This window comes from Rossellomorea oryzaecorticis, assembly GCF_038405515.1.
GTDB lineage: Bacteria > Bacillota > Bacilli > Bacillales > Bacillaceae_B > Rossellomorea > Rossellomorea oryzaecorticis_A.
Window position 1 is genome coordinate 1 of sequence record NZ_JBBYAF010000030.1, and the last position, 55,714, is coordinate 55,714.

General features: G+C 45.0%; 50 protein-coding genes and 1 riboswitch. Of the genes, 20 read left to right on the forward strand and 30 right to left on the reverse strand.

All coding sequences use genetic code 11. From position 1 onward, the window contains the following. Positions 1–763: 763 nt before the first annotated feature. Together AAEO50_RS14620 and AAEO50_RS14625 are read right to left on the reverse strand one after the other, a co-directional pair. The gene (locus AAEO50_RS14620; RefSeq protein WP_341985027.1) at positions 764–2,212 is read right to left on the reverse strand and encodes a carbon starvation protein A; all 1,449 of its coding nucleotides are present in this window, start codon (positions 2,210–2,212) and stop codon (positions 764–766) included. 55 nt (positions 2,213–2,267) lie between these two features. Further along, on the reverse strand, positions 2,268–2,417 hold the full coding sequence (locus AAEO50_RS14625; RefSeq protein ID WP_341985029.1) for a hypothetical protein: 150 nt from the start codon (positions 2,415–2,417) through the stop codon (positions 2,268–2,270). Between the two features lie 100 nt (positions 2,418–2,517). On the opposite strand from AAEO50_RS14625, the gene AAEO50_RS14630 reads away from it, so the two are divergent. Then, complete coding sequence (locus AAEO50_RS14630) at positions 2,518–3,414, forward strand: glycerophosphodiester phosphodiesterase (RefSeq protein ID WP_341985030.1); 897 nt, start codon at positions 2,518–2,520, stop codon at positions 3,412–3,414. A 102-nt stretch (positions 3,415–3,516) separates the two neighbouring features. Here the strand turns inward: AAEO50_RS14630 and AAEO50_RS14635 are convergent, their stop codons facing one another. The 5 genes from AAEO50_RS14635 to AAEO50_RS14655 all read right to left on the reverse strand — a co-directional run bounded on the left by AAEO50_RS14635 (position 3,517) and on the right by AAEO50_RS14655 (position 8,232). Beyond that, a complete protein-coding gene (locus tag AAEO50_RS14635) occupies positions 3,517–4,248 on the reverse strand; it encodes a hypothetical protein (protein WP_341985031.1) in 732 nt (243 codons plus the stop codon). Between the two features lie 99 nt (positions 4,249–4,347). Then, on the reverse strand, positions 4,348–5,070 hold the full coding sequence (locus tag AAEO50_RS14640; protein WP_341985032.1) for a LytTR family DNA-binding domain-containing protein: 723 nt from the start codon (positions 5,068–5,070) through the stop codon (positions 4,348–4,350). After that, on the reverse strand, positions 5,051–6,811 hold the full coding sequence (locus tag AAEO50_RS14645; RefSeq protein WP_341985033.1) for a sensor histidine kinase: 1,761 nt from the start codon (positions 6,809–6,811) through the stop codon (positions 5,051–5,053). The genes AAEO50_RS14640 and AAEO50_RS14645 overlap by 20 nt, the downstream gene beginning before the upstream one ends. Before the next feature lie 106 nt (positions 6,812–6,917). Next, positions 6,918–7,760, reverse strand: a complete 843-nt coding sequence (locus AAEO50_RS14650) for a YihY/virulence factor BrkB family protein (RefSeq protein WP_341985034.1) — start codon at positions 7,758–7,760, stop codon at positions 6,918–6,920. Positions 7,761–7,815: 55 nt separating this feature from the next. Further along, complete coding sequence (locus tag AAEO50_RS14655; RefSeq protein ID WP_341985035.1) at positions 7,816–8,232, reverse strand: YtxH domain-containing protein; 417 nt, start codon at positions 8,230–8,232, stop codon at positions 7,816–7,818. A gap of 289 nt (positions 8,233–8,521) precedes the next feature. Here AAEO50_RS14655 and AAEO50_RS14660 point away from each other — a divergent pair, with 289 nt between their 5' ends. Then, on the forward strand, positions 8,522–8,743 hold the full coding sequence (locus tag AAEO50_RS14660; RefSeq protein ID WP_341985037.1) for a DUF1128 domain-containing protein: 222 nt from the start codon (positions 8,522–8,524) through the stop codon (positions 8,741–8,743). 419 nt (positions 8,744–9,162) lie between these two features. On the opposite strand, the gene AAEO50_RS14665 is transcribed toward AAEO50_RS14660, so the two are convergent. From AAEO50_RS14665 to motA, 10 genes are all read right to left on the reverse strand, one after another. Further along, positions 9,163–9,678 carry a type 1 glutamine amidotransferase domain-containing protein gene (locus AAEO50_RS14665; protein ID WP_341985039.1) on the reverse strand — a complete coding sequence of 172 codons (516 nt, stop codon included), beginning with the start codon at positions 9,676–9,678 and terminating at the stop codon, positions 9,163–9,165. A gap of 81 nt (positions 9,679–9,759) precedes the next feature. Continuing rightward, positions 9,760–11,073 carry a lysine N(6)-hydroxylase/L-ornithine N(5)-oxygenase family protein gene (locus AAEO50_RS14670; RefSeq protein WP_341985040.1) on the reverse strand — a complete coding sequence of 438 codons (1,314 nt, stop codon included), beginning with the start codon at positions 11,071–11,073 and terminating at the stop codon, positions 9,760–9,762. 106 nt (positions 11,074–11,179) lie between these two features. After that, positions 11,180–12,169, reverse strand: a complete 990-nt coding sequence (locus AAEO50_RS14675) for a class I SAM-dependent methyltransferase (RefSeq protein WP_341985041.1) — start codon at positions 12,167–12,169, stop codon at positions 11,180–11,182. Then, positions 12,166–13,482: an NAD(P)/FAD-dependent oxidoreductase gene (locus AAEO50_RS14680; RefSeq protein ID WP_341985042.1), complete on the reverse strand. Its 1,317-nt coding sequence runs from the start codon at positions 13,480–13,482 to the stop codon at positions 12,166–12,168. Before AAEO50_RS14680 ends, AAEO50_RS14675 begins: the two co-directional genes overlap by 4 nt. Positions 13,483–13,766: 284 nt before the next feature. After that, entirely contained in the window at positions 13,767–16,208 is a 2,442-nt protein-coding gene (locus tag AAEO50_RS14685; RefSeq protein ID WP_341985043.1) for a PAS domain S-box protein, read from the reverse strand. A 160-nt stretch (positions 16,209–16,368) separates the two neighbouring features. After that, positions 16,369–17,295, reverse strand: coding sequence for a pseudouridine-5'-phosphate glycosidase (locus AAEO50_RS14690; protein ID WP_341985076.1), 927 nt, complete (start codon positions 17,293–17,295; stop codon positions 16,369–16,371). 25 nt (positions 17,296–17,320) lie between these two features. Further along, on the reverse strand, positions 17,321–18,415 hold the full coding sequence (locus tag AAEO50_RS14695; RefSeq protein WP_341985044.1) for a carbohydrate kinase: 1,095 nt from the start codon (positions 18,413–18,415) through the stop codon (positions 17,321–17,323). A gap of 552 nt (positions 18,416–18,967) precedes the next feature. Further along, a complete protein-coding gene (locus AAEO50_RS14700; RefSeq protein WP_341985045.1) occupies positions 18,968–20,362 on the reverse strand; it encodes a sodium:alanine symporter family protein in 1,395 nt (464 codons plus the stop codon). Positions 20,363–20,644: 282 nt separating this feature from the next. Further along, positions 20,645–21,430 (reverse strand): flagellar motor protein MotB, encoded by a 786-nt coding sequence (gene motB / locus AAEO50_RS14705; RefSeq protein WP_341985046.1) that lies wholly within the window; start codon positions 21,428–21,430, stop codon positions 20,645–20,647. Next, complete coding sequence (gene motA, locus AAEO50_RS14710) at positions 21,417–22,208, reverse strand: flagellar motor stator protein MotA (RefSeq protein WP_341985047.1); 792 nt, start codon at positions 22,206–22,208, stop codon at positions 21,417–21,419. The genes motB and motA overlap by 14 nt, the downstream gene beginning before the upstream one ends. 262 nt (positions 22,209–22,470) lie before the next feature. Between motA and AAEO50_RS14715 the strand changes: the two genes are divergently transcribed. Together AAEO50_RS14715 and AAEO50_RS14720 are read left to right on the forward strand one after the other, a co-directional pair. Then, a complete protein-coding gene (locus AAEO50_RS14715) occupies positions 22,471–23,952 on the forward strand; it encodes a methyl-accepting chemotaxis protein (RefSeq protein WP_341985048.1) in 1,482 nt (493 codons plus the stop codon). Between the two features lie 134 nt (positions 23,953–24,086). Then, positions 24,087–24,278: a histidine kinase gene (locus tag AAEO50_RS14720; protein ID WP_341985049.1), complete on the forward strand. Its 192-nt coding sequence runs from the start codon at positions 24,087–24,089 to the stop codon at positions 24,276–24,278. 45 nt (positions 24,279–24,323) lie between these two features. Here the strand turns inward: AAEO50_RS14720 and AAEO50_RS14725 are convergent, their stop codons facing one another. After that, positions 24,324–24,698, reverse strand: coding sequence for a DnaJ family domain-containing protein (locus AAEO50_RS14725; RefSeq protein ID WP_341985050.1), 375 nt, complete (start codon positions 24,696–24,698; stop codon positions 24,324–24,326). A 405-nt stretch (positions 24,699–25,103) separates the two neighbouring features. Between AAEO50_RS14725 and AAEO50_RS14730 the strand changes: the two genes are divergently transcribed. Further along, positions 25,104–25,271, forward strand: coding sequence for a hypothetical protein (locus AAEO50_RS14730; RefSeq protein WP_224876741.1), 168 nt, complete (start codon positions 25,104–25,106; stop codon positions 25,269–25,271). A gap of 54 nt (positions 25,272–25,325) precedes the next feature. Here the strand turns inward: AAEO50_RS14730 and hmpA are convergent, their stop codons facing one another. Continuing rightward, positions 25,326–26,555: an NO-inducible flavohemoprotein gene (hmpA, locus tag AAEO50_RS14735; RefSeq protein ID WP_341985051.1), complete on the reverse strand. Its 1,230-nt coding sequence runs from the start codon at positions 26,553–26,555 to the stop codon at positions 25,326–25,328. Between the two features lie 175 nt (positions 26,556–26,730). Here hmpA and AAEO50_RS14740 point away from each other — a divergent pair, with 175 nt between their 5' ends. After that, a complete protein-coding gene (locus tag AAEO50_RS14740; protein ID WP_341985052.1) occupies positions 26,731–27,183 on the forward strand; it encodes an Rrf2 family transcriptional regulator in 453 nt (150 codons plus the stop codon). 132 nt (positions 27,184–27,315) lie between these two features. Here the strand turns inward: AAEO50_RS14740 and AAEO50_RS14745 are convergent, their stop codons facing one another. Beyond that, complete coding sequence (locus AAEO50_RS14745; protein WP_341985077.1) at positions 27,316–27,681, reverse strand: hypothetical protein; 366 nt, start codon at positions 27,679–27,681, stop codon at positions 27,316–27,318. 253 nt (positions 27,682–27,934) lie between these two features. Here AAEO50_RS14745 and AAEO50_RS14750 point away from each other — a divergent pair, with 253 nt between their 5' ends. Next, positions 27,935–29,167 carry an aminopeptidase gene (locus AAEO50_RS14750; protein ID WP_341985053.1) on the forward strand — a complete coding sequence of 411 codons (1,233 nt, stop codon included), beginning with the start codon at positions 27,935–27,937 and terminating at the stop codon, positions 29,165–29,167. A 373-nt stretch (positions 29,168–29,540) separates the two neighbouring features. Here the strand turns inward: AAEO50_RS14750 and AAEO50_RS14755 are convergent, their stop codons facing one another. Then, positions 29,541–30,116 carry a DUF6944 family repetitive protein gene (locus AAEO50_RS14755; RefSeq protein WP_341985054.1) on the reverse strand — a complete coding sequence of 192 codons (576 nt, stop codon included), beginning with the start codon at positions 30,114–30,116 and terminating at the stop codon, positions 29,541–29,543. 178 nt (positions 30,117–30,294) lie between these two features. Here AAEO50_RS14755 and AAEO50_RS14760 point away from each other — a divergent pair, with 178 nt between their 5' ends. After that, positions 30,295–31,584: an MFS transporter gene (locus tag AAEO50_RS14760; RefSeq protein WP_341985055.1), complete on the forward strand. Its 1,290-nt coding sequence runs from the start codon at positions 30,295–30,297 to the stop codon at positions 31,582–31,584. A gap of 56 nt (positions 31,585–31,640) precedes the next feature. On the opposite strand, the gene AAEO50_RS14765 is transcribed toward AAEO50_RS14760, so the two are convergent. Next, positions 31,641–33,251, reverse strand: a complete 1,611-nt coding sequence (locus AAEO50_RS14765) for a hypothetical protein (RefSeq protein ID WP_341985056.1) — start codon at positions 33,249–33,251, stop codon at positions 31,641–31,643. A gap of 33 nt (positions 33,252–33,284) precedes the next feature. Next, a complete protein-coding gene (locus AAEO50_RS14770) occupies positions 33,285–34,418 on the reverse strand; it encodes a hypothetical protein (protein ID WP_341985057.1) in 1,134 nt (377 codons plus the stop codon). A 462-nt stretch (positions 34,419–34,880) separates the two neighbouring features. Between AAEO50_RS14770 and AAEO50_RS14775 the strand changes: the two genes are divergently transcribed. The 11 genes from AAEO50_RS14775 (at position 34,881) to AAEO50_RS14825 (ending at position 46,749) form a co-directional block, all read left to right on the forward strand. Next, positions 34,881–35,009 (forward strand): YflJ family protein, encoded by a 129-nt coding sequence (locus AAEO50_RS14775; protein WP_172252410.1) that lies wholly within the window; start codon positions 34,881–34,883, stop codon positions 35,007–35,009. Positions 35,010–35,205: 196 nt separating this feature from the next. Beyond that, positions 35,206–35,307, forward strand: a riboswitch (purine riboswitch). 149 nt (positions 35,308–35,456) lie between these two features. Then, a complete protein-coding gene (locus AAEO50_RS14780) occupies positions 35,457–36,650 on the forward strand; it encodes a NupC/NupG family nucleoside CNT transporter (protein WP_341985058.1) in 1,194 nt (397 codons plus the stop codon). Positions 36,651–36,767: 117 nt separating this feature from the next. After that, entirely contained in the window at positions 36,768–37,253 is a 486-nt protein-coding gene (locus AAEO50_RS14785) for an acyl-CoA thioesterase (protein ID WP_341985059.1), read from the forward strand. 339 nt (positions 37,254–37,592) lie between these two features. Further along, on the forward strand, positions 37,593–38,570 hold the full coding sequence (locus tag AAEO50_RS14790) for a BMP family ABC transporter substrate-binding protein (RefSeq protein ID WP_341985060.1): 978 nt from the start codon (positions 37,593–37,595) through the stop codon (positions 38,568–38,570). 24 nt (positions 38,571–38,594) lie between these two features. Beyond that, entirely contained in the window at positions 38,595–40,253 is a 1,659-nt protein-coding gene (locus tag AAEO50_RS14795) for a methyl-accepting chemotaxis protein (protein WP_341985061.1), read from the forward strand. Between the two features lie 398 nt (positions 40,254–40,651). Continuing rightward, positions 40,652–41,656, forward strand: a complete 1,005-nt coding sequence (gene mreBH / locus AAEO50_RS14800; protein ID WP_341985062.1) for a rod-share determining protein MreBH — start codon at positions 40,652–40,654, stop codon at positions 41,654–41,656. Between the two features lie 347 nt (positions 41,657–42,003). Then, positions 42,004–42,570: a sigma-70 family RNA polymerase sigma factor gene (locus tag AAEO50_RS14805; RefSeq protein WP_341985063.1), complete on the forward strand. Its 567-nt coding sequence runs from the start codon at positions 42,004–42,006 to the stop codon at positions 42,568–42,570. Continuing rightward, entirely contained in the window at positions 42,567–43,271 is a 705-nt protein-coding gene (locus tag AAEO50_RS14810) for an anti-sigma factor (RefSeq protein WP_341985064.1), read from the forward strand. Before AAEO50_RS14805 ends, AAEO50_RS14810 begins: the two co-directional genes overlap by 4 nt. Before the next feature lie 183 nt (positions 43,272–43,454). Beyond that, the gene (locus AAEO50_RS14815) at positions 43,455–44,795 is read left to right on the forward strand and encodes a copper amine oxidase (RefSeq protein WP_341985065.1); all 1,341 of its coding nucleotides are present in this window, start codon (positions 43,455–43,457) and stop codon (positions 44,793–44,795) included. A 74-nt stretch (positions 44,796–44,869) separates the two neighbouring features. Continuing rightward, positions 44,870–45,511: a class F sortase gene (locus tag AAEO50_RS14820; protein ID WP_341985066.1), complete on the forward strand. Its 642-nt coding sequence runs from the start codon at positions 44,870–44,872 to the stop codon at positions 45,509–45,511. A gap of 218 nt (positions 45,512–45,729) precedes the next feature. After that, entirely contained in the window at positions 45,730–46,749 is a 1,020-nt protein-coding gene (locus tag AAEO50_RS14825; RefSeq protein WP_341985067.1) for an STAS domain-containing protein, read from the forward strand. A gap of 263 nt (positions 46,750–47,012) precedes the next feature. Here the strand turns inward: AAEO50_RS14825 and AAEO50_RS14830 are convergent, their stop codons facing one another. Continuing rightward, positions 47,013–47,798, reverse strand: a complete 786-nt coding sequence (locus AAEO50_RS14830) for a divergent polysaccharide deacetylase family protein (RefSeq protein ID WP_341985068.1) — start codon at positions 47,796–47,798, stop codon at positions 47,013–47,015. A 409-nt stretch (positions 47,799–48,207) separates the two neighbouring features. Here AAEO50_RS14830 and AAEO50_RS14835 point away from each other — a divergent pair, with 409 nt between their 5' ends. Then, a complete protein-coding gene (locus AAEO50_RS14835) occupies positions 48,208–48,447 on the forward strand; it encodes a hypothetical protein (protein WP_341985069.1) in 240 nt (79 codons plus the stop codon). Between the two features lie 120 nt (positions 48,448–48,567). Here AAEO50_RS14835 and AAEO50_RS14840 read toward each other — a convergent pair whose 3' ends face one another. From AAEO50_RS14840 to AAEO50_RS14865, 6 genes are all read right to left on the reverse strand, one after another. Then, on the reverse strand, positions 48,568–49,686 hold the full coding sequence (locus AAEO50_RS14840; RefSeq protein ID WP_425383203.1) for a nitric oxide synthase oxygenase: 1,119 nt from the start codon (positions 49,684–49,686) through the stop codon (positions 48,568–48,570). Between the two features lie 148 nt (positions 49,687–49,834). After that, positions 49,835–50,356 carry a GNAT family N-acetyltransferase gene (locus tag AAEO50_RS14845; RefSeq protein ID WP_341985071.1) on the reverse strand — a complete coding sequence of 174 codons (522 nt, stop codon included), beginning with the start codon at positions 50,354–50,356 and terminating at the stop codon, positions 49,835–49,837. A gap of 120 nt (positions 50,357–50,476) precedes the next feature. Then, a complete protein-coding gene (locus AAEO50_RS14850; RefSeq protein ID WP_341985072.1) occupies positions 50,477–51,313 on the reverse strand; it encodes a VanW family protein in 837 nt (278 codons plus the stop codon). A 118-nt stretch (positions 51,314–51,431) separates the two neighbouring features. After that, positions 51,432–53,315: a ribosomal protection-like ABC-F family protein gene (abc-f, locus tag AAEO50_RS14855; RefSeq protein ID WP_341985073.1), complete on the reverse strand. Its 1,884-nt coding sequence runs from the start codon at positions 53,313–53,315 to the stop codon at positions 51,432–51,434. Between the two features lie 230 nt (positions 53,316–53,545). Beyond that, positions 53,546–53,659 (reverse strand): RAxF-45 family protein, encoded by a 114-nt coding sequence (locus AAEO50_RS14860; protein WP_341985074.1) that lies wholly within the window; start codon positions 53,657–53,659, stop codon positions 53,546–53,548. Positions 53,660–53,739: 80 nt separating this feature from the next. After that, positions 53,740–55,398, reverse strand: coding sequence for a DUF2339 domain-containing protein (locus tag AAEO50_RS14865; protein WP_341985075.1), 1,659 nt, complete (start codon positions 55,396–55,398; stop codon positions 53,740–53,742). Positions 55,399–55,714: the final 316 nt, after the last annotated feature.

Genomic DNA, 55,714 nt, shown 5'->3' on the forward strand with positions numbered 1-55,714 from the left:
TGAGGCCAGCAAGCGAAAGCGCGGTAGAAAATATGAAAAACTAAGTAACCCTAAGAATAGTGAAGTATGTGTCCAAACTTAGGGGGTTAAACCGTCATCATGGCCTTTGTAAGTTGAATTCCGGTCTCGGCCACCCATTCATTCCACTTTTCACCCTTTTCAGTCCACTTTCTGAAAATACAAGCCACTTTCCAGATTTACGATCCACATTTCAGTTTTACAAGCCACTTTTCCCCATATTCAAGCAACTTGTCGAAAAATCTTTATTTTCCTGGCCATTACCGCAACCACCGCCACATCAACATTTTCATCTACAGGCCCCCCCACACTAAAAAAGGACCAACCTCCAAAGAGATTGGTCCTTAACGAAAACCTAATGATATCCATTCTGCCCATTCGCAGAACCGGATGTCTTCTGCTTAGGCTTGTGGTTTTTATTTTGCTTTGTTCCGCCGTCTTTTTTCGTTTTCTTTGTCATGCTGAATCACTCCTGTTTTTTGGTATAGAAAAACAAGTCGGGCGGGTCATCATTGGGACATGGTTCCTGTCCCTCCGTCCCGCAGCCTTCGCGTCGAACGTTTTGCCAACAGGACAAAACGCTCCACACCTCAAGAAAACAATTGGTTTATGAACCATTCTTATTTTGCTCCAAAAAAGAAAAGAGCTTCCCGGTAATTAACGGAAAACTCTTCAAGGTCAACAGAAAATGTCGATAAAACTCTCATATGGCTCGGATGATCCCATCCGTCACGATTAACCCAACTTATGCTGCCGGCTGCGGAACGTCCTCATCGACTTGAATCACGCCGCCTGCGTTCAATTGTTTTCTCAGGCTAAAAATGAAGGCTAGCACGACCGCGACCGTTCCAATCGTCGCTCCTATATAGGAAGTTCCCATCGATAGTCCGAAGCCAATCGGCGCGTTCAAGATATACGTGAACGTGACCATCGTCATGAATACTGCCGGAATACTCGCCACCCAGTGTGGTTTCTTTTGCAGCGCTAGATACATTGCGCCGACCCAAAGGGCGATCATGGCAGTGGATTGGTTTGCCCAGGAGAAATATCTCCATAATAAGTTGAAGTCAATTTGAGTCAGTACCATTGAGATTGCGAATAGTGGAACCGCAATCCATAAGCGGCTAGAGATTTTCACTTGCTTCACGTTGATGTAATCAGCGATGATCATACGCGCACTTCTGAAAGATGTGTCTCCTGATGTGATTGGCAGTACGATTACACCAAGGATTGCTAACGTTCCACCGATGGAACCAAGCATCAGCATGGACACTTCGCTGACGATTGCAGCCGGTCCGCCTTCAGCAAGGATCGCGCTTAGTTCACCTGGTCCGAATAAGCTCATCGCTGCCGCTGCCCAGATCATCGCGATGATTGCTTCAAGGATCATCATTCCGTAGAAAATCTTACGGCCGTTTTTCTCATTTTGAGTTGTTCTTGAGATGATCGGTGACTGTGTCGCATGGAATCCTGAAAGTGCCCCGCACGAAATCGTCAAGAATAATAATGGGAAGATCGCAACTGAATCAGGGTGCATATTCGTTAGCGTCATTTCTGGAATATCTGCTCCAGTGATGACAAGCCCTGCTCCCACTCCTACTGCACTGATTAAAAGTAAAGCGCCGAACAACGGATACACGCGCCCGATGATTTTATCGATCGGAAGCAATGTCGCAACAACATAGTAAACGAAGATCGCTGCGATGATTACTCCTAGAGAAATCCAGGCAGGAGTCAGATTGGCGATCAACGCTGCAGGTGCTGTAACGAACACCGTACCTACAAGCACTAGAAGTAAAATCGAGAATCCATTTACCACATGCTTCATCGTTTTTCCTAAAAACTTTCCTGCAAGGGCCGGCAGATGCGCCCCGCCGTTACGGATTGAAATCATACCCGTCAAATAATCATGAACCGCTCCTGCAAAAATCGCCCCGAGGACGATCCATAAAAACGCAACCGGTCCGTAAAGCGCTCCCATGATTGGTCCGAAAATCGGTCCGACACCAGCTATGTTTAACAGCTGGATCATCGAATTTTTCTTTGTGTTCATCGGCACATAATCGACGCCGTCCGCTTTCGCGTAAGCCGGTGTCGTCCGCCCCTCATTTACGCCAAAAAGCTTTTCAATAAACTTTCCATATGTGAAGTAACCTACGATTAATAATGCAATTGCAACCAGAAATGTGACCATGCTTCTGATCCCCTTTCGCCCAATAATGAATACGCTTTCATCATATCAAACAAAGTCACAGTTTCGTCACAATCATGTTTAACATGTTAAATAATCGGGCTGACATGTTTTCCAGAACGATTAACGTGCAAAGGATTTTGTTGAAAATTGTCGAATCATCTATTCGTTTCTTTTCACCCAGCATCATCTGCCTATATGTAATCATCCTTTAACGGAAAATTGACACAGGCTTTTCATCCCCTTCACCCTCTCTTTATTTTTAATCCTTACTCTTAAATAGAAAGATATTTGAGAGGAGAGTTACAATGAATAAATTCATGAGAAACATCTGTTTATCTGCAGCCGTAATCGGTATAGGAGCAAGTGCCGTCAGTCCTTCGTCAGCAGCTCAATCAGGAAATAACCCGCAGCTGAATGACAACCAAATCCTGAACATCTCACACCGCGGAGCTTCCGGACATGCACCTGAACATACGCTGGCTTCCTACGAACTCGGTGACAAAATGGGCGGTGACTACATAGAGCTCGATCTTCAAATGACTAAAGACGGCGAACTCATTGCGATGCATGACGAAACACTTGACCGCACCACTGATGGCACCGGCCTTGTCAAAGATTACACACTCGAAGAAATCAAACAACTGGACGCCGGTTCATGGTTCAACGAAACATACCCTGAAAAAGCAAACGAAGAATTCGCTGGCCTGCAAGTCCAAACCCTGCAGGAAGTCATCGAACACTTTGGCAAAAACAAGAACTACTACATTGAAACCAAATCACCTGAAGTCTATCCAGGCATGGAAGAACAACTGTTAGACATTCTTGAACAATACAACCTGACAAGACAAAACGCACCCTCAAGCCGTGTGATCATCCAATCATTTAGTGAAGCAAGCCTTCAAAAGGTCCATGACTTAAACGAAGATATCCCGCTGGTTCAACTGCTTGATTACAAAACAACGGCCACCATTACGGACGAAGAACTCGCACACTACTCCGAGTACGCAATCGGTCTTGGGATGAGCTATACAAAAATCAATGAAGAATATGTACAAAAAACAAGAGAACATGATCTCTTGATCCACCCTTATACCGTCAATGAAAAAGAGGACATGAAACGCCTGCTCGAATGGGGCGTGACTGGGATGTTCACGAATTACCCGGATGTATTAGAGGAAGTATTGAAGGAAATGAAGATGTAAATATCACTAAAAGCAGCGAAGATAGGTCTCTTCGCTGCTTTTTACTCTTATTGAATTAAATCAAATTATTAATCCACCACTGGCTACCAAGCATCGGCTTACTCATCCAACAATCAACAGCAATACGACATATCCGATTGTCCCTGCAAAAAACGAAATAAAGCTGCTTTCTTTCTCATCAGGGATCTCTTCCTTCAACACATTCAGTACAATCCCGCCTGATAAGAACGCAAACAGCAGTGCAAGGAGTGTTTCATGGATTTCCGTCACTGCACCGATCAGCCAGCCGAACACAATTGCTCCAGCCAGGATCCAGCGGCCGACAGCATTGTAGATGGTTCGATGATGAGTCCTGAGCCCGTAATCGACTACAAAAAAATGAAGCCCCATGGCGATTACATACAACAATAAATTCATCCAGCCTTCCACATCACGATGAACCAGCAAATAACCGATCAGCCCGTTATAAACAAAGAACGTACCGATATGAAGCCAGAAGGCACCTGCCCCAGCCTCGTTTTCACCGGTCTCCACCCTGTTTTCTTTCCTTGAAGTGCTGACCATTTTCTCAATTCCATAAAATAATAGCAAGCCAATCAGAGCCACCAGATAAGCATGGTGATTAAGGAATGTCAGCATTTCAGATGATTCTGCTAAACTTTCCTGATGCTCCTCAAGCTCAGGCAATATATGGACAAACACATACGCTACTGAAACCCCGCCAGCTATTGATAAAAACCGGCTCCTCGGCAACACCTCCAAAAACTTCAGGTGCTTCCCGGAAATATGTACAATCGCCAGCAGCAACGCATAAATAAACGTTAACCAAATCATCCTGCCACCTCCGATGAAAAGAGCTTCTAGATAAAGATTACCCTTCTCAAGAAGATGAAAACTTTCATGAATGGCGGCCACCTAAATGCTGCAAACAATCTACAGCTCCAGCCTCTCCCGCAGCTCCTTCACATAATTCCTGCTCACCGGGATCTTCTCTTTCACCCCGTGGACTTTCAGCTGGTAGACGCCATTTCCCCAGGGGATGAGTTCTTCGACATACGGCAGCTGAACTAGATAGCTTTTGTGAACACGGAAAAATGGATGGGTAGCGAGTTTTGCCTCAAGTTCTTTGATCGGCAGCTTGCACGTGTACTTTTTCTTTTCTGTGCAGATATAGGTTTCCCTCTCTTCACGGAAGATATAAAGGATATTGCCCGGTTCGATGAAGATGATTTTGTCTTCATCTTGGACGGACAGCTTGCCCATTTTTTTCGTATCTTTCTGTTCTCCAAGGTCAGTCAGGAGCAGCTTTTTCAGTCTATCCATCGTCTGAGAGAGCTGCTCCTCATCAAAAGGCTTGACCAAGTAGTCCACCGCTTCGACGCGAAACGCTTTTAGCGCATAGTCCGGATAGGCAGTGGCAAAAACGATTTCGGGTTTCTGCTTCATCTTCTGCAAAGCCTCGGCTAGATCGACGCCGCTCATGCCGGGCATTTCGATATCGAGGAATAGTACTTGTGGATCCTGGGTCAGTATCAGCTCCATCGCTGTTTCAGCAGAGCTTGCTTCCCCTACGATTTCAACCCACGGATATTCGCTCAGGAGATGCTTCATTTCCTCGCGGCTATATGGTTCATCATCAATGATTGCGACTTTCATCCGCTGTTCCCCCTCCTTTTAATGAGAATTGAACTGTGGTCCCTGATCCTTTTTCAGAATCGATCGTCAGCCCTGACTCTTTTCCGACCATCATTTCCAATCGTTTATTGACATTGTAAAGGGCGATCCCGGTTCCGGTCTTTGATTCCACAGGCTCCAGCAGAAGCGATTCGAGCCGTGATGCGTCGATTCCATCTCCGTTGTCCTCCACCTTCACCGTCACACCATCACCCCCAGAAGTGATTGATATTTTCAAAATAAAGCCCTCCGACTGATTTTTCATGCCGTGCTTGATTGCATTTTCGACCAGCGGCTGAAGGGTAATTGATGGAACGACTGTGTGCATGGCCACTTCATCCAGATCATATACAACCTGCAGGCGGTCAAAGAACCTTGCTTCTTCAATTGCGAGATACGCCTTTACGTGCTGGCATTCTTCCCTTAACGTCGAAGTCGATTTCGTACTTCCGCTCAGGTTCTGCCTGATAAACTGTGATAGAGAAATGAGCAGGGTCCGCGCTTTATCGGGATTGATCCTTGTCAGCGATACGATGACATTGATTGCGTTGAATAAGAAGTGAGGACTCATCTGTGCCTGCAGGGCTTTGACCTCGGATTCTTTCGCCAGCTCTTTATGCGTATCGATTTCTGCCAGCTCAAGCTGGTTGCTCAAGAGCGTCGCGATCCCTTTTGTCAGCTCCATCATGATCGGTGAGATGACTTTTTCCGAATGAAAATAGAATTTCAATGTACCGACAATTTCATCCCCTTTTAAAAGCGGGGCCATGACGGCGGCGCCAAGCGGGCAGTCATCCCGGTCGCAATGAATCTCCTTTTTTCCAACCTTCAGTAATTCTCCCGTTTCGATTACCCTCTTTGTAGCTTCGGTCTGAATCGGTTTATCTTTCTGATGGTGATCGGAAGCGACTCCCACGTGGGCAAGGATATGCGTTCTGTTTGTAATTGAAACCGCGATGGCATCAACTTCCTTCATCAGAATCTGACATGTTGACTGTGCGGAGGATGAGTTCAATCCTTTGCGCATGTATTTAACCGTTCTGTCCGCGAGGCGGAGTGCTTTCTGGGACTGTACCGCTCCCATTCGCTCTTCTTCGTAAAACACACTTTTAATGATCAGTATGAAGATTCCGGTGCCGATCCCATTGGCGATGATCATCGGCCAGCCGATGTCGGACACAAGCTCGTAAGCAACAGGATACGGTTTTGCAAAAAGAAGGATGATGGCCATCTGCATGGCTTCTGCCAAAAAGCCGACGAGAAAGGCTTTTTGAGGAGAGACGAGACGGTTCTTCTTCTCACGCTTCCCGACGTATCCGGCGAGCAGCCCGGCGATGATGGTCGAAACGCCACATGCAAAAGCCGTGAAGCCCCCAAGAAAATAACGGTGGACACCCGCTACCAAACCGGCACCCAGCCCGATCCACGGACCGCCCAATAAGCCGGCTGCCACAATTCCGATCACCCGAGAGTTTGCGATCGCCTCATTTTCCTGAAGCCGTAGCTGCCACTTGGCATATTCGTCGACTTCCGCATTCACAATCAGCCCTGTATATGTACCTATGATTCCAAAGAAACCAAATAATAAGATGATCAGCATGGTCTGGGATATCTTCACATTGCTCCGCTGTTCAATCAGCTTGCGGAAAAATCCGAGCCTGGTCATGACAAAAGCAATCGTAACGATGATCCCGAGCCGTTCGATCATGGCGGCTATCAGCATATGGTGCACCCCCTTTTTAACCCATTATACTTAACCTTTACACACAAAAAAAGAAGACCCATCAAACGTCTGTTTAATAGAATCTTCCCCTAAGTGGTACGAGCTATTAACATGGTGTTTCGTCTTTCTCTGTGGCAAGCGCATTGATTTCGCCGCCGATCATGATGATGATCCCGGTCAGATAGAACCAGATCATCAGTACGATGATTCCCCCGATGCTTCCGTAAGTGGCCGAATAGTTACCGAAGCTGCTGACATAAAAGGAGAATGCCAGGGAAACGAGCACCCACCCGACCGTAGCAAAAATCGCTCCCGGGATGGCACTTAAGCACCTGATTCTCTTACTTGGCGCGAAGTAATACAGCCCGACGAATACAATGAATAGAATGAGCGGCGAAATCGCCCAGCGGATTCCATTCCAAATCGTCAAGAATTGTTCTGAAAAACCGAATTGTGAAAATAAGAAAAGTCCGATTTGCTTTCCAAACACAGGCAGCAGAAGCGCGACCACAAACACTACAATCATTCCGAGTGTCAGGACAATTGACATTAAGCGGGTGACGATGAATGATCTTGTTTCTTCCACATCATATGCACGGTTCAAACTTTTTACGATGGCGTTCATCCCGTTCGACGCAGACCAGATCGTCGCGATGATCGAGATCGAGAGTAATCCTGTGTTACGATCTGACATGACGTCATTAAGCGTCTCTTCTATCATCGTCATTGTTTCACCGGGCGCAAAATCCCTGATGACTCCCAATAGATCCCCCTGCTCCACCGGCAGATAAGGAAGCAGTGTGACGATGAAAATTAATAACGGAAATAGAGACAACAAGAAGTAATAGGCAATCTGAGCTGCCAGTCCGGTGATGTCATTGGCGCTTATTTGTTTGAATAAATTTTTCGAATCTTTTTTCCAGCCTTTGCGGGTCGTTCCCTCCGACATCCACTCACCCCTTTTTTTAATGCTCTAATGTCTTATTTCATTCCTCAGTAAAGGCTTAATATCCTTTGAATGATGAAGCAACAGGCTGACTGTCTTCTTCACCTGAATTCAATTCGTTCGACGGGTGTTCTGAGAATGTGTCTTTATACGTTTCAGTAGAATCCTCGAATGTCTCCTTCGTTTCCTCGATCATCTCTTTCACTTGAGGAGTCATATCTTTGATTTCATTTACCTTTTCTGAAATAAATTGAATATCCTTGCTCACTTGGTCGGCAGTCGTTCTCAGCTTCTCATAGACGTCTTTAGACGTTTCTGCCAGCATCTTCGGATTTTTCGAGTATTTCGAAATGTTTGTGCCGCTGTTCTTCAACGTCACTCCCACTTCCTGGCGGGTTGTTTTGTCCAGCAGCGACAGAAGACCTCCCGCAGCCGCACCCAGCATGACCCCTTTAAAAAATTTACTATTTCCCATTGTCTTTACCCTCCTATAATCCATGTTCTTATTTTATTTTTGCTAATTACTGGTCTTCACCTATTATTTTCTCTAAGTATGGTCAGAGTTCCTTCAATTCAGCAAGTTTCCAGTTTAGTTTTCCCTAACCTTGCTTGCTTAACTACTAATTCCCCGATTCCTAATAGTGTAAAACATTCAGGGGAAAATTCCTTCTTTCGGCACTCTCAACCATGAGCTTGTTGACAAGGAATGTGAATCATGGAAAGATGAATAATAATAATATGTACGAAGGAAAGGACGATCCATAATGGACTTATCACAAAACACAACAGAAAATATCGAATTCATGGTCACAGCCATCAAAGAAAAACTGAACGTCGTTAACGCAGGCGCAATCAAACCTGAGCACTTCAACCAGGAAATGTACGAAGACCTTCACGACCTGTACCTTATGGTCGAAAGAAAAGACCGCTTCAGTCCAAGAGAAATGACAGCCATCATCGAAGAACTCGGCACACTCCGGAAATAAGCTTTGAAACTTTTTGAAGGCCCGTCCCAGACTGCGTTAACGCAATGACGCAGCGAGGGACGGGCCTTCATGCTGGCGGGGTCTTTCATTCGGGAGTGATGTCATTAAATAATTCGGATGGGGTGCTTTAATTAGAATCATTCTTAGAAGATCATAAATCTGGAAATAGGATCGTATTTTTGTCGAATGGATCATAAATCTCTGATTAGGATCATATTTTCCCAAATCGGATCATAAATCCCGAAACAGGATCATAAAAGCCCGCCTCACACCTATTTCCTTTCTTACTCCTGCAAGTTCAATTCTTCTTCAGCCAAAATAGACTGCACAGTACCCATATTCACCTACAAAAACTATACATAAGACCAAAAAAAGGGCCATTCACAACGAGGAATGGCCCTTTCCTTATATACTATCTATTACTTAGAAAGCAGCTTCAATGATTCACGGTTAAACGCCGGTAGGTCATCCGGTGTCCTGCTTGTCACGAGTTGATTTCCGCAAACGACAACTTCCTTGTCTTCATAAGTAGCGCCGGCATATTCCATATCCACCTTGATGGATGTGAAGCCTGTTGCGTGTCTGCCCTCAAGCGCTTTCGCGGTAATGAGTAACTGAGGTCCGTGGCAGATCGCAAAGACCGGTTTCTTTTCATCCATGAAGTGCTTTGTGAACTTCACGAAACGGTCATCCGCACGGAGCTGGTCAGGGGAGAAACCTCCAGGCAGCAAGAGTGCTTCAAAGTCTTCCGGTTTTACATTATCGATGCTTTCATCGATTGAAACCGTCGCGTCTCCCTGCTTCCCTTTCACTGATTTTCCTTTTTCTTTTTCAATTGTGATGACTTCGTGCCCTGCTTCTTTCAACGCTTTTTCCGGATCCGTAAACTCTACATCTTCAAACATATCTGTAAGTAAGCATGCAACTTTAGCCATAAATTAAAAACACTCCTAATTATTAGTTTAATGATTTGCTCACATAATAAATGTACCCTTTAATCACAAAATAAAACGTAGTTAAGAGTGTTCATCCATCGAAAACTGGGAGAATATTGTATTTCGCTGGACCTTATATACTTCCTCCCCGGTGATATCATTGATGATCGCGATGTTCCTGTCGACGGCAAGTCCCAGATTTGTCGCACCTGCACCATGTGAATGTTCAAGATTCGTCAGCGTATAAAAATGATGATCCCGCTCTTCCTCATCCTTAAACACCAGTTTATAATCACGTGAGACCTTGAACCTCTTCTCGTCCTCCCAAACGATCTTGCCGCCTAATTCCTCATCAAACCACGAAGGGATATTCGGCACATATCCCGTCGCCAGGATGACCTTCCCGGACAAATATGAAAACTCCTTATCTTCCTGCCATTGATGGCAGCTAAGTACATATTGGTTCTCTTCCTGACGAATCTTATTGACCTCCGTCAAAGGCTGGATCACAATGTCAGGAGCATTCTCGCTGACAGAATGATTGTAAAGAATGTTATAAATACTGTTCAGCGTATCCATATCGATCCCGTTCCTGAGCTGATCGAGCGTCTTCAATGCATTCAGCCTCTTTTCAAATGACAGCCCGTGAAAATAATCGACATAATCCGGAGCGAAGAACTCCTGTCCAAGCTTCGAGGATTCCAGCTGAAGAATCCCTTCCGATCTTGTCAGCCATGTCAGCTTGTACGGATGATCCCTTTGCTCTTTTAACAAATCATAAAAGACTTCCGCAGCACTCTGTCCGGATCCGATGATGGTGATCGAAGTACTTTCCATCGTTGATTCCTTATGGAACAGATACCTGCTCGTATGGTGAACATCTTCTGATGGAAGCCCGTCCATGCCGTCCAGAATAAGCGGCTTGCTGCCCGTCCCCATCACCACATGTTTTGCACGGTACACTTCGCGCTCATCCGTCAAACGATTATCCACAACAACCTCGTAGTGATCCCCTTTATCCTCAACACCGATGACCTCACTGTGAAATTGACAATCGGGAAGCTGTTTCACTACCCAGCGCGCATAATCATTGTACTCCTGCCTCGGCATTTCAAATTTATGAAAGAAGAAAAACTTATAGAGCCGGTTGTGCGTATGTAAATAATTCAGATAGCTGTATTTGCTCTGCGGATTTGCAAACGTGACCAGATCCGCAATGAATGGTACCTGCAGATCCGTTAAATTGATCAGCATGCCCGGATGCCACTGGAATTCAGGTGTCTTATCAAAAAACTTCACCTTCAACTCCGTCTTTTCATCCATCAATGCTGCCAGGCTTAAATTATAAGGACCTATTCCAATTCCGATACAGTCGAACATCTCATCTTTCTTCAATCGGCTTACCTCCATCTCAAGGACACTTTTTCCTTATTTTTACCTCATAAGGGAAAAACTATTTTAAAAAGGACTGCTTCTTTTACAAGGCAGTCCACTGTCATTCTTATTTCTTTTTAAAACAAAGCGCGTACCATCCGCCTTCTTTCACAATCGGATCGATCGATATCACCTTGAAACCTGTCTTTTTCGCAAGGGTCTCCATCTCTTTTTGCGACGGGATCGGATACAAGTTTTGGAAGGTCATGAAGAAGCTGTTGAAGGCACTGGAGAACTGCTTGCCGTGCTTGGATTTTTGCATCGGGGTCAAGACAAAGAACAGTCCTTTTTTCTCCAGCCAATCTGAGGCTTTCTCAAAAAATTGCAGCCTTTCTGACGGATCGATATAGTGGAATAGATTGTTGGCCATGATCAGATCGAAGGCTTGATCCGGCTCATATTCATGTAAATCGCGGTTCAGGATTTCGATGTTGTCATACGAGTTCAACTTTTCCTGTGCTTCCCTGGCGACCCCTTCATGGATTTCGATGCCGACCATTCTTTTCTTCGGATAGCGGTCAGCCAGTCTCCTGATGTATCCGCCTTCTCCGCATCCCAGGTCGAGCACAGAGTTCACTTTAAATTTCTTCATCACTTTTTGAAGCTTCGGGAACGCAAACCGTTCCAGTAATATTGATGTCTTCGCGACGGTGGAACCATGCAGCTCTGAGTTAAACTGCTGTTTCGTCTGGTTCCTGAGGAGGCTCGGATAAGATAACAGAGCCGGAATATGAAGCTCCATCATTTCCTTCAGTAATACTCCCGATGAGAATGTTTCTTTTTTAGAAGAAGGCAGTTTCCAGCCGTTCTTGATTCTCACACGGTCCTTGGAAGCGCGTTTCAAATGCTTCAGCGTGATTCCGACTTCCACCCACTGCTGGAGTAAATCCATTTCAATATTCTTGGCCAATGCCACTTCCTGAATCGAAGCAGGCTTTCTGAAGCTTTCGAACAGCTCCAGTTCGTATCCTACATAGGCATGCCAGCTGTATAAAAACGGCACATTCTTCTTCATCCAGGTCCTTGCCCGCCAAACCTTCGCCATTTCTGCAATCATTGTAATGCCTCCGTTTCTTTCCAAGGATAGTCTTGGGTTTGTGTAAATGTTGTATTGTCCTTCTCTTCCCCGGTAATCGTGCCGTTCCGCATCGGGAGTATCCCCCCCTGGATCATTCGGTCATACAGGGTTTCCCTCCATAAACCGAGACCCGATATATTAAGCATTTGTTTGTAATGGGACACGGTGTCCTTTTCCATTCTCTGAAGGCTTCTCCCCCGCAGCCAGCCGATTGGTCTATATGGATAAGAGTAGACCAGTGCCGATAAGTGGCTCAGGTGCATTTGGTGGGAGACCCGTTTTCTCCGTACTTTCGGATACCATTCAAGGTTGGAAGGGTCGAGTTTGTCCTTTTTGTGCATATCGCATAGCAATTCACCGAGCACATCGCCATCCTGGATTGCCATATTCATCCCTTCACCTGCCATCGGGTGAACGGTGTGGACCGCGTCTCCGATTATCGCCAGGTGATCTTTCACATAGGTGTCGCTGTGATACTTGAGAGGCACCATCAACTGAATCTGTTTCCAATCCTTTATTTGATCAACGAATCCTTCAAGGTCCGGACACATTTTTTTATAAAGTTTATGAAACTCTGAGATCGGTTTCTTTCTAAGCGATTTATATTCTCCTGCCGGAATCAGATAAACAGAGCGTACTTCATTGTCCGGCAGCGGAAATAATCCAAGGAATGACTGATAGGTTGAGATGATTTTCCCTTTCACCATCTTTTCCGGCCTTGGAAACGTAACCGTCAGGAAATGATGATTATACTTCTTTTCTTTGACAGATACGCCCATGTAGTCCCTTGTGACGGAGTTTCTGCCTTCCGCCCCGATAATGAAATCACACTCTATTTCAAATGTCTCTTTCTTTTTCCGGTTTTCCAGCGTGACTCTGTGATCGTGTATTTCTTTGCACACTGTTTGGGGGTGATAGTGAAAAGAAGGGTATCCTTTCGCTTTATTCAACAGAATTCCTTTGAGGGTTTCATGGTGGATCATCAAGGAAAATGGATAATCACTCGGCAGAATCGAGTAGGTCATCACCGAATGCTCCGGTTCAGCCTTTACGTTCTTCAATTCAGTCAGCTCCAAATCAGAAATCTTATGGCCATTTTCAAAGACGGATTCAATCACGTCAAGGGAATCGAGGATTTCCAGACTTTTCGGCTGAAGCAGTTCTCCTTTATAGATGGGACTTGGACCCGGCAGCCTTTCTGCCACCGTCACATCGATCCCGCATTGTGCAAGCTTCAACCCAAGTGTCAATCCTCCGATTCCTCCCCCGCTGATAAAAACGTTTGTCCTCATGTCGATTCACCTCTTCCTTACATTTATCCTTAATGGGAAATGTTGAAACTTGCCGATGTGCTGAGCGGGAGAACCCCTCATTAGACAAATCTGCTAAATTTGTAGAAGCATCTATTTCCCGGAAAATAAACGTTCCAAATCCGGTCAACGCATTATTTGTCATTGCAATCCGGCGATAATCGTCATTTTCGTTGGGAAATGTGTCGTATCAACCCCATATTCTTTTCCACAAAAAAAGCTTCAAAACAGGTGATCCCCTACTGTTTTGAAGCTTTTGCTATTTATTATTCTTTTCCTGTAATCGGCAGCAGGATGTTGACTGTCGTACCTTCGTTCACGTTGCTTTGGATCGAGATGGACCCGTTATGCTCCTTGATGATTTTTTGGCAGATCATCAATCCCAAGCCTGTCCCTTTTTCCTTCGTGCTGTAAAAAGGTTCCCCCAGGTGCTTCATTCGCTCAGGCGGGATTCCAGCTCCGTTATCCTGGATGGATATCTTGGCGTAGTCGTTTTCCTTTTCCAGCTGTACATTCAGAAGTCCGCCATTCGGCAAAGCTTCCAGCGCATTTTTCATGACATTGAGCACAACCTGCTTGATTTGATGGGAGTCACAATGAATTTCCGCTTCTTCCACCGAAAAGCGGACATCCACTCCCTGCTTCAGACACTCCATCTTGATGAACTCGACTGAGCTGGTCAGGAGACCGGTCAGTGACGTCGAAGAAAATTGGACTGCACGCGGCTTTGCTAATGCCAGGAATTCATTCGTGATGATTTCGATCCGATCGAGTTCCCCCTGAATGACCTTCAAATGGAAATCATCTTCTGTGCTTTCCTTCATCAGCTGCAGAAAGCCTTTGATGGTCGTCAGCGGATTGCGGATTTCGTGCGCCACCCCGGCTGCCAGCTGGCCGATCATTGCAAGCTGTTCGGATTTTTTCAGCAAATCTTCATTTCGTTTCTTTTCTGATAAGTCGCGAATGATCGCTGAAATTCCGATTAGTTCACCTGAATCTTTCAAGATCGGATTGAGATTAAAAGCAATTTCAACTGGTGAGCCGTCCTTCCTGTAACGGACGGTTTCAAAGTCTTTAATCCGCTTGCCTGCTTTGACCGTTCTTAAATTCTGTTTGAATTGTGAAACTTGTTCTTCCTGATGAAGGATCGTAATTCCCCTTCCAATGATTTCATGCTCTTTCCATCCGAACATCGATTCGAAATGCTGGTTAACTTTCAGGATATTCCCTGCAGGATCCAGAAGGGCAATTCCGTCTCCGGCATGTTCAAAGTAGGCTTCAAGAAGCTCTTTTGCCTCTTTCAATTCATCTTCCATCTTGATCCTCGCCGTAATATCCTGACCGATTCCATAAATACCTATGACTTTGTCATTTACACGAATCGGTATATTTGTCACACTGACATGACTTTTCCCGCCCTCCTTGTTCACGAATGTACTCATATATCTCGTGGCTTGACCCTGAAGAGCGGCTTCAAAGTGATAAATCGTTTCTTTTTTCTTGTCATCAGCGATGAATTCACTATAATGTTTTCCGGTCATATTGTATGAATGGAATAACCATTGATCCTCGGCAGCCGGGTTCACTTCCTGGATGACGCCATTAGTGTCAAGCATGTAGATATTGTCCGGACTGTACTGCACGATCGACCGGTATTTTTCCTGAGTTTCGATCAATTCCCTCTGGATATCTTTTATCATCGAGATATCAGAAATGGAACAGATGATCTTTGAAACTTTCCCATTTTTCAGGACAGGGACGATCGAGGCGATATATTCCAATCCCCTGTATTTATCTTCATAGGTCAGTTCCTCTCCTGTTTCCCATATTCTTTTTAATTTCGGCTGAATTTTCCCAAGGTGATAAAAGTCGAACACTTCCTGAATCGTCTTGCCGATCACGTTAGAAGGCGAAATATCCAGTTTATTAAGAAGATCGCCTGCAGCCATCTCTATCACGAAATCATCTTTCTCTTTCTTGATTTTATAAGTAATCGTTTTTTGAAGCCTCAATGTACTCTCAAGCTCCACTTTTAAAGAGATCAGCTCGTTTTCGTGCTTCTTTTTCTCCGTGATATCATGAAGGATGATGCCTACATGATCAACTTTCCCACGCTGATTGTAATCAGCAGGTGAAATGGTGATATGACAGGTGCATTTGCGTTTGTCGCCGATTGTAAATGTGACTTCCTCACTCTGCGTGTTCTTCCCTTCAATGCCCTGCATCACAAGATTCACAAACTCAGGATTTTGGAAGGTCGTCAGATTGCAGAGAGATTTTCCAAGGATATCATCGGTAAGCTGAAATAGCCTCTTGAAGGAATCATTCATTTCAGTGATCACGCCGTTTTTATCTATTACACATACACATGTTGGCGTGTTCCGTATAAGTGATTGGTGAATTTCAGAAATTGTGTGTTGATGGTCTTCATTGTTCCTTACGCTCTTTTTTTCTTCTCCGGGAAGAATCATTAATAAATCGATACCGTTCTCTACGGATCTGCGCTTTACCGTATACGAACGATTGCCAGAAACAAAGTGAGTCTCCTCTGTATCTAACAGTCTCTTACTATTGAAGCAGTCATTTTGGGAGAGTTCTTCCCATTCAGGATTTGCTTCTATAATCGCAGAGCTATCGGTGCTCCATAACGCAGCGGGGACAGGAATTGAATGAACACTTATCGCATCCACAGGTCTAATGTCAGCCATAGTACCTTCCTTTTCGTAACATGATTTATTACCATTCTACCCTACCTTTATGATCATATAAATGCTTGTCTTTATACTAAAATGGGAATCTGCTCCATAAGCCTGGGAATGGGTTAAATAAAATAAACCCGAGCACATAAAGCCCAGGTTTATTTTTCTGTTACACATGTGCTGTTTTCATAGTTTCATATTTCACCGCAAGTTCCGCCCCCACCCGTGCGTTATTCTTCACTAAAGCGATGTTGGCCACAAGGCTTTTTCCGCCGGTTAGCTCTTTCACTCTCCCCAATAGGAACGGAGTGGCTTCCTTGCCGGTTATGTTTCTTTTCTCAGCCTCCTGCAGGGCCGTTTCTATGATGCTGTTCATCTCGTTTTCATCCATCGCATCTTCTTCCGGAATTGGATTGGCTACGACCACGCCCCCGCTTAAACCTAAATTCCACTTGGAACGCAACAGGGAAGCCAGTTCTTCACAGGAATCCATTTGGTAGTTTACATTGTAGGGACTGCTTCTTGTATAAAAAGCAGGGAGGGATTCCGTTTGATAGCCAAGTACGGGTACTCCCTTGGTTTCAAGGTATTCAAGTGTGAGGCCGATGTCGAGAATCGATTTTGCACCTGCACAGACGACTGCAACATTTGTGCGGGCAAGTTCCTCAAGGTCGGCCGATATATCCATCGTCTCCTCTGCACCGCGATGAACCCCGCCGATGCCGCCTGTCACGAACACGGCAATATCTGCAAGCTCCGCGAGAATCATCGTTGCCGCTACGGTGGTGGCACCGTCTTTCCCTGCAGACAAGATGTATGGAATGTCACGACGGCTTGCTTTTATCACTTCTGTGGCCTGCCCTAAGTATTCCAGCTCTTCATGAGATAGGCCGATCTTAATTTGCCCATTTAGAATTGCAATCGTCGCCGGAACCGCTCCCCCGGCACGGATAATATCCTCCACTTCACGTGCTGTCTGTACGTTTTGCGGATAGGGCATGCCGTGTGAAATAATCGTGGACTCGAGCGCTACGATCGCTTTTCCGTTCCTCTTTCCTTGCATCACTTCGTCTGAGTATTCAATATAAGGCTTTATATTCATCTTTTTCCTCCTGGTTCCCTTAATAGTACTGACTGAATTGCTGCTGAAGCTTACCCTTCGTAAGGGAAGGGCTGACTGTATGGACGGACTGCAGCGTCAATGATGAACACGTGATCCCGATCCTGCACGCCCCGTCTGTATCGGATCCTTTGATGTATCCGTAAATAATTCCGGCAACCAGCGCATCCCCCGCGCCGGTTACGTCAACGACCTTCACTTCAGGCGGCAGGATGGCACTGGCTTCTTTGTATACCGTGTAATAAATCAGCCCCTGATCCCCTCTTGTAATAACGACTCTTTCCGCTCCCTTTTGGGTGATCATCTTTGCCGCTTTGAAAAAATCACCCTCCGATTCTATCGTCATATCCAGGTAAGCCTCTGCTTCCCCCTTATTACAAATGAACCAGGTGACTCCTTCCAGTGAGGATGGCAGCTTCTTTATTTTCGGAGCGGATACAGGTACGATCGTTAGTGGAATTTCTTCTGACTGGCATCGCCGGATAATGTAGTGCAATACCTCGTCCGGGAAATTGGTATCAAGAATCACCATTTCCGAGGAAGCAATCGCCCCCCACTTCTTTTCGATGAACCCGATGTCAACGCTTTCATAAAGATCCATGTCAGCAAGCGCAAACATCATCTCCCCCCGCTGGTTCAAGATGGCGGAATACGTACCTGTCGTTTCTTTATATAACCCAATGGACGAGGATACATCCACATGGTTCTTCGTCTGATTTAACAGCCAGCTGCCCTCGGTGTCATCCCCGACCACCGTAACCAGACAGGATTGAAGCCCCAGACGACCCAGATTCTCTGAAATATTCCTGGCCACTCCGCCGCTGGCCTGACTTGATTGTGCGGGATTGGACGTTTCCGGAATCAACTCGGCGTGAAGCTGAAGCTTGCGGTCAATATTCGCACCTCCTATGCAGGTGACGCCCTTTTTTCCCGGAAGCATATACGCCCTTCCGAGAATCCTGCCTTCCTTTATCAGATTCGATATGTACCCCGCAACAGCCGACCGCGATAACCCGCTTTTCTCAGACAACTCCTGCTGACTCATAAATGGATTTCTTTCGATTAACGACAACAAGAGCTTCTCCTTGTCATTCACTCTCTTCCACCCCTATGTAAAAATATGACTTTTGTTAATATTCTAAACTTTTGTTTTATTTCAAGCAAGAGAAATGACGACGGCAATAAATGAGGCTGGGACAAAAATTATAAACCCCAACCAATAGACGAACAAGTTCAGTGTAGGCTCTTATTACCGCTAATGATTTCCGTGCAAGACTCCGCTTTCCGCGGGTAGCCCGTGAGCCTCCTCGTCACTTTGTTCCTGCGGGTGGGAAAAGCGGAGGGGCTTTGCTCAGAGGCGGGTGGCATAAGGCGAATCGGCCACGAAGGCGTTCTTTGCCTTCTTGAACGAGTTGACTTATGACATGTGCCTCTAAGCCCCGCAGCTAGACAGGTCTCACATTAGTCGCTTTTCCCGCAGGAGTCTTCGTCTTCCACTCCAATCAACCGCTGGAACAAGTTAAAAACTAAGCGCACAATTGAACAAATCCGAAAAAAACCCGACCTAATTTGAATCCTAGAATTCAATTAGGTCGGGTTTTACTTAGACTAAAACACTTTAGTCCCAGTCTCATCTTTTCCGATTAACTTATTGTTTTGTTTTCTTGACCTTCCCGATATCCTTTAGATAATACTGATCAGACGTAAAGAATTCTTTCGTCAATCTCCTTACTTCTTTACTTAAGAGCAGGACGGCGATGATATTCGGGATTAATATGGCGGCAAGAGCCAGGTCAAGGAACTGCCAGATTGTCTTGGCGGCACCAACGGCCCCAAGAACGATGGCCGCAACGTAGACGACCTTTATGCCTTGAGCCGCTTTCCATCCAAATAAAAATTCCGCTTGCTTCGCTCCGTAAAAAACAATCACGATGATTGTAGAGAGAACAAAGAAGATCAAGGATACTGTAACAAGAATGCCTCCGAAGGATCCAAAATAGTGACTGAAAGCTTCAGTCGTCAACGCAGAAGGATCATCCAATGCATCCTCTGCCGTCCATACACCTGAAGAGATCACGACAAATGCCGTCGCCGTACAAACAATCAGCGTATCAATCACAATTCCAATAATCGCCCACAACCCTTGTCTGACGGGGTGATCCGTCTGGGCGGCAGCATGGGCGATCGGTGCCGTCCCAAGTCCTGCTTCATTCGAATACAATCCGCGTGCGAAGCCCCAGCGGATCGTTTCGGCAATCGCAGCCCCGGCAAATCCGCCCATTGCGGACATCGGCTGGAATGCGTTTCCTAAAATAAGGCTGAAGAACTCGGGAATCGCACCAAGGTTCATAAACATGATGACAAGTGCTCCTCCAACATAGATCAAAGCCATGAACGGGACAAATATCTCAGTTACCTTCCCGATCCGTTTGATCCCTCCGAACACGATGAGTACTACGATAAAGGCCATGATCAAACCAGTTACCAGCCCGTTCACATTAAACGTTTCCTCCACCGTCGCTGCAACCGAATTCCCCTGTACCATGACACTCGGAATCAACTCAATCATAAGGGCGAATGCAAACCAAACGCCGAGCCATTTCATATTCAGCCCGTTTCGCATGTAATACATCGGACCCCCGACGAATTCACCTTTTTCATTTTTCTCCCGATAACGCACGGCCAGCACACTCTCAGAAAATTTCAGCGCCATTCCGATAAGTGCGATGAACCACATCCAGAATACCGCACCAGGTCCGCCAAACATGATCGCTGCCGGAACTCCGACGATATTCGCCGCCCCTATCGTAGAGGAAAGAGCAGACGTTAACGCCTGTAGCGGCGTGACCGTCCCTTCTCCTTTAGGCTTCTTTTTACTGAATACTGTACCAACAGTCTGCTTAAATATGTATAGAGGATAGCGGAACTGTATGAATTTTAGCAGGAACGTCAAATACAACCCTGTACCTGCAAGGACAATGATTAAAGGCGGTCCCCATAACCATGCCGATATCTTTCCTATGATGTCAAAAAAACTCTCCAATGAAACTCCTCCTCAGGTGAAGTAGATTCAGTGTCTAAACCCCAGACCAATTTTCCTTCAGACTATTATGTATGTACAAGGACAAAGGACAAACTTATGTGAACGTTCATTCTGCCTTCGCGATTCTGAATGTTTAGACACTGATTCCACTATTTGTTATCTTTTCTTTCCCCTAAAATAAATCGGACGAAACATAAAATTCAGAATTTATTGAGACAAAATAAAAAGACCCGGAACTGCAGTCCATGCAGTTCCGGGTCCAATACCATCCTCCAGTAACTTCTACTCCGTCACCCGCGGCAAAATCAACACTTCCACTCTCCGGTTCAATGCGCGTCCATCGGCGGTGGTATTGTCCCCCACTGGTTCAAACTCACCGAATCCCTTTGCGCTGAACCATTGCGGATTCAAATCTTTGTTTTGCAGAATGAGTTTCATGAAGTTAACGGCACGCATCACACTCAGCTCCCAGTTCGAATCAAACTCAGCGTTACGGATCGGCACGTTATCGGTATGCCCTGAAATGATAATGTTTCTTGGCGGGTTCATTTCCAATAACTCCGACAATTCACGTGCAACGTCAACGTCATTGCGGTTCACATTTGCCGATCCGGAGTCAAAAAGCACATTGTCCCGGATGGTCAGGAGCAGGCCTTCATCTGTCAGCTTTGTCACAAACTGAACCTCGAGATTATTCGTCTTGATGTATTCATTGACTTTCTTCTGGATTTCTTTTAATTCTTCCTGATCTTTCAGAAATGCCTGGCGTTCGACTTCTTCTTCCTCAAGCTCAGCCCTTTCATCTTTCTTCTCTGCCCCGCTGGAATTCATTTCACCATCATTCGGCTGCTGGGGCTGCACGGGACTGGGGTTTTCCATGATCCCCGTGCCGCCTGTAAAGACTTCGTTAAAAGCCTGCGACAGCTCCTTGAATTTCTGTGCATCCACCGAGCTTGCAGCATACAGTACTATAAAGAGCGCCAGCAATAGAGTTAAGAGATCCGCATAGGGAATCAGCCATGATTCATCCATATGTTCATCGTCGTGTTTCTTTTTACGCCGTCTCATTTGCTTCCCCCTTCAACAGCAGCAGCCGCTCACTTGCCGGTAAATAAGAGGCAAGTTTCTGCTCGATGACCCTTGGGCTTTCCCCTTCTATAATGGAGAGAATTCCTTCTACCATCATCATTTTCAACTGCACTTCACGCTTGGATTTACGCTTCAGCTTGTTGGCAAAAGGATGCCATAATACATAACCGGTGAATATTCCGAGCAGTGTTGCAATAAAGGCCGCCGCAATGGCATGACCCATTTCCTCGGTATTCTCCATATTGCCAAGTGCTGCGATCAATCCGATTACGGCACCAAGCACCCCAAGCGTCGGGGCATAGGTTCCTGCCTGCGAAAAGATCGACGCTCCTGCACTGTGCCGCTCCTCCATTGCATCGATTTCTTCATGAAGGACGTCACGTATGTAATCGGCACTTTGTCCATCGACAGCGAGTGAAAGCCCGTCTTTCAAGAACTGATCTTCTACTTCCTGAGATTTTGATTCGAGTGCAAGAAGTCCTTCCTTGCGTGCAATATCTGCAATTTCTGAGAAGTATTCAATAACTTCTTTTGGATCCTGAACCTGTTGTTCTTTAAAGAGCATCCCGAATAATTTCGGGACTTTTTTAATTTCATGTGTCGGAAATGCGATGGTAACGGCTGCGGCCGTTCCAAGCAAAATGATTAAAATGGCTGCGGGATTAAACAGGGCAACCGGGCTTACACCTTTGAAAAACATCCCTGCACCAACTGCGATTATCCCTAGAATGACTCCAATTACTGACGTTTTATCCATCGTTTTGCTCCACCTTACTCTTTGTAGTAGTCTACTTCTACTATCGGACAAATCATTCATTTATTTAACTTTTTTAAAAGGCCCGTCCCATCCGAGGTAAAGCAGAGAGGGACGGGCTTTTAACGCTTTATTGGAGTGAGGTGTGGAACGGGCCTTGTCTTGCCGAGAAAATATTTCCATATATAGTATAAAAGTTGTATTTCCCAAACCGATATATATAGGAAAGGGGATTATATTTTTCATATTAAAGGAGAGAAATCACGTGACACCTGAGCAAATGAAAATTACCGATACAAAACGCAAGAATATTTTATTACTGATCACGTATTCAGTAAGCCTGCTTTCAGGTCTGATTTTTTCAATCATGAATCAATCAGGCATCATTCCCACTACGGTCTTCGCCTCACAGCTAATCCTGCTTGTGGTCTATTTCATCGTTCTGCAACTGATGATGAAAAAACCTCAGCTGTATGTTTATTTCAGTATTCCGACGATTTATGTCATTATGCTGCTTTGGCTGCTGACGGATGGGGCGAACGCCAAAAACATGGTGATTTTGACGCTTATGGCAGTCCTGTCTGCCATTCATTTTCAAACGGTCATATTCGTGATCGGCTACGTATCCGGGCTCATCATCCTGGTGCTGAACAAAGTCTTCGCATCTGGTGAGGATGGATTGTTCAACGAGCTGTTCCTCCCTGCTTTGCTTACCTATCTGCTGGTAGGGATCGTGCTTGGAGTCGTCATTCATTTAAACAAAAAACAGTCCGTTCAGATTCAGGAGTTCCTGCAAAGAACTGAAGAAGAAGGCAGGAAAAAAGACGAACAGCGTGCACTTTTCGCAAAAGAATTGACGACCATATCGACGAGCATCAAGCAAATCAATGATCAAATTCAAATCCACTTGGTCTCTCAGAATGAAATGAGAACGGCCGTGAATGAAATTTCCGCCGGCAGCCAGACACAAAGCGATCAGATCAACAATATCGCTTCCGTTGCCGCCATGACCATGACCAAAATGGAGGATGTCACTCACCTCTCCAATGATTTGTCCCTTCATTCTGATGATGCCAACCGTCTGGCCGTCTCAGGAAACGAACGCGTCACCTATCTTCACGACAACATGACGGAACTAAAAAACATTATCGAAGGATTGAGCAGCACCTTCAAGGAATTAACCAAGAAAATCGAAGAAACAAACACATTCATCGGAAGCATCCAGGATATCACCGATCAAACGAACCTGCTCGCTCTGAATGCATCGATCGAAGCGGCACGTGCAGGAGAGGCTGGAAGAGGTTTTTCAATCGTGGCCGATGAGATCCGTAAGCTTGCCGAAATCACCAGGAACACAGCAACGCGAATCAATGATAATCTTTCTTCCGTGAACGAGGTGAACTCTACTGCACTAGAGATTATGGATCTTAGTTCAACGAAGCTCCATGAAAATATGTCGGCAACCGATGAAGTGACAGAATACTTCACGACTCTCCGTGAAAAACTTGATGCCATTTCTCAAGAATTCAAACGTTTATCGTCAACCGCATCTTCTGTAAAAGGGCAAACCGGTGAAGTAGAACTCTCCACCAAAGAGCTGGCAGCAGTGATTGAACAGTCGAGTGCAGGACTCGAAGAAATCAGTGCGACAATCGAAACACTGAATGAGGATAACGAAACAATCGCCCGCTACATCCACGATACCGCTGAAAGCGCCGAACGGATCGAACACAGCATCAACCATTAATGTGTCACAGGGACAGTCCATCTGCCAGCGGACTGTCCTTTTGTTTCCTATAGAACGTTTGTCATCGGATTGTAGATATTTTTGCAAGCATAATGTGATAAACTGAAAGCAGCAGAACTAAAGGATGTGGCGTTTTGAAGAAAAGATTCATCATCACGATTCCGATTATGCTCGTCGTCTTCCTGGTTGGAAACTCGTATCTGGGCAAAGCCTACACAGAGGTCCCTGAAGGTACCAGGATGTTGATTGTACTCGGCGGCACATTATTATCCGGAATCATCTCTTTCTTCCTTTTCAAACCGGATGGGGAGCAAGGGGAGAATTAAACAGACATAACGAAACCCCCGCTCAAAATAAAGCGGGGGTTTTTTTCATAGCAGCTTTCCCTCAATTTTCTGCTCATAATTTTTAAAGACAGAACTGTTGGTCTTCACCCTTTTCTTCGACAGCATCGAGTTGTATCTCACCATTTTTTCATTGAGGCTGCGCTGAAGCTCTTCCTTTTCCGAATCATCTTCACAGGCCCGGATCAGGTCCTCGATCCTCATCATTTCTTTCTTGATATCCATTTCCTCTGTTGAATAGCCCGCATTCTTCATGATCCGGTGGGCCATCCGGAGAGCAGGCGGTATTGATAAGTCATCGTCCAGATTCTGCGGTTTTCCGCAGCCCGGAAGATTATCAAACTCTCCGTCCTCTTGAGCCTTTTTGATTCTTTGTTCAGAAATAATCATTGAAAAATCCATGAAACCCCTCCTGTAAGAAATGCGTAAGCGCCTTGTTCAGCCCCGACAAGTGTTGGAGGTCCGACCGGTGAAGGCGTTTTTTGACTTCAGTGGGCGGACTGAAACGTCTCGAGGGGCTAGGCGCTGGAGCTGGCCATTTCTCAAATTAAAGTTATACTTCCTATAATAGAAAGAATCCAATGGGTCTAGCTGAATATTCAGAGATGTGTGGTTGACCACTTGTTACTAACAGTTTATACGAAAAGCTGTTTTTGATCGGTATAATTTTTGACGAAAAAACAACAACCGGTGACTGAGCGTTCAGTCTGCACCCATCGCCACTCTTTACCAGTATTCCGCCCCTACATATTTTCACCCCTCATGGAAAAACTACGGTTATGACACATTGAAAGGAGTGTTTTTTATATGGCACGCGGAAAATCATTTGAAGCGAAGAAAAAAGGACATCCCGGCAATTTCCCTCAAAACAGCACAACAGAACGCCACACAGAAAAACCCCCTGGTGACGAAGAACTGATTGTCACTCAGGAGGCTTTCAAAAATAGAGTCGATCATGACGAGCATCGTTTTTAATAGGAAACAAGCATCGGGGAACATTCCCGATGCTTGTTTTTAGTTGAACGCGTGTTAGCTTCTGACCTTCTCTTTCTCATCGACAGAAGATAAATCCATTGCCGGCCCGAAGAATTCAAAGTTAATCTTGTCTTCTGGAAGACCGATTTCTTTTAGCGTCATGATCACGGCTTTCATGAACGGTGCAGGTCCGCATACATAGCATTCCGTGTCACTGTCAACATAAGTGGAAAGGATCTCTTTGGTCACATAGCCTGAGAAGTGGCAGCTTGACACATTTTCTGGTTTTTCTAAGATATAGCAAGCTGATCCATTTTCAAGTCCGTCCATTATATCATCAATGTCACTTCTGAAAGCTTGAACCCCTTCATTTTTGCTTGCATGGATGAACGCAGCCGGACGCTTCGGAGTGGCTGCAGCAATTGTTTCAAGCATGCTCATCATCGGAGTGATCCCCACACCTCCAGAGATCAACGCAACCTTGCCTTCCGTGTTTTCCTCGTTCAAGTAGAAATCACCTGCCGGCGCGCTCACCTCGATGGCGCTTCCTTCCTCAACTTCATCGTGCAAGAACGTTGACACAATTCCATTCGGGTCAAATTCCGCTTCTTTCTTAACAGAGATGCGGAAATATTCTTCATTATAAGCGCTCGATAAGCTGTATTGGCGAATGTGAGTGTTTTTCTGTCCTGGGATCGTCACACGCACTGAAATGTACTGGCCAGGGTTGAAGTTTGGCACTTCCCCTCCATCCTGAGGTTTGAGGTAGAAAGAAGTGATGACGTCGCTTTCCTTCACTTTCTTTGCCACCACAAATGGTTTGAAGTCCCTGAAGCCCGCTTCCTTTTGCTCCGCTTCGACATACATTTGCTCTTCCACATCAATGAAGACCCCTGCGATGACGCCGTATGCATCCGCCCAAGCTTCGATGATTTCATCCGTAGCAGCGTCGCCGAGTACTTCTTTAATCGCGCCAAGTAAGTGCTCTCCTACGATTGGATAATGCTCTGGTTTGATCCCCAAACTTCTGTGCTTGTGGGCGATTTGCTTCACTGTCGGCAATAAGGCTTCAAGCTTATCGATATTCTGGGCAGCTGCATAAACCGTGTTGGCCAATGCCGTTTGCTGTCTTCCTTTTTTCTGATTTACATGGTTAAAGATATTTAATAATTCCGGATGTGCTGAAAACATATTTTTATAAAAAACAGATGTAATTTCTGTTCCTTTCACTTCTAGAACCGGTGCAGTGGATTTCACGATATCAATTGTTTTTTGAGATAGCATTAGTGATTCACCTCTAAAGATATATTTTTAATACATCTTTAACTTACACCCTCCGCTCATTTAAAGCAATATTTAAAATACATCTTTAACAGATTAGACACATTTGGCTCATTATTTAGACACAAACGGTTCGGATTAGTATAATAGGATCATGTGAAGAAAAGGGTGAATCTATATGAAATTGACATTATACACTGACTATTCCCTGAGAGTCCTGATTTACCTGGCATCCAAGCCCAAAGAAGAACTCTCTACTATAAAAGAAATTGCAGATTCCTACCAAATCTCCAAAAACCACCTGATGAAGGTCACTTATGAGCTGGGTAAAATGGGAATGATCGAAACCATCCGGGGCAGATACGGCGGGATTAAACTCGCCAAGGATCCTGCTGATATCAACATCGGCAAGGTCGTACGGACCACCGAAGAGGATTTCGAACTAGTCGAATGCTTCAGCAAAGACAACAGCTGCGTCATCACACCCGTCTGCGGACTGAAACACGCACTTGCCAAAGCATTAAACGCCTATCTCTCAGTCCTCGACGGCTACACACTCGCCGACCTTGTTACCAACCCGATGGAATACCGGATGCTCTTTCAGGAACAGCAGCATGCCGAAGATCATTAATCCTCCCCCCTGTTTTATGGCAGGGGGGCTTTGTTTTGATAATCGTGTTGGAGAAGCAATTGTATCTGTTACTTTTCCCTCCTGCCCAAAATAAAAAAAGCCTGTCTCCTCAATAGAAAACAGACTCTCCCCTTACTTTTTGCTCTCAGCATATTTGAACGTCATGAACATGAATAGGAAAAAGCTGAGCAGCAGCGTACTTCCTCCCACAATATAAAATACCATCGTGAAGGTACCGGGAAGGTTGAACGGATTCAAGTTGTATAGCCACATCCCGGACGTCAAACCGAACGTCCCGATGATGGCCGTCCACACATGAAATGCAGCAAGTTTGGAAGCTTTCGGAACTTCATACGAACGATAATAAGATGAAAAAGCAAACAAACTTAACCAGCCGACAACCAAAATGTGCGCGTGAATGGGTTTAAAAGCGAACGATCCGGCTCCAGCCATATGAGACCCGAGAAACGCGCCGATAAACGCATAAACAGCCGACATTCTTAAAAGCAGTACATTCCAGGCCAAACAGGTATCCCCCTTATATTTAACAAATAGAACCAGGACTTATTATAGCGGGCATGCTCCCAGCTTGTCGACATTTTCAGGCGATTGTAAGAGAACGTTCATAAACGTGCCGCAGCAAAGTCGCGGGCATCGTCAATATATGTCGGTTGAAAACACTTGCAAAGCCTGATAGCACTGATACAATTGTATTGTAATAGAACATTCTGAAAAAAGGAGAATACATATTATGCCTAACTTTCAACAAAATCTAGAAAAGTACGCAAGTCTTGCCGTTCAAGTCGGTGTGAATGTCCAAAAAGGACAGACTTTGGTGATCAATACGTCTATCGATGCTGCTGAATTTGTTCGATTAGTAGTCAAAAAAGCCTATGAAGTCGGCGCGAAACATGTTTACGTAAACTGGAATGACGATGTGGTGAACCGTACAAAATACGACCTTGCACCTGACGAAGCATTCCAGGAGTTCCCGCAGTGGAAAGCACGTGAAGTGGAGGAGCTTGCTGAAGGCGGAGCTGCATTCATGAGCATCGTATCTTCAAGCCCTGACCTTCTGAAAGGCGTTGATCCTGACCGTATTTCCAACTTCCAAAAAGTTGCCGGTAAAGCGATGTCCAAGTACCGTCAGTTCATTCAATCTGACAAAGTCAGCTGGTGTGTCCTTGCCGCTCCTTCGAAAGACTGGGCTGCAAAAGTATTCCCTGATGCTTCTGAAAAAGAGCAAGTGGACTTACTATGGGATGCAATCTTCAAAGCGGTCCGTGCAGACCAGGCGGATCCTGTCCAAGCCTGGAAAGACCACGATGCCACGCTTCATGAAAAAGTAGAATACCTGAACGAAAAGAACTATCAGAAACTTCACTACACTGCACCGGGTACAGACCTTACAATCGAGCTTCCTAAAGGCCACCTGTGGGTTGGCGCAGGAAGTGTCAACGAGCAGGGAGTCGAGTTCATGGCGAACATGCCGACTGAAGAAGTCTTCACTGTTCCTTTGAAAACAGGTGTAAACGGTACAGTATCAAGTACAAAGCCATTGAGTTACGGCGGCAACGTGATCGATAACTTCACGCTTACATTCGAAAACGGTCGTATCGTCGATGTGAAGGCGGAAGAAGGCGAAGAAATCCTGAAGCGTCTTGTCGATACGGACGAAGGCTCCCACTATCTTGGAGAAATCGCCCTTGTCCCTCATAAATCACCGATCTCTCAATCGAACGTCCTTTTCTACAACACGTTGTTTGACGAGAACGCATCAAACCACCTTGCCATAGGGAATGCATATGCATTCTGTATCGAAGGCGGAAAGAAAATGAGCCAGGAAGAGCTTGATGAAAACGGCCTGAACAACAGTATCACCCACGTTGATTTCATGATCGGTTCAGACAAAATGAACATCGATGGAATCAAAGAAGATGGTACGAATGAGCCAGTATTCCGTGACGGCGGCTGGGCGTTTTAATTTTAGATTTTAATATTCTATAAAATCCGGTAAGGTTCCGTTGAGGCAGCCTTTCCGGATTTTTTTGTTTATAAAGAGCTTTGATATGTACTACTTTTGAGTTATTGATGCAATTTGATGTTTTATACATCAGCTGATATGACATTTAATCCGGTTTTGGTGTTATATTCGATGTGTCTAATTTGCTTTTCTATAGGTGTCAGACCCTATTCTATGAGTTTTGTGTTTTATTCTATGAGTTTTACCGATTAATCTATGAGTTCCGTGTATTATTCTATGAGAAACGAACAATATTCTATCAGTTCCCCCTATTATTCTCTCGTTTTTCCATTTAATACCCAATTTTAACCCCAGTTATTAAAATGAAAAACCCTCACTCATAACCCCTATGTTCCTTCGTCAACGCCACCGCAGCAATCGCCGCACCTGCTGCCTGTGCGTAACTGCCAAACGCCGTGATTTGCAGTCCTAGCTCCCTTTCCCCTTTTAAAATATAGGTTTCACCAATGGCTTCCAATGCTGCCCCGAGTGACTGGATGGTATTCCCTGCTGTTAACAGCTTTTTGAATCTCGCATTTCCAGTACTTGCTCCATACGCCTCAAATGCCGCTCCTATCGACTGGACACTATCTCCGATTACATCCAAGTTCAAACCTACTATTTCTTCCCCTGAAAATTGAAGCTCTGCTGCCCGGACGTTTGTCACATTCCCCGCTGCTTGAATCCAGGCTCCAGTTATCCTGAATCGCTCACCGTCCGTTCCGCTTGATGCTTTTTCACCCCCGACGGCCTGAAGTGAATTCCCAGCTGCTTCAAAACCGTTGCCGAGTGAAACCAGCCGAAAACCGGCATGCTCTTCTTTCAACAAAACGGTCTCCCCGATTGCAGCAATCACTGTACCCAGCACCTGAATCCACGCCCCAGTCAGAATCAATAACTCACCCTTCACCTCCCATCATCCTTTCCCAGCTGATATATTACTGTATTCAAAACAAACGGTATCCGCATCTTTTCAAACATCCTTTAAATAATTTGTAAAATCCAGTAAATCCATCTTGTCTATTTCAATTTATCGAGCTATGATATTCTAGTTCATCTATGTTTTTTCAAAAAGGGGGGAGAAATGGATGAGAATTCGTGATTGGGACCGCAATCTGAAGGTTCGTCTGTTTGGGGAAGCAGCGATCAACATCACGTTCTGGATGTTCTTTCCGTTTCTGACGATTTATTTTACAGAAGCGTTCGGTAAACAGACGGCAGGATTATTATTGGTTCTTTCTCAAGTGTTTGCGGTAGGTGCCAACTTGATGGGCGGTTATTGCGCTGACCGGTTTGGCAGGAAGACCATGATGGTGATTTCGGCCTTCGGACAGGGGTTTGCTTTTTTAATTTTCGGCCTGGCAAGCTCGCCATGGCTTGATTCTGCACTTATAGGATTCATATGTTTCAGTTTAGTGGGGGTATTCGGCTCGTTTTACTGGCCAGCAAGTCAGGCGATGGTAGCAGATGTCGTCGATGAAAAAGACCGAAGCCACGTATTTGCTGTGTTTTACACTTCCATCAATATTGCCGTGGTCGTCGGACCGATTTTAGGGGGAATATTCTACGTCCATTACAGATTCCAGCTCCTGCTGGCTGCAGCCATCATTTGTATGGGACTCGCTTTTCTTTTATATAAGATGACGAGGGAAACCGCCCCCTCCGATCACAGCAAACTGCTTGTGACGGAAGGTAAAAAGAAAGCCTGGTACAGTGTACTGAGTGATCAATTTAAGGAATACGGAGTCATTTTCAAGGATAAAACGTTCTTATTATTTATTCTCGCAGGGATCCTGGTCGGACAGACATTCATGCAGCTAGACCTGTTGATTCCGGTGTATATTAAAGATGTCATGGATCAGGCCACCCTTTTCAGTATAGGTGATTGGTCATTGACGCTTGTGAGTGAACAGATCTTCGGGCTGATCCTATCGGAAAACGGATTCTTGGTGGCACTGCTGACAGTGGTCATCACGAGGTGGATCACCAAGTTCCGGGAGAGAAACGTATTCATCCTTTCGTCCGTGATTTATGCCGTTTCGATCCTCATGTTCGGACAGTCAAGCTCCGTTTGGCTCTTCATCGCTGCGATGGCGGTGTTTACATTCGCCGAGCTCATGACGGCGGGGATTCAGCAGAGCTTTGTATCAAAGATCGCACCGGAGCATATGAGAGGGCAGTACTTTGCGGCGGCTAGCCTTCGTTTTACGATTGCAAGAACGATCGCACCGCTGTCGATCACTCTCTCATTGTACGTAGGATATGACTGGACATTTATCATCTTGTCTCTGCTCGCATTGATCAGCGCCGGATTGTTCTATATTATGTTTGAGCGATTTGAAAAGGAAGAAATCGAATTAAAAAAGTCCGTTCAATAGTGACTTCAATATAAAAAAGGAATGATCCGAATTGGATCATTCCTTTTCTTTACTCCTTACAGTCCTAAGTCAAAACCATCCTCAGAAGACTGCTTGGCATTTAGACCAAGATCAGTTGATAGACCAAGGTTGAATTCACGACCTTCATCCTCTTCGTTTTCCCACTCGGTGTAGTTTGCATCTGCATTCACACCAAGATTGGAAAGAAGAGAAGATTCTCGATCTTCATCAGAAGAAAGGAAGTTCAAAGCAGTGTCAGTACCAGCTGAAAGACCGGCATTTCTAACCTCTTCTTCACCATCTTCCATAGATTCAGCCCAAAGCCCCGCATCAACGGTGTTCATTACCATAGCAGCTGACTTGCCATCTTCATCTTCAGTCATGGCACCAAGCATGAAATCATTGCTTGCTTCTGTCGCCAGTTTAGAAGAATCTTCACTGTTTTCTACCATTGTCATAAGGGAAGTATCGTTCATACCTTCTACTTTGGAAGACTCGCCGTTTTCACGGTCCATTGCACCAAGTGTGAAACCATTCATAGATTCAGTACCGGTTGCGGCACTTGAAGAATCATTTTCTTCACTGCTTTCAAGCAGTACCCACCCAGTATTGTCTGTCATAGCATCAGCCATCACTTCACTATCTTCATTGGCAGCTGAAGCATGTAGACCTGAAGCAAGGTTACCGGCAGACTTTGATGAAACAGATTCGTCTTCTTCGTTGACCATTGTTTCATTCTTGATTCCAGCATCCGTCATTGCTCCAACTTCTGCTGACTCGTCTTCACCTTCAACTACTGCGTTCACATCTTGAGAGGCTCCCGCTTCTGTTGAAGTCATAGTAGTATCATTCTCTTCGTCCACTACTGTTTCATTCATTACGCCAGCTTCCGTATCTGCATTTACTTCTGCTGACTCGTCTTCTCCTTCAACTACTGCGTTCACATCTTGGGACGCTCCGGCTTCTGTTGAAGTCATAGTAGTATCATTCTCTTCATCTACTACTGTTTCATTCATTACGCCAGCTTCCGTATCTGCATTCACTTCTGCTGACTCGTCTTCTCCTTCAACAGCTGCGTTCACATCTTGAGAGGCTCCCGCTTCTGTTGAAGTCATAGTAGTATCATTCTCTTCATCTACTACTGTTTCATTCATTACGCCAGCTTCCGTATCTGCATTCACTTCCGCTGATTCGTCTTCTCCTTCGACAACTGCGTTTACATCTTGAGAGGCTCCCGCTTCTGTTGAAGTCATAGTAGTATCATTCTCTTCGTCCACTACTGTTTTATTCATTACGCCAGCTTCCGTATCTGCATTCACTTCCGCTGATTCGTCTTCTCCTTCGACAACTGCGTTTACACCTGAATCAGCTTCTGCACCGCTTTCAGTAGAAACCGTGTCATTTTCTTCATCTACACGTGTTTCATTTATGACATCGGCATCTGCATCAGCGTTGACATCTGAATTTGATTCATCGTCCGATCCGCCAAGGTTCAATCCTTCCAATAGACCATTTTCAGAATCAAGGATATTGATATCTTCCACTAATCCGTTGTCACGTTCCAGTAAAGAATCGTTGTCGGCCGCAAAACTTGTTTGACCTCCGAATGTTAATGCTGCTGCTAAACCACCTGTAAATGATAATGTTCTAAATACGCTTTTTTTCATTTTAGTATTCTCTCCTTTTAAAAGTTATTAGGTTTATATACTTTTGAAAAGAAGAGCATCTTGAGGTGGCTGCGACGGTGGTGCGTTTAACCACTGATCATAAAATAGATTATGTTTACCATTGAAACCGGCCCTTTGGAAGTTGATACTGTTCGCATCATTCTCCCATACATACCATAGACTGCTTGAGGCAGCACTTTGCCCGTTTGTTCCATTTGCGGCCGTTGATTGACCAGTTCCTGAATGATTCCCGGCATTGGTGATCACCGGCTCCATCTTTTTGCTGGGTACGATCGGGAGTCTGTCTTTCGTTTCCTCGTCTTCCACCGCCTTCTCTTGCGGTGCAGCAAGTTCTGACTCTTTAATCATTATGGTTTCTTCAATTTTTTCAGCTATGTTCTGTTGGGTAACAGCATTTTCATATGATTGTTCTGTACTCTTTGCTGCCGGTTCCTTCTTTTCAACTTCTGAAGAAGATTCAGTTTCATCAGCAGATGTTTCTTGGTTCACTTCTGCATCGCTTTTACCTGAATCCAGTTCAACAGATGGATCTTCTGAAACCTCCGTTTCAATGATTCCTGTATCAACCTTAACTTCTGGATCATCCGAAACGTTCACATCAACTAGTGATTCGTCATCCGATAATGAATCAGCAACTGGCTTCGTTGTGTCTTCAACTGTATCCGTCACATTCTCAGTAGTGGATTCTACTGTATCGGTTACAGATTTGGTTGTTTTTTCAACCGTTTTCGTAACAGTTTGGGTGGTCGCTTTTACAGTATCCGTTACCGGAGCCGCTGAATCCCCTGTCAGATCGGTAACCGAATCTGCAGCCGTTTCCACGGTTTCGTTTACCGTGTCACTCATTCCTGAAGTCGTGTCGTTTACGGTATCTGACACTGTGCCCGTTGTGTTCCCGACAGTACTTGAAAGTGTATCAACCGTAGAAGAAATCACATTCTGTCGAGCTTCTTTCTCATTATCCTGTGATGACTTGTCCCTCTCCTCGTCAGGAGCAGGAGCCTCATCTTCTACTGAAATCACTTCATCCGTAACCGAATCAACTTCATCCGTAACTGTAGAAAGAAGTCCGCCTTCTGCTGAAGCAAATGAAGGAACACTGAGAATTCCCAGAAAAACTAAAGCACCAATTAGTCGTTTATGCACGTCGTCTTGTCACCTCCTCTCAGTTCTTCATACCTCGTAGGGTATATGAATCTATTATCCTTTGTCAATAAATTGATCTTCTAAAAACTTAGAGCGAAAAACATTTTTAGTATAATTGAACTATTTTTTGGGTTTTATCACCCAATAATGATAAGCGAAGTTGAATGAAAGTTAGATAATTTCCTACTTAAAGCTCAATTTTAATTTCTGCTCTCAAACAACCATCTTCACTCTTTCACATAGCTAACGAAGGGAGTTTAAATTTGGATCACTTTTTTCATTAAAATTATTTTTCACCAGAAAAATTTTCAGAAAAGCCCGAATCTGAAAAATTCCTTTTCACCCCTTTAAACGAAAAATCTCAGATGTTACAATGTACAACCGTAAGCAATCTTAACGTAACTCACTACCCGAGTTAGTCGGAGATTCCAACACTATTCACGCAGAGAAAGGATGTTTCAAATGCATGTAGGAAGCAAAGGCTGGTACGTGGAAGAACTTAAAAAAGCAGGCGTACGCCGCTACGAGGAACGTAAAGTTGAATCATACAAAAAACACGTTCTTGCAAATCTGTTAGAACGCACAAAATAATAGAATGAGGGACGGGCCTCCACTCCTAAGACCAAGTTATAGGAGTGGAGGCCCGTCCCTCTTTTTTATGGGAATGTTCCCTTTTGAATTTTCTTAATTTAGTAGAAAAAAAAGACTATTGTAATGTAAGCATTTTCTTATAAAAAAACCATTGTTGCGGGCTTCCCGGCTATGTTAGAGTAAAAAACATATTTCAAAAAACCTCATACGAATTCCTTATATAACGATGGTGATATGGACCATTAGTCTCTACCCGGCACCCGTAAATTGCCGGACTATAAGGAAAGTCATTTCATTTATATTAATAAATGCATGCAGGCTTTCTTTATTGTTTTCGATAAAGTCCGCATGCTTTTTTATATATTATTTTGAGAGGTCTGACATCGAATGTCGTTCCTTAAATATAAGAATTCGTATTGTGAAATTTCATTTTTGGAGGGCATTTATATGGATATTTTATTCGGTTTATTATCTTTGGCCGGGGTATTGGGTCTCGGCTGGCTTTGGAGCAGCAATCGTTCCGCAATCAAATGGAAGACGATTGGAATCGGAATCGCCTTGGAATTTCTTCTTGTTCTATTCGTGTTAAAAGTACCGTTCGGGCAGACACTGTTAAAGAAAACGGCACTTGGTGTTCAAAAAGTCATCGACTACAGCAACGAAGGAATCATGTTCGTATTCGGCGGATTCTTTGAAAAAGGCAGCAACATCACATTCGTTTTTGCGATCAATGTGCTCGGAGCCATCATTTTTATTTCTGCCGTGATTTCTGCACTCTACTATTTACGCATCATCCCCCTCTTCGTTAAGTATATCGGGATTGTACTGGGAAAAATCCTGGGCACGACAAAAGTCGAATCCTTCAACGCAATCGGAAATTCGTTTCTCGGATTGGTAGAGGCTCCTCTTCTTGTCAAACCTTATCTGGCAAAACTGACCCGTTCGGAGCTGTTCGCCGTTATGGTCGGAGGAACCGCTTCTGCAAGCGGAGCGATCTTGGTCGGCTATTCCTTGATGGGAATCGAGATGAAGTATCTGCTATTATCTGTCTTCAGTGTGCCACTCGTGTCGCTCATCATGGCGAAAATCATGGAGCCTGAAGCAGAGGAATCAAAGACAAATGGTGACATTTCATTAGGAAAAACTGGTCACACGAACATATTCGAAGCGATTTCAGAAGGAGCGATCAGCGGTGTGCAGCTTGCAATCAACATCGGTGGATTATTGATTGCCTTCATAGGGGTGCTCGCGCTGGTAAATGGCATTCTCGGTCTCGTCCATACAGACCTTTCCACCATTTTCGGTTACGTCTTCTATCCTCTCGCTCTCCTGATAGGGGTTCCGGTGGACGAAGCGTTCCGGGCTGCCTCCATCATCGGGACAAAGCTTTCAATCAATGAATTTGTCGCTTTTGATCAGCTGTCGGGGATGATTGATGAGCTTTCACCGAAAACGGTAGCAATCTTGTCCGTCGCGCTATGTAACTTTGCGAATCTATCATCAATCGGTCAATTGATCGTCGGATTGGGTTCTTTAGAGCCCAACCAGCGTCCGACTGTTTCGAAATTGAGCCTAAAAGCCATTGCAGCAGGAACACTGGCAAGTTTCATCACAGCGATCATCGTCAGTATCTTTTTATAATATAAGAAGAAATAGTTCTTGATTATGTTTCTATTTTCCGTCTTTGGTGAATAGTAAAAGGTAGTGTACATTTATTATTTGGGACGGAAGGTGAACGAAGTGAGAGAGAAAAAATTCATGAAAGAAACAAAAACAAGTAAAACCACCCATGTGCTTCCGCCGGACACTAATCATCACGGTACCTTATTCGGCGGAAAGTTGATGGCCTATATAGACGACGTCGCATCCATCGCGGCCACCCGTCATGCACGCAAGGCGGTCGTCACCGCCTCGACTGATTCGGTCGACTTCTTACAGCCAATCAAAGTCGGCGATGCCGTGACTCTGGAAGCGATGGTCACCTATACCGGACGCAGTTCAATGGAAGTCGGCGTCAAAGTTACGTCAGAAGTGCTGCTTACCGGCGAAACCAATGTCGCAGCCATTTCCTTTTTAACGTTTGTCGCATTGGAGGATGGAAAGCCAGTCGTGATTCCTGAGGTCGTACCGGAAACAGAAGAAGAAAAATGGCTCAACGAAACCGCGAAGAACCGTGCTGAACATCGGAAAGCCCGTAAAAAGCACAGTCAGGAACTTGCAGAGTTTTTTAGGAATGCATATTGATTTTCAGGGGAGATGCTTGTGATGAGCATCTCTTTTTATTTGATTTTAATTTATTGTGTTAGCCCCACAGTTTAACCGATGATTGCGCGCGGCAAATTCGATTTATGCTCGGAAATGCGAATATATTCGCGAAGTTCGAAATATCTGCCCGGACTACCAATTCACCAACAATTTTCGATATCTCTCTAACCACTTACCACTCCCCAAATTCACCCTCGCTAATTTTCAAAATACTCCCACATTTCATACCAAGCTAACAATTCTCTACTCACCTCCGATAATACAAAGGTACGGACAAGTACCATGTCCTTATTTTTACAATAATATGGAGGTTTTGTTTTGAAAAAGTTCATGATGATACTGCGGGTAATGATGTTGGCGGCAGCGGGATGCTCGTCGTCTTCTGCAGATCAAACCAGTGGTGAAAACTTACATACAATCGGAATTCTGCTTTCTGACACCGGTCTTGGTGACGGGTCGTTTAATGATTCAGCTTTTCGCGGGCTGGAGCGGGCGCGGGATGAGCTGGGGATCCTGTTTGATTACAGGGAAGCACCCGATGGAAATTTTGAAGAAGCTCTTCAGGAACTCGTCGATCAGGACCATGACCTGGTGATCGGGCTTGGTTTTTCCATTCAGGAAGCTCTTGAAAACGTGGCGCAAGAACATCCGAAGCAGCAATTTTTACTGATTGATGGATTTTCTGAGTTGGATAATATTACATCGATCACGTTTAAGGAGCAGGAAGGCAGCTTCCTTGTCGGCATGGTGGCAGCGATGAAAACGAAGACGAATACGCTGGGATTCATCGGCGGTGCGGATGTACCTGTCATTCACCGTTTTGAAAAAGGCTTTGAACAGGGTGCGAAGTATGTGAACCCTTCCATCAAGATCCTGAAAGATAATGCAAATAACTTTGGGGATGCATCCCTTGGAAGCAGCATTGCCGAAAAACAGATCAAAGCAGGTGCAGATTTCCTTTACCCTGCTGCTGGATTTACCGGGGTCGGCGCCATTCAGGCTGCCCAGAAGGCGGGCATCTATTCGGGCGGAGTCGACTCGGACCAATATTTCATTGCTGAAAAATCAGTGGTGACTTCCATGCTTAAAAAGATTGATAACGCAGTTTTTAATCTGACAAAAGAATTGGTGTCTGAAGGAAAGATTTCAGAGTCAACATTCGAGCTGGGTTTAAAAGAAGATGGAGTCGGGCTGGCCCCGGTCCGCATCACAGAATTGACGGATGACGAAAAGAAAATGATCAAAGAAGCAACAGACAAGATCATCTCAGGAGAAGTCACGATTAAGATGCACTAATCTCATCTAAGGAGTATATTTTACATGGCATTAAAAAAACGATTAATGATATTGGGGTTTATCCCCCTGATTCTATCGACCATCATTATAGGATACGTCGTATCTCAATTGATTTCTCTTCAAAGTTCAGCAAATGAAGATGTCAAAATTCTTGTAGAAACTGAACAGCTGCGTGGCGACCTCATCGTCACAAAGCAGGCACTCTCCAATTATTCCAACAATTCTTCTGCTGAAAACAAACATATGGTGGAGACATTATTGACTGATACCTCTTCACAAATTGACGAACTCGGTAACATTATTTTCGTAGAAGAGCATGAAAAAACATTAGCCATCATAGGCTCAAAGTTTTCAGAGCTGAAGTCCGCTTCCGAGGAAGCGTTAAAAGGGAACAGCAAGGCTGAAATCAAACGCCAATCGCTGAGGATTTCCGGCGTACTGAATGATATGTATCTATTAAACAAACAGACGAATGACTGGTATCAAAATCTTTTAAAAGAAAACGAGCAACAAATTACTTTCATTGTCTGGGCGACTGTAATTGGATTTCTGACGGCCTTTATTCTATCGCTCGGTGCTTCTACCATTCTATCGAACCGCATTGTCAAACCGTTAGATACAATGGTTCATAATGCAGAAAGAATTGCCGGCGGAGACCTCACAATTTCATTTGAAGAAATCACAGGAAAGAACAGCAGATTTGAAGTAGATAAACTTCAGTCAGCCTTTCAACACATGGTCAACAATCTACGAAATACGGTTCAGTCCGTCAATGAAATTGGGGTTAATGTGGAACAGTTCACCAGGAATGTCCAGGCCCAAATGGCAAACCTGTCAGAAAGCAGCAGCCAGGTCGCTGTTTCAACGGAAGAATTGGCCAAAGGAAGTCAATCGATTTCCGAGGATGTGCAATCCACCGCTTCCTTAATGGCAGTGATGGGAGAAGAATTCGCCAGTAATGTGCTAGGGAGCCGGGAAGCTTCCGCCAACAGCAAGGTCGCTCTCGAATCTGTAGAACATGGAAGAACATCACTGATCAAGCAAAAAGAGTTTGCCGAATCAATCACCGATTCATCTGCCTCGATTGAAGAATCAGTCCAATCCTTCGCACGTTACACAGGAGAAATCGAGCAGGCTGCCCATTCGGTAAGAGAAATTGCCGAACAGACCAACCTCCTCGCCCTTAACGCAGCAATCGAAGCAGCCCGGGCCGGTGATGCCGGAAAAGGTTTTGCAGTTGTCGCCCAGGAGGTCCGCAAGCTTGCGGAGGATTCGTCCGTTGCAACGGAAAGAATCGGCAGCATGGTTGGAAACATCAAACAAGGGATTCATTCGATTATGGAAGCTTCCCAGAAAGGCTCTGCCTTATCCAGCCGCCAAATGGAATCAATGTCTGTCACTGAAAGTACCTTTGAAGAAATTGCAGGCAATGTCTCCGTGATTTTCGAGAAACTATCGGGGCTTGAACAAGGAATGACAGCTTCAAACGAACGTACGAATAATGTCATCGGTGCGATTGAAAACATCTCGGCAATCACTGAAGAAACAGCTGCCGGAACCGAAGAAATCTATTCTTCAACCGAAGAGCAGCTCCGCTATTTCGATCAGATGACAGCACAGGTTTCAGAACTGAATGCCATGACGGTGAAAATGAAAAAAGAACTGGAAAAATTCACTCTCTAAATAAAAGAGATCGGGCAAATGTCCGATCTCTTACTTTTTATCAATTCCATTATATCCCTCACAGTATCTCGAACTACTATACTCTCTTTTTAATACGTTTTTTCATTATTTTCCCTGCGAAATCCCGATTGCCACATTTCTACTAGTCGTAATTGCACCCGTCTCATTGTTACAGGATGTTTAAATTTATTTAACGAGGGTAAACGAATTAAATGGTTTTATATACACCATACGGTATTTAAAGTCGCTATGTAAGAACCTTTTAGTGAAAATTCTCTTTGTCACACTTTGTAACATTGTGTCGGTGGTAAATATCTCCACCTTCAAAACCGCCAAAAATCTCCTATACTATATAGAAGGTTATACTGTGTAGAATTCTTATAGTTGGAGGAATATTGATGTTATCAAACTCTGAAATCGGGATCGATTTAGGAACCGCAAATATTCTAGTTTATAGTAAAAATAAAGGAATCATTTTAAACGAACCGTCTGTAGTTGCAATCGACACAGAAAATAAACAAGTATTAGCAGTCGGCGTAGAAGCCAAAAGCATGATCGGGAAAACCCCGGGTAAAATTGTGGCAGTCCGCCCATTGAAGGACGGCGTGATCGCTGATTTTGATGTAACTACCGAAATGTTGAAACAAGTCATGAAAAAAGCGAGTAAAAAGCTTGGCTTCTCCATCCGTAAGCCAAATGTTGTTGTGTGTACGCCTTCAGGTGCGACAAGCGTGGAGCGCAGAGCGATACAGGATGCTGTACGTGGAAGCGGCGCAAAAACAGTTACTCTTATTGAAGAGCCTGTTGCGGCAGCAATCGGGGCAGATCTGCCGGTCGACGAACCGGTTGCAAACGTAATCGTTGACATCGGCGGCGGAACAACAGAAGTAGCCATCATCTCTTACGGTGGCGTTGTATCCTGCAATACCATCCGTATCGGCGGAGATCAAATGGACGAAGACATCATCCAGCACGTACGCAAACGCTACAACCTGCTGATTGGTGAAAGAACAGCGGAAAACATTAAGATCGAAGTGGGACATGCGCTGATCGAACATGAAGAGCGCTCCATGGAAATCCGCGGCCGTGACCTGGTTACCGGCTTACCGAAAACGATCACATTAACTTCTCATGAAATTCAAAGTGCTTTAAGAGAATCACTGCTTCACATCCTTGAAACCATCCGTGCGACGCTTGAGAACTGTCCTCCTGAACTAAGCGGAGATATCGTAGACCGCGGTGTGATCCTGACAGGCGGAGGCTCCCTTCTTAACGGACTTCAAGACTGGCTGAGCGAAGAAATCGTCGTGCCTGTCCACCTTGCACCAAATCCATTGGAATCTGTGGCAATCGGAACAGGACGTTCACTGACAGTCATTCACAAATTACAAAAAGTAAGATAATACTTAAATGCTTAAAGGCGGATCCCCGGTCAATCGGGGGTCCGCATTTTTGTTTTTTTGACCGTAAACCTGATAAATTGTCCGCATCATTAAAGTTTCGTCCGCAAATATGAAAAAAAAATTGACCGATTCCCGCCACAATGGCACCCCACCCTTTCTCCCCCCACCTAACTGCCCGCAACTCCCCCAAAATCAGCAGGCCATTATACCCTCCCTCAAACATAGCCAAACCTAAAAATGATCCAAATCCCTCTTTTTTTCGTTAGCTATTCAGAAGTAAGTTAATTGTGTTAATGAAGGTAGTTTAGTATCCTTAATTTACTTATGTCATATTTAAGGAGCATATTATGCCACAGGAAATCAAGGATATTGATTTATATCGGAAAGTGGTTGATGATCAAGATTCGTCTGCTTTGCGGCAGCTTTACCGAAAATATGAAAAATTGATATATTCGTTTACGTACAAAATGACCGGTGATCAGGAAATAGCTGAAGAAGTCATTCAGGAAGTATTCCTGAAACTCTGGAAGAAGCACGCCCCCTACGATCATACAAAAGGGAAGTTTTCTTCCTGGTTATTGACGATGACCCGAAATACGTGCCTGGACGCACTCAAGAAGCGCAAGAAGCATGAATCAGTCGAATATATTGAAAAAGATTCCCTGCAGGTCAGCAACGAAACACCTGCTGACATCGTGGAATGGAAGGAAAAGGGGAAAGCGATTCAGGACTGCATTCGAGCTTTGAAGGAAGATCAGCAGCGGATGGTCCATTTATTTTATTTCAAAGGACTGACACAGCAGTCGATTTCAAAGGATACAGACACACCGCTCGGAACAGTGAAAGGACGAATACGGCTGGCATTGAAACATTTGCACAGCTGCCTTAAAGGGAAAGGGGGGACTATGGAATGACTCATCAATGTGATCACTTACTCGATTATTACAATCATCATTTGAACGAGTCTGACAAAGAGGCATTCGAGAAGCACCTGGAAAGCTGTTCAGATTGTCAGGAAGCATTAAATGACCTTCAGCATCTGAATGAATTTCTGCCTTATGCTTCCGAGCCCATCGACCCGCCCGCAGGAATGGAGGACCGTGTGTTTGCCAGCATAGGTGTGTCAGCCAACGTTACTCCAATGAAAAAAGAAAAACCGCGAAAACGCTGGATTTTCCCTTCTGTTGCAGCTTTGCTCGCCCTTTCCTTACTTGGAAATGCCTATATGTTCACACAAATCCAAAAGGAAGAGGAAATTGCAGAACAGGCAGCGATCGATCAGGTTACCGAGTTTGTTGAACTAGCCGCCGTAAAAGGAAATGCCAAAGGAACGGCCAGCATCATCAAGCAGGGTGAACAATCGAGCCTTGTCGTGCAGGCTTCACAGCTACAAGACCTGTCACAGGAAGAGGTGTACCAGGTATGGCTCATAAAGGATGATAAGCCCAAGCGCGCTGGTACATTTGTAACCGGTGAGGATGGAAAAGGCTCAGTCGTCTTTATATTGAACGAAGAATTCGCCAAACAAGATTGGGATACGGTCGCCATTACCTTGGAACCTGATGCTAACAGCCAGCTCCCTCAAGGGGATATCGTACTCGCATCTGAAATCTAATAACATTGTTTTAAAAAACCCGGCAGTTTTTTGCCGGGTTTTTTATGTTGCAATCCCCATAAAGATAAACCTATCTCTCCCCCCTAATCCGTTTTTAAAAACTTTTTTCAAAAAAAGTGATCCAGCTGTCAACTTCTGTCGTTAACTCTATGAAAATAAAAAAACAAAAGGAGAGATTACCCTATGAAATTCAAAAAAAGTTATTTAGCCATCCCATTAAGCATGACATTGATGATCCCCGCAGCAGGAACAGCTTTTGCCAATGACGGTGAAAATCACTCCCCGACGGCTGTGACGCCGGCATCCGATTTAAGAACGACACTGCAGCATTACTTAAGTGAACATGCATACTTAGCAGTCGAAGCAATGAGAAGAGGCGCAGATGGAGCTGAAGATTTCGATGCAGCAGCAAATGCATTGAACGCTAATACGGAGGACTTAACAGCCGCCATCACTTCTGTATATGGCGAAGAAGCAGGAAACCAATTCAATGAAATGTGGACGAACCATATCGGATTCTTCGTCGATTACGTTAAAGCAACTGGTGCAAACGACCAGGCAGCAAAAGATGAAGCTCTCAATAATCTGGACGGCTACCGGGCTGAGTTTTCAAAATTCCTCGAAACAGCCACAGGCGAGCGTTTAGAGTCTGACAGCCTGGCGGAAGGACTTCAAATGCACGTGAACCAGCTTGTAGGGGCATTTGACAGTTATGTGGCAGGAGACTATGACAAAGCATACGAATATGAACGCGAAGCCATCAATCATATGCATATGGTGGCAAAAGGCTTATCCAGCGCCATTACAGATCAATATCCTGATAAATTCGAGAATACCATGGCCGTTACACCAGCAGCCGACTTAAGAGCGACCCTTAACCATCTATTGACTGAGCATGCTGCACTTGCCACAATGGCAATGCAAAACGGAATCGACGGTTCTGAAGACTTTGATGCTTCGGTCAATGCATTAAATGCCAATACTGAAGCACTTTCTGCAGCGATCGCCTCTGTATATGGAGAGGAAGCCGGGACTCAGTTTAAAGAAATGTGGTCGAACCATATCGGATTCTTTGTTGACTATGTAAAAGCAACAGGTGCAGAGGATGAAGCGGCGAAGAAAGAAGCTCTTCAAAACCTGGATAACTATCGAGCTGACTTCTCCAAGTTCCTTGAAACGGCTACAGACGGACGCCTGAAATCCGACGCTCTGTCAGAGGGTCTTCAAATGCACGTCGATCAGTTGGTAGGGGCATTCGACAGCTATGCTGCCGGCGATTATGAGAAATCTTTTGAAGACATCCGTATGGCTTATGAGCATATGCTCAACCCTGCCAAAGGTCTATCTTCAGCCATTGTCGATCAATACCCTGATAAATTCGCTCATGATATGCCATCCCGAATGCCTAACACAGGAATGGGCGGTACGGCTGAGGAATTCCCACTGGAATACTTACTTGCTGCACTGATGACGATTGCCGGGGGATCAGTTTTAGCCCTTAAAAAATACGCCGGAAGCAAATAATACAAAATGAAAAGAGGGACGGCCCCAGCAAGGTCTGTCCCCTCTTTTTGTGAAGATGAAAGGAGTGGCTTCACATGTTTTATACTATGAGGGTTGTCTTCCTTGTGCTTGTACTAATGACTATTTCTGCATGCAGTTCTGAAATGGGCATGAATTCAAGTGTTAAGCCTGCCGAGAAACCCAAAGGGCAGGAAACGTTTAAACAAAAAGTAACAGGCACAACCACCAGCTCTTCACCCTATGCGGAATCGATTATTAAAGACGAACGCACTGGAATCGTTCCCTCCTCTCTTGAAATCCCTGCAATCGGCCTCAAAGCCAATATCGAATCGGTCGGACTGAAGGAGAACGGGGAAATGGCCGTCACCGAAAGCTTCGACACCACGGGCTGGTATGAGCAAGGCTATCATCCGGGAGAGCCCGGAAATGCCGTCATCGGAGGTCATGTCGACAGCCGGAACGGACCTGCCGTTTTCTATGAATTGAACAAGCTGTCTGTAGGCGATGAGGTGAAAGTCACAAGCAAAACCGGTGAAACAAGAACCTTTGTGGTGACAGACAAAAAAGAATATCCATGGGATGAGGCACCGCTGAAATCCATCTTTGGTTATACCCACAGAAGTTCATTGAACCTGATCACGTGCACAGGTGACTTTGACCGATCTTCGAGAAACTATAGCAAACGGCTTGTCATCTACACTGAGCTGAAATCTTAAAACCCGCCCCGGACGGGTTTTTTATTTTGTCTCATTGCCCTTTTCCCCGATAGTGGTGCCCCTTTTTCAATGGGAGAGCGTGTAGATTTACTCTTCGAATGGCAGAGCGTATAATTCTATTAGACAGGTTACGAGTTTAAGGTAAGAACATTTTTACCCTTCCCTCTTTTTGGGTATAGGTAGATAACAACCTATTAGTTTTATGGAGGCTATTATTTATGACAACGTACGATGTAAATGTCAATGGTTCATTATTTGACTGGAATCTCGAAACCGGGGACTTTCATTTTGAAAATGATGAAGTCGTCATGTTTTGGGTGAATACAGCTTTTAAAACGCTGTTTGATTCCATCGAAGAAATTGCCGGTGAAATGGAATCGGAGCTTGTGCTTGAAACAGCGGGGTACAGAACCGGGAAGATTGTGAGTCAATTCTACGTGGACACGATCGGAAACACGGATGACATCTTGACAAAGCTTCCCAATACATATGTAACAGCCGGATGGGGGCTCACAGACGTCGTCTCCTACTCTATCAAAGACAGGAAAGCCGTGATCACCGTCAAAAATGGCTGGGAACCTAAAGTCAGACTCGCTCAGGGGAAGAAAGATGAAGGGAAATTCCTGCCTGGTCACTGGGCAGGTGTATTTTCCGGTTTATTCGATGCAAATGTATGGTACAGGGTCGTAAAGAGCCAGATTGGGGGAGACGATTACAGTCAGTATGAATTCTTCGCGTCGGACATCACACCGACATTGAATGTCCAAAGCTTACTTGATGATCAGACAAGAAAGGCACGCGCTGAATTGGAGCAGCTGACCGAACAGCGGACCCAGGTGCTTTCTGACATAATCAAAGAAATTTCATCCCCGATCATACCGTTAATGGACTCGATTCTCGTTGTTCCGTTAGTCGGGCCATACGATGAATTGAGAGGCGAGGAGCTATTGAACCGGACTCTGTTGAACCTCCCGCATTACAAAGCGGAATTTCTCGTACTCGATCTGACAAGCTTGACCGGATTCGATGACTACACCCTCGACTTCATCCAAAAATTCGTGGGATCTGCCGGCCTGCTTGGAACGAAATGCCTCCTGGTAGGGATTTCACCAGAGCTCAGCATAAGAATCACACAGTCCGGACATACCGTCGCGAGCATCCCCTGCTTCACCATCCTGCAGCAAGGAATCAAATATGCACTTGATCAGCAGGGACTTGAAATTACACGGAAGAAATAATTATTCAAGAAAAGCCGGGTCAAATTGTCTCCGGCTTTTTACTTTACATTAAACCTACCTTATCATGTCTTTATTCCAACAAAAAAGCCCCCTTCTGGACAGCACATTCTTTACATCCTTCTTTTCCCTCCCGCCTTTCCCGGCAGACGTATAAAAGGGATATCATCATGCAGATCCCCGATTTCGTTTGAGAATTTAATCGGTCCCGTTATTTCACCCTCGAAATGAATTTATACTTTCATCTCATAAAAAAAGCACACCCCTCAAGGCATGCTTTCATCTATCAAATGATATTCAGGTATCAAATCAGAAAGAGGTACAATCGACGCTTTCTTCTCATATAACGGTATGAATTCCTTCAGCATGGTCGCAACCTTCATCCCCGTCACGCCTACATGCCCGATCGCGATCGTGCTTTCCTCGTCATCCAATTCATGTGATAGGCGTTTCGCTTGTTTCCCTATATGACTAAGTGTGTAAAGATCATCTAAGAATAATTGATTTTCAAGATAAGGTACCCCAAGTTCTTTAGCAAGCTTCGGAATCACACTCTTGCCTGTCGTTTTGCTGTCAAGGTAAAATAGCCCCTTCTCTTTGCATACCTCGAGCACAATTCTCATGACCCGTTCATCAGCTGTTGCTTTCGAACCCATATGGTGATTGATGCCCACCGCATATGGAACATCCTCAATCGCTTTTTCGACCCGGCTCCTGATTTCTTCATTTGATAATGAGGTCGTGATCGCTCCCGGTCCGAGCCAGCTTGCCTTTCCGGACACCGGCTCCATCGGGAGGTGTACAATTACCTCATGGCCCAGCCAGTGCGCCTTTTCTGCATCCTCTTTCGTTGTAGGTAAAAACGGCATGATGGCAAGGGTCAGCGTCACAGGCAGATGGAGGATTTCCTCTGTCCCCTTCATAGCGTTCCCCAAATCATCGATCACAATGGCCAGTTCCTTATGATGGGCAGGCAGCGGCAGGATATTCCTGGCTTCTGCGGTGCTTTGCACCATCAATATGACTGACAGACAGATGAATAGGCTTCTCATCCCTCATCACTCCTTTTCCTTTAAGGTGTCCAATAGTGAAGGGGTTTAATTGATGAATTTATTATTGAAAGGAGATTCAGGGATGATGGGACCGGGCAGAGGAACACAGGCAGGATGAAAATAGAGATTTTTCGACAAAAAGATCATATTTTTACGAATAGGATCATAAAATTCGGATTAGGATCATATATTCGCGGATGGGATCATAAATCCTGGAATAAGATCATAATTTGTGAAAATGGATCGTAATTTGTGAAAACGGCTCATAACTTGATATCCAACAGTCGCAGCAACCCATCGACTGCCCGATTTCCCCTGTAAAACATCCCGTCACCCTCAACATCCACCCTCTCCCCACGGATAAATCACTCAAAACTGACCAATCCTAGAAAAAAGGAGTGATGAAACCATGACCGAGCAGCAAATGGAGGACCTATTTCACTTTTATGGCCACGAAGATTTATATAGACGATTCAAAATCCCGCTTTATGTAACCGGCTTGCTGGACGACAGCGAGGCAGAGCATCTGGAGGATTTTTTTGACCACTTCACTCTGGATTGCTCCATTCTCTTTGACGAATTCCGATTCTGGTACCGCTATTTCGAGGTGTCAAAGAAAGGGATGGACGGTACTTCACCTTACTATTAATACTGAAAATGGGACACTTAACCTGTCCCCTCGTCCCACAATCCTGAACCTGTCCTGTCCCGTCCCCCTCCACAGAAAAAAACTGTTCCCCGAGACTCACTCAGAAAACAGCTTGCTATTTCAATAGGGTTTCTTCTGGTAAAAATAATTCGTCGATTTCCACTTGTTATCATACGCTTTATGAAAGATATGGGTCGACGCCGGTGAAACAGGCGGAATCAGCCATGTCCAATCACCGGTGACTTCGCGTCCTGCACTCTGCTCGTTCTCTTCAAACAGGCGGAACTGCTGGGCGGCAGTATGGTGATCGACGATGCTTACACCATCTTCTTTAAAGGAATGAAGCACCGCGATATTCAACTCAACAAGCGCCTTATCCTTCCATAGCGTGATGTTCCTTGAAGTATCAAGTTCCATACAGCTTGCTATTTTCGGCAGGAGATTGTACCTGTCGACATCAGCCAGATTCCTCGCACCGATCTCAGTTTCCATGTACCATCCGTTGAATGGTGCCGCTTTATAGGATATTCCCCCGATCTTCAATTCCATATCTGAAATAATCGGCACCCCATACCATTTGAGACCCAAGTCACTGAACCATTCAAATTCAGGATGTCTCAATTCAACCTCAAGAACGAGATCTTTCCTAACCGGTTTCCATTGGGGAGGACTTTCACCGATCTGGACGACAAAAGGCAGGATGTCAAAATCGGTCTTTTCCCCTTCCCAGCCGAGCGCCTCACAGCTTTTTGTGAAATCTATCGAGTGCGGATCTCCAATAAAGGCTTCGCCCTCTTCGTATCCCGCATATCTCAGCAACTGGTGATTCCACAGGCGAATATCAGGTTTTCCCGGCTCTGACGGCCTGAACACCGTGATCGCCGGGCGGATCCGCCCCTCATTGGATGCAAACTCCAAGTGACGTTCCAGAGCTTTGAAGACTTCCTCTTCTGTTGAAGCCCCCCGCTCATCAAACACCTGCAGCGAATTCCAGAATAAGCGCCCGATACAGCGATTGCTGTTCCTCCACGCAAGTTTCGCACCGAATACAAGCTCTTCTTTTGTATGGGTATAGGTGCCCCTTTCCGTGGTTTCATTCTCGACCTGCTGCAATCGTCCCTCGAGACCGGTTCTCTCATATTCTATATAAAACTGCTCTATAAAGGCTTTTGCCTCTGCAACTAGCTCATTCAATTCTACCGCTTCCTCATGTCTAAGACTGTATCCAAAGTATAGCATGCTCAAATCTCTATAAACTTGGTACATTTGTACAAAAAATGAACAGGGGATCTGAGGGCAAATTGTCTTCTATATTTGATCATACCTCGCCGCAACATGGGGACAGGCACCTTGTCCCACTCCCGCTATAGTGGAGCTTTGCACTTTCCTACCTCAATGACTTTTCGTAACACCGGTATTCCTGATGCCCCTCAGGCTTTGAAGTGAAGTAGACCGATCCTCTGTATGTATACCCTAATTTCTCATACAGGTAATTAGCTGCCTCGTTACGGGCATAAGCATCCAAACGAATACTGCAATATCCATTTTCAACTGCAAATTCCTCGCATTTCCCCAAGAAACGGGTACCGAGTCCATTCCCCTGTTTCAAAGGGTCGAGAAACAAAGCATGTACCACCAGCTCCTCATCATATTCCCAAGGAATCTCTCCCCATTCCGGTGACTGCCACGTATTCAAAGTCACCGCTCCAGAAAGTTCTTCGTTCGAATACAAGCAGTACAGGTCTCCATATCCGATTTGCTCTTCGAAGTACTCCTTGCTCGGATAATGATCATCCCACTGAAGCAGTCCGTTTTCATCAAGTTCTTTCTTGCTTCTCAGGTAAACTTTTGTTATTTCATCCAGTTGTTCATGTTTTGCACTTTTTAATTCTAAAGAAGTCATCTTCATGGTCATTCCTCGTGTTCATTGAATTTTTTTCTTATCGCTTAGTGTTTGATGAAAGGTTGGCTGCTATTCTGGACTCCGCCTCACTGCTGACTCTTCGACTGTTTTTTCAGACATTCCACCCTACTTTGGACTGCTCCCGGTTTTCTGTTCAAGCAAGGGTTCGTACATCATCAGGGCATGATTTTCAGTGATGAACTCGTCATCTATCTGTACGTCAGCCTTGTTGAATACCTTGCGGAAAATTTGATTATGCCTCAAATAACCTCCCCAATACTCATGAGAGATACGATGCTCTTTCTCATAGACTTCGTAATGAGTAAGGGAAGGGGAGGTCGATCTCCATTCCCCGACGAGGGCTTGATCCGTCAAGTACACATGCAGCTGGAAGGTTTCGTTCGTATTGTTTTTTATTTTCAAATCCAGGTAGTTATACGCACATGTGGCACCGCTCCCGAACGGAAGTCTGCGGTTGCTGTCAGGAAACACGTCATAGCTGTGACGGTGACGCTCAGTGACAGTGAGCGGCGTGTAAAGGGTCATCCAATAAATCAGATTCGATAATTGACAGAGTCCCCCTCCTATACCCGGTTTAAAAGAGCCATAATAAAGAACCATGCCGTCCACATACCCTTTTCTCTTCGTCGTGTTCCCCAGCAGCTTCCAATATGAAAATGTCTCGCCTGGCTTTATGACAACCTTGTCCAGCTCCCGGACAGCAATCTTTAGATTCTTCACTTTATTTTCCTGATACCACAAGTCTACATCCTTCAGCTCCCTGTATAACGGTGTGCGATGAGTATGAATGACATGCTGATTCAATTCCGACTGTCTCGATTTTGCGAACGTTTCATCGGTCGTTAACCACTGTAAATACCTTTTTGTACGGTAAAAGCAAGTCCCGAGAAATACCCTGAACGAGGATCTCTTTTTAGGCTGATACTCCAAAGATTTAAACATGAAACCACCCTTTTGGTTTATCCATTTATTACCTCATTATATAATCTCTAGTAAATTCTGACTATTGAAAATCCACAAAAAAAGGTAGCCGTCCAATTAAGGTGCGGCTGCCACATCCCTACAAACACTTTTCCAACAGTTCGTATTTTTCATCTCTGACTTTTTCCAGTTTTTCTTTTTCGCTGTACAGCTCCTGGAGGACTTCCAAATCCGCCGAAACAAGCAGCTTTTCTTCAATTAAGGATAGTTGTGCCTCCAGCTCTTCTAACTCTGTTTCCACCTCTTCAATAGAAATGACCGGTTCATGGCGCTCCTCCTTATCACGAACAGGAGGAGTTTGCTTTTTGACCACTGCCTTTTCCTCTTTTTCCGGTGCAAGCTCAGCCAGCTTCTTTTTCGCCCAGCTGTATGGACCTTCAAACGAGTACAGCTTCCCTTCATGAATCCAATACGTTTTATCAAATAATTTATTTAAAAAATAGCGGTCATGCGACACGGCCAGAATGGTACCTTTAAAGTCTTCCAGCGCCTCTTCCAATACTTCTCTCGAGTCGATATCAAGATGGTTGGTCGGTTCGTCAAGAACGAGGAAATTAATATCCTGATGCATCAGCTGTGCCAGCCGGAGCCTCATCTTCTCTCCTCCGCTCAGCTGCCCCACCTTTCTGAAAACATTCGGTCCATAGAAAAGGAACTTGGCAAGAATATGGCGTGCATCCCCCTCCGTCACGGCAACCTCTTCCCGGAATGCATCAATCAGACGAGCATCGGGATCTGCCACCGTAAATTGCTGGGACAAATACCCGAGTTTTACGTTGCTGCCCAGTTTCACTTCACCGGCATCCCACTTCTGGTCGCCGAGGAGCATTTTGATAATGGTGGATTTTCCAGTCCCATTCTGCCCGACAATCGCCGTACGGTCTTTGTAATGAACAAGCATATCGGCATCACTGAATAACGTTTTTTCACCAAACGACTTAGCAGCACCCTTCATGGAATAAACAACTTTCCCGCTTCGGTCCGTCTCTTCAAACTCCAAGCCCATCTTCTTGCGCTCAAGGACCGGCCGCTTGATTTTCTCCATCCGCTCGAGCGCCCTTTCCATATTACGTGCACGCTTATGCAGCGCCTCATTCGGAGGATTCGCCTGATTCGCCCATTCTCTCAGCCTCTTGATCGCTTCCTTCATTTTCTTGATCTTCTTCTGCTGCTCCTGATACGCCTGAAACTCAAGCAGCAGCCGTTCTTCTTTCTCTTTTACAAAACCTGTGTAGTTCGCATGATAAATCGTCAGCTCTCCGTCTTCAAGATCAAACACCTTGGTGATTACATTGTCCAGAAAGTACCTGTCATGCGAGATGCACATGACCGTCCCTTCATACTCTTTCAAAAAATCTTCCAACCACTCAACCGCCCCGATATCCAGATGATTCGTCGGTTCGTCAAGCAGCAGTAAATCTGGTTTCTGAAGCAGGATCAGCCCGAGGCACAGCTTTGTTTGCTCACCGCCGCTGCACTGATTAAAGTCTTTCTCCAACAGCTCATTGATTTCCAACCCATTCGATATCTTCGCGATGTTCGCTTCAATCTCATAGCCGCCCGAAAGTGTGAACGCATCCTGCAGCTTCCCGTACTCCTCGAGCAGGCGGTTCAATTTATCGGGGTCTCCCTCGCTGCCCATTCTGCCTTCGAGCTCTTTCAAGCGTTCTCCCGTTTTGAGTAACTCGGAAAACGCCGACCGCAGCACATCCAGCCCCTTAGTCCCGTCTGGATACTGCGGAATCTGAGCCAGATACCCGACCTTGGCTCCTTTCTTCAAATGAACGAGTCCTGTATCAGGCGTTTCCACCCCAGACAACAATTTAAAGATCGTCGTCTTCCCTGTACCGTTTCTTCCGACCAACCCGATGCGTGCTCCTTCTGGGATTTCGAACGATAATTTTTCAAATATCAAATGTCCGCCAAACATTTTACTTAATTCCTGTGTACTGCAAAGGTTCATTTTCCTCTTCCTTTCAATATTCATATTTTCATGGGTAAGAGGCTCTTTTATCAAACAACGGATGGACCGCCTGATTTTCTGTACAAAAAAAGCCCCGAGTAAGACAGGCTTCTCTCGCGACTTTTTAAAAAAGAGCATGAAAAAAGAGAGCTTTGAACGCTCTCCGTTTCCGATTCTTTGTAGAAAAGTGATTGGAACTGAGACCTCTTACCGTTCAGTGGTTTTCATATTCATTTGCTTAAAAAGGACATACGTGTCCCTTTGAATGCAAATACATGAAAAATTGCACGGCAGATATAAATAAAGTCTAAATACTTACCACGCAATCCCACTGAACGATTCATCTCGAGTTCCACCTCCTTTTCCATTAACGATAGTTTATATTGCCATTATATAATTATTCTGAAAGCTTTTGCAACTTGTTTTACCGTTTTTTGTACAAAATCCGCGACAGTATCAGTCCGACAACACCAATCGGAATCAGGATCATCGCCCGGATCGTGAAGTCAAGGAACACCAAATCGGCAAAGAAGAATTTCACTAACGCCAACGCAAGAAATCCGATCCCTACCCAGCGGTAAAAAACATCCTTCCTGCTCTCTCCGACCACCAGATACACAATCGAAAGGACTGCAATCGCAACCGTGAATGCCGTCGTCCTTGGCGTGTAATCCCACCCGATGACGATGAAATCAGTCGCTCTCATCACAAAGAAGAACGCGATGAATGTAAGCACTGATTTTAACAGAACAACCGGTATACCGGTGAATGCTGCACCAGTCTTCTTTAAATGATTCAGCAGATACAAATACCCGAATACAATAAGGAAGATCGGCAGTTCCACACTGAGAAAATCATTAGAAGGACCGAATCCGATACCAAGCAAAGAATACAGGGTGAGAATGATCGATCCAGCCAGACTGATATAGCTCTTTCTTTTGCCGGCAAGCCACAATAAAGCCACTGCCTGAATCGCTATCAGGATAAACGTCCATTCGTAATCAATCATGCCAAAAATGAACAATAGAATATGAAGGAATCCTAGTACGAGAAGTACATCCTTCGTATGCTTCTTCTCAGCAGGTTCCAAGAATGAAAGCCCGATATATATCACCGCAAAAATCGCGTAATAATAAAGAGGGATTTCCATATACACATCACTCAGTAATCCAAGCAGGATGAAGCTTCCCGAAACCACAGCCGGAATCATTTCAGCACTGGTCCGCTCATGCCGGTTAAGGACAATCAGCAGCAAGATGTAGGCATGCTGGATTGCAAACGGAATCAGGATTGTAAAGGTAATTTCGCCGACACCAAATGCCGCAAAGAAAAACAAGGTGAAATACAGCAGGTAATAGTGAATATTCCAGGCGACGCGGTACTTCTTCCATGTACTGAATGTGACGAGCACAAAGAACATCAGGAGCTGATAGCCATAGAATAGCCATTCATTCCTGGCATCCCCCGCAAAAATAAATGGGAACAAATACGCACCGACACCGATCAAACAGAGTACCAGCTGAGATTTATGCTTATGAGAAACCCACAGCCCTGTTGAAATGATCGCCAATAACAGTACGTTCGTCACGAGACCCGGAATGAAACCGTACAAAATATTAGCAGAGAATAGAGTAATGATAGCAAGAACAATGCTTCCCGATAAAAGGGTGATGCCAAGCTTCCGCTGATCCTTGATGTATCGTTCACCGAGTATGAACATCACGATACTGACGATCGCTCCAGTCAACACCCTGAACCCAGGCGTCAGCCATCCGTTCTGGGACGCCGCCATGAATCCCCATACACTCCCGATGAGGAGGACAAACAAGAACACTTTCGGCAGCCAGCGCTCTACAGAAAAATCGAAGGCTTCTTTAGGTGGCTGTTCAACCGATGGATTCGGCGGCCTTTTTGTTTGTGACACGAGCTGCGGTTTCTTTACTTGAGGCGTTTCTTGATGAACAGCCGGCGGCTCATCATGCGCTGCGTGCTTTGCCTTCATAAGCTGGATCTTTACGAGATTCAACTCCCTTTCCAGCGAATCAACGCGCCTTTCCAGACGTTCTAACTCTTCCCTTTCCATATTCCCACCTCCTTACTGTTATTTATACAGTACGGCATGAGATATTTCCTTTCTTTTTATAGATAATTTTCGAGTTTTTTCGTCAGAAGTGAGGGATCGTTCTTATTTCGGAGAGAATCGGGTGCATGTTTAAGGGACTCAGCCCGAAACCAGGTATCGTTTGCATACCTATCCGGGTGTCCACGTACTTTTATGAGCGAAATAAGCGGATTTATGAGCGAAATCTCTACGACCCCCTAATTCCTTTGGACATATTTGTACCGAAAAAAGTACACTAGAAACATAAATATGTCAGGAATTAGGGAGGGATATTTTC

Bases quoted from the DNA above. Each gene is read 5' to 3' on its own strand.
- AAEO50_RS14665 (WP_341985039.1), bottom strand. From the start codon at position 9,678: ATGGCTAAAGTTGCATGCTTACTTACAGATATGTTTGAAGATGTAGAG.
- AAEO50_RS14625 (WP_341985029.1), bottom strand. From the start codon at position 2,417: ATGATTACATATAGGCAGATGATGCTGGGTGAAAAGAAACGAATAGAT.
- AAEO50_RS14810 (WP_341985064.1), top strand. From the start codon at position 42,567: ATGACTCATCAATGTGATCACTTACTCGATTATTACAATCATCATTTG.
- AAEO50_RS14805 (WP_341985063.1), top strand. From the start codon at position 42,004: ATGCCACAGGAAATCAAGGATATTGATTTATATCGGAAAGTGGTTGAT.
- AAEO50_RS14775 (WP_172252410.1), top strand. From the start codon at position 34,881: ATGCATGTAGGAAGCAAAGGCTGGTACGTGGAAGAACTTAAAAAAGCA.
- AAEO50_RS14680 (WP_341985042.1), bottom strand. From the start codon at position 13,482: ATGAGGACAAACGTTTTTATCAGCGGGGGAGGAATCGGAGGATTGACA.
- AAEO50_RS14740 (WP_341985052.1), top strand. From the start codon at position 26,731: ATGAAATTGACATTATACACTGACTATTCCCTGAGAGTCCTGATTTAC.
- AAEO50_RS14620 (WP_341985027.1), bottom strand. From the start codon at position 2,212: ATGGTCACATTTCTGGTTGCAATTGCATTATTAATCGTAGGTTACTTC.
- AAEO50_RS14745 (WP_341985077.1), bottom strand. From the start codon at position 27,681: ATGTCGGCTGTTTATGCGTTTATCGGCGCGTTTCTCGGGTCTCATATG.
- AAEO50_RS14850 (WP_341985072.1), bottom strand. From the start codon at position 51,313: ATGTTTAAATCTTTGGAGTATCAGCCTAAAAAGAGATCCTCGTTCAGG.
- AAEO50_RS14750 (WP_341985053.1), top strand. From the start codon at position 27,935: ATGCCTAACTTTCAACAAAATCTAGAAAAGTACGCAAGTCTTGCCGTT.
- AAEO50_RS14685 (WP_341985043.1), bottom strand. From the start codon at position 16,208: ATGGCTGACATTAGACCTGTGGATGCGATAAGTGTTCATTCAATTCCT.
- AAEO50_RS14840 (WP_425383203.1), bottom strand. From the start codon at position 49,686: ATGCTATACTTTGGATACAGTCTTAGACATGAGGAAGCGGTAGAATTG.
- abc-f (WP_341985073.1), bottom strand. From the start codon at position 53,315: ATGAACCTTTGCAGTACACAGGAATTAAGTAAAATGTTTGGCGGACAT.
- AAEO50_RS14675 (WP_341985041.1), bottom strand. From the start codon at position 12,169: ATGATTGCAGAAATGGCGAAGGTTTGGCGGGCAAGGACCTGGATGAAG.
- AAEO50_RS14660 (WP_341985037.1), top strand. From the start codon at position 8,522: ATGGACTTATCACAAAACACAACAGAAAATATCGAATTCATGGTCACA.
- AAEO50_RS14825 (WP_341985067.1), top strand. From the start codon at position 45,730: ATGACAACGTACGATGTAAATGTCAATGGTTCATTATTTGACTGGAAT.
- AAEO50_RS14650 (WP_341985034.1), bottom strand. From the start codon at position 7,760: ATGTCGGAGGGAACGACCCGCAAAGGCTGGAAAAAAGATTCGAAAAAT.
- AAEO50_RS14725 (WP_341985050.1), bottom strand. From the start codon at position 24,698: ATGGATTTTTCAATGATTATTTCTGAACAAAGAATCAAAAAGGCTCAA.
- AAEO50_RS14630 (WP_341985030.1), top strand. From the start codon at position 2,518: ATGAATAAATTCATGAGAAACATCTGTTTATCTGCAGCCGTAATCGGT.
- AAEO50_RS14765 (WP_341985056.1), bottom strand. From the start codon at position 33,251: ATGAAAAAAAGCGTATTTAGAACATTATCATTTACAGGTGGTTTAGCA.
- AAEO50_RS14820 (WP_341985066.1), top strand. From the start codon at position 44,870: ATGTTTTATACTATGAGGGTTGTCTTCCTTGTGCTTGTACTAATGACT.
- motA (WP_341985047.1), bottom strand. From the start codon at position 22,208: ATGGATAAAACGTCAGTAATTGGAGTCATTCTAGGGATAATCGCAGTT.
- motB (WP_341985046.1), bottom strand. From the start codon at position 21,430: ATGAGACGGCGTAAAAAGAAACACGACGATGAACATATGGATGAATCA.
- hmpA (WP_341985051.1), bottom strand. From the start codon at position 26,555: ATGCTATCTCAAAAAACAATTGATATCGTGAAATCCACTGCACCGGTT.
- AAEO50_RS14780 (WP_341985058.1), top strand. From the start codon at position 35,457: ATGGATATTTTATTCGGTTTATTATCTTTGGCCGGGGTATTGGGTCTC.
- AAEO50_RS14830 (WP_341985068.1), bottom strand. From the start codon at position 47,798: ATGAGAAGCCTATTCATCTGTCTGTCAGTCATATTGATGGTGCAAAGC.
- AAEO50_RS14815 (WP_341985065.1), top strand. From the start codon at position 43,455: ATGAAATTCAAAAAAAGTTATTTAGCCATCCCATTAAGCATGACATTG.
- AAEO50_RS14860 (WP_341985074.1), bottom strand. From the start codon at position 53,659: ATGAATCGTTCAGTGGGATTGCGTGGTAAGTATTTAGACTTTATTTAT.
- mreBH (WP_341985062.1), top strand. From the start codon at position 40,652: ATGTTATCAAACTCTGAAATCGGGATCGATTTAGGAACCGCAAATATT.
- AAEO50_RS14795 (WP_341985061.1), top strand. From the start codon at position 38,595: ATGGCATTAAAAAAACGATTAATGATATTGGGGTTTATCCCCCTGATT.
- AAEO50_RS14785 (WP_341985059.1), top strand. From the start codon at position 36,768: ATGAAAGAAACAAAAACAAGTAAAACCACCCATGTGCTTCCGCCGGAC.
- AAEO50_RS14635 (WP_341985031.1), bottom strand. From the start codon at position 4,248: ATGATTTGGTTAACGTTTATTTATGCGTTGCTGCTGGCGATTGTACAT.
- AAEO50_RS14640 (WP_341985032.1), bottom strand. From the start codon at position 5,070: ATGAAAGTCGCAATCATTGATGATGAACCATATAGCCGCGAGGAAATG.
- AAEO50_RS14760 (WP_341985055.1), top strand. From the start codon at position 30,295: ATGAGAATTCGTGATTGGGACCGCAATCTGAAGGTTCGTCTGTTTGGG.
- AAEO50_RS14730 (WP_224876741.1), top strand. From the start codon at position 25,104: ATGGCACGCGGAAAATCATTTGAAGCGAAGAAAAAAGGACATCCCGGC.
- AAEO50_RS14865 (WP_341985075.1), bottom strand. From the start codon at position 55,398: ATGGAAAGGGAAGAGTTAGAACGTCTGGAAAGGCGCGTTGATTCGCTG.
- AAEO50_RS14845 (WP_341985071.1), bottom strand. From the start codon at position 50,356: ATGAAGATGACTTCTTTAGAATTAAAAAGTGCAAAACATGAACAACTG.
- AAEO50_RS14645 (WP_341985033.1), bottom strand. From the start codon at position 6,811: ATGCTGATAGCCGCCATGATCGAACGGCTCGGGATCATCGTTACGATT.
- AAEO50_RS14835 (WP_341985069.1), top strand. From the start codon at position 48,208: ATGACCGAGCAGCAAATGGAGGACCTATTTCACTTTTATGGCCACGAA.
- AAEO50_RS14655 (WP_341985035.1), bottom strand. From the start codon at position 8,232: ATGGGAAATAGTAAATTTTTTAAAGGGGTCATGCTGGGTGCGGCTGCG.